Raw genomic sequence first — 57671 nt, 5'->3', positions numbered from 1 at the left:
CGCCGCCGAGCAGGCGCTTGGCCTCGTCGAGGTTGAAGCGCAGCGACTCGGCGTCGACCAGCCGCAGCTTGCCGGCCAGTTGCAGCCGCGTCAGCTGATGGTGCGGCATCTCGCGGCTGGCCAGCACGATGCGAAGCCCGGCTGGCGCCACGCGGGCCAGTTGCTCCACCAGCCCGTCGACCTCGGGACCGGACGCGCGCTCGAAGTCGTCGATGCACAGCAGCAGCGGCTCGCTCAAGGCCGCGAGGCGATCCAGCAGCGCCGCCTCCGCCCCGGCCGGGCCCGGATCGCAACGCGCCAGCGCCGCGGCCAGGTTGTCGGCAAACATGGCCGGGTCCTTGTCTCGCTCGTCGCAGTTCAGCCAGGCCACCGGCTGGCCGTTGTCGCGGGTCTGCGCCGCCACCTGCGCCAGCACCGTGGTCTTGCCGAAGCCGGCCGGCGCGCTGAGCAAGGTCAGCCGCGCACCGATCGGGGGCGCGGCCTGCAATTGATCGATCACGCGCTGGCGCCACAGCGCCTCATCGACATCGACGATGGGCTCGAAACGGAGGCTGAGGGAGACGGCCGACATGCGGTGCGATTGTGCTCGCGCGGGTCCCCCGGACACCGCCGCGTTTTCCGGGGCTGGGTTTGCCCCATCACCCGAATCTCACCCGCCCATCCCCCACCGCGTCCATTGTCATGAGGGCCCCTGAAATCGAGACTTGCCACAGCCCACCCCGCCAAGCCGGTCCAACCGGCGACACAGGAGCCTCCCCGATGCGCCGCCCTCCCCGCCCCCTTCCCCTCGTCCTGGCCACCCTCGCCGCGCTGCAGGCCCATGCGCAGCAGCAGCAGCCGCCCGCGCCGGCCGCCGCGGCCAGCGACGCGGGCACCAAGCTCGAGACCGTCGTGGTGAGCTCGCAGCGCCGGCTGGAGCTGTTGCAGGACGTGCCCGTGGCCGTCAAGGCCTTCTCGGCCAAGCAGATCACCAGCATGGGCATCGCCAGCACGCAGGACTTCGTGAACCTGACGCCGAACATGTCCTTCGACAACAGCTTCACCTACGGCAACTCGTTCGTCGTGCTGCGCGGCGTGACGCAGATCAACAACGCGGACTCGCCGGTCGCGGTCGTCGTCGACGGCGTGCCGCAGAACAACCAGAAGCAGCTCAAGATGAATCTGTTCGACATCGAACGGATCGAGGTGCTCAAGGGGCCGCAAGGCGCGCTGTACGGCCGCAACGCCATCGGCGGCGCGATCAACATCGAGACCAAGGCCCCGAGCAACAAGCTGGAGGGTTTTGTCGGCGCGGAACTGGGCAACGGCGGCAAGCGCGAGCTGTCGGGCGGCGTCAGCGGCGCGTTGAAGGAGGACGTGGCGCTGTTCCGCATCGTCGGCCAGACGCTGCATACCAGCGGCCTCCAGGAGAACGCCTACCTCGGCCGCAAGATCGATGGCGTGGACCACGACAACTCGTTGCGGGCCAAGCTGCTGCTGCGCCCGAACAGCGACGTGCAGGTCGACCTGCGCGCCAGCACCGTCGACTTCAAGGCCGGCGCCACCTGGGACTCCATCGTCGCCAGCGGCAAACCCAGCGACATCGCCCTGCCGGTGCAGAACATCCTGGGCAAGACGACGGGTCGCACCGACGACTTCAGCGCCAAGGTCGAGGCCGACCTGGCGCTGGGCACCTTCACCGCCATCACCAGCTATACCCGGCTGCGCGAGGGCTACCGCGGCGACCTCGACTTCAGCAACCCCGTCGCCATGCCCAGCGGCTTCCTGGGCCTGGGTTTCCAGGGGGGCCAGGGGCAGGACCTGAAGGTGCGCATGATCAGCCAGGAACTGCGGCTGACGTCCCGCACCGGCCAGCCGTTGCGCTGGATCGCGGGGGTCTACTACCTGGACACCCGGCGCGACCTGGACACGCGGGCCTTCGTCGACACCGACAGCTCGCTCGGCCAGTTCGACGATCCGGCCAAGCGCATCCTGGAGAACGAGGAATCCAATCGCAACAAGGCTTCGGCGGTGTTCGGCCAGATCGACTACGACCTGCGCAAGGACCTGACGCTGTCCACCGCGCTGCGCTACGACCGCGACCAGCGGCGCCAGACCGACGTGATCCACGGCGGCGTGCGCGAGGCCAGCTACGGCAAGTGGCAGCCCAAGGTGACCTTGACGCACAAGCTCGACCCCGAGGTGCTGGCCTACGGCACGCTCAGCACCGGTTTCCGCTCCGGCGGCTTCAACGCGCCCGGCCAGGCCGATTTCAAGCCCGAGACGCTGACCAACGCCGAGCTGGGCCTGAAGACGACGCTGCTCGACAACCGGCTGCTGCTGAATTCCGCCGTTTTCGCATCCCGTTCGAAGAACTTCCAGTTCTTCTACGTCGACGTGAAGCAGAGCGCGCAGGTGATCTCCAACATCGATCGCGTCGACCTCAAGGGGCTCGACCTGGACTTCCGCTACCTGCCATTCAAGGGGCTGGAGCTCGACGGCGGCGTCGGCATCACCGACAGCACCATCAAGCAGGACAGCGCCGAACCCGGCGCCGTCGGCCACCACACGCCCAAGAACGTGCCGTTCAAGGTGAACCTCGGCATCCAGTACGCCCAGGCGGTGGCGGCCGGCATCGAAGGCTCGATCCGGCTGGACTACGAGCACCGCGACAAGAAGTACTGGCACCCGGACAACGCCAACGTGTCGCCGGCGCTGGACCTGTGGGGCCTGCGCATCGGGCTGCGCGAATCGAGGGACCGCTGGTCCGTCGCGCTGGTCGGCAAGAACCTGGCCAACAAGCGGTACTACGCCGACTACAACGCCGGCAAGTACAGCGGCCTGCCCTACGACCTGGGATCGCTGGCGACGCCGCGCACCTACGGGGTCGAGGCCCGGTGGCGATTCGAGTGACCGACGGGGCGAACCACGCCGCGCACGGTCTCGCGGGCCGGCGCGCCGACGGTCGCGTCGGCGACCCCGCACAGGCACGCACACGGTCGCGGTCACGACCGTGCGAGCGGCCGCGGTCCGCCGACGTGCGGTCGCACCGTGAAGGCATCAACGAGCAAGGGAGCAGCAAATGATTCGAGTCGGCATTGACGTCGGTGGCACCAACACCGACGCCGTCGTCATGCGTGGCCGCGAGGTCCTGTGCGGGTTGAAGACGCCCACGACGGCGGACGTGATCGGCGGCGTCGCCCAGGCGCTGCGGGACGTGGTGGCCGGCGCGGGCGTGGCGCGGACGCAGATCGGCGCGGTGATGATCGGCACGACGCACTTCACCAACGCCCTCGTCGAGCGTCGCAAGCTGAGCCGGGTGGGCGTGTTGCGCCTGGCGTTGCCAGCCACGCGCGGCCTGCCGCCCGGCAGCGACTGGCCGGAGGACTTCCAGGCGGCGGTCGAGATGCACTGGCGCCTGGCCCACGGCGGCTACGAATACGACGGCCGGCCCCTGGGCACGCCGGATCCGGCGGAGATCCTCGGCCATGCGCGGGCCTTCGCCGATCTCGGCCTGAAGGACATCGCCGTCTCCGGCGCCTTCTCCATCCTCAACGACGCGCAGGAAACGGCCGCCGCCGAGTTGATCCGCCAGGTGATCCCGGACGCGCGCCTCACGCTGTCGTCGCAGATCGGCCGGCTCGGTCTGCTCGAACGCGAGAACGCGGCGATCCTGAACGCCTGCCTGGGGCCGCTGGGGTTGGAGGTCATCGCCGCGTTCCGGCAGGCGCTCGCGGAGAGCGGCATCACGGCACCGTTCTACCTGACCCAGAACGACGGCACGCTGATGGCCGCGGAGCAGGCCGCGCGCTTTCCCATCCTGACGGTGGCCTCGGGGCCGACCAACTCGATGCGCGGCGCGGCCTTCCTGTCCGGCGAGAAGAACGCGATCGTCGTCGACATCGGCGGCACCACGTCGGACGTCGGCGTGCTGCAGGGCGGCTTTCCCCGCCAGGCCGGCGTGGCGGTGGAGGTCGGCGGCGTGCGGACCAACTTCCGCATGCCCGATGTCTACAGCATCGGGCTGGGCGGCGGATCGCTGGTCGCGTCGGACTTCGGCAGCCTGGGCCCGCAGAGCGTCGGCTACGCGATCCACAGCAAGGCCCTCGTCTTTGGCGGCGGCACGCTGACGGCCACGGACATTGCCGTCGCCGCGGGCGTGGCCCGCCTGGGCGACCCGACCCGGGTGGCGGACCTGCCCTGGAACGGCGTGCGGACCTGCTACGAGCTGCTGCAGCTGATGGTGTTCAACGCGGTCGAGCGGATGCGGACCTCGGCCGAGCCGCTGCCGGTCATCGTCGTCGGCGGCGGTTCGATCCTGCTGGGCGACGAGCTGCGCGGCCAGCCGGTGACGACACCGCCGCACTTCGGCTGCGCCAACGCGGTCGGCGCCGCGATGGCGCAGGTCAGCGGCGAGGTGGATCGCGTGATGGACCTGGACAAGTTTTCCCGCGAGGAGGCGATCGCCATCGTGCGGGAGGCCGCCGAGACCCGCGCCGTGGCGGCCGGCGCCGCGCGGGACACGCTCGCGGTGATCGACGTGGAGGACGTGCCGCTGGCCTACATCGGCGGCAACGCGACGCGCATCCGGGTGCGCGTCGTCGGTGATCTGAATGAGCAAGCCACGAAGGGAGGCTCGGCATGAGCGTGAACCTGATCGATGTGAAGGACCTGGACGCCATCGCCATCGGCGCGGCGCTGTACGGCACGGGCGGCGGCGGCGATCCCCACATCGGGAAGCTGCTGGCGCAACGCGCGATCCGCGCGCACGGCCCGGCGCGGCTGATCACGCTGGACGAGCTGCGCGACGACGACCTGATCATCTCGGTCGCGATGATCGGCGCGCCGACGGTGATGCTGGAGCGGTTGGCCGAGACCGCGCCCTTGGTCCTCGCGCTGCGCCAGCTGGAGGCGAAGCTGGGCCGCAAGGCGGCGGCGCTGTTCTCGGGCGAGGTGGGCGGCATGAACTCCGTCATCCCGTTCAGCGTCGCCGCCGAGCTGGGGCTGCCGCTGGTCGACGGCGACACGATGGGGCGCGCCTTCCCCAAGCTCGACATGACGCTGTGCGCGCTGCACGGCATCGACGCGGCGCCGCTGGCGCTGGCCGACGAGAAAGGCAACGGGTTGGTGCTCGACACCGTGGACGTGCAAAGCCTGGAGGGCATGGTGCGCGCCCTCACGATGGAGATGGGCGGCTCCTGCTACTCCGCGCTGTACTCGATGACGGTGGCCCAGGCGCGCAAGAGCCTGGTTCTGGGCTCCATCTCGATGACGCAGCGCACCGGCAAGGCGCTCTTCGAAGCGCGGGAGCGGCATCTCGATCCCGTCGCCGAGCTGGTGCGCGTGACCGACGGCCACTGCCTGTTCAAGGGCAAGGTGATCGATCTGCAGCGCACCATCGACGGCCGCTGGAGCAAGGGCCTGGCCCGCATCACCGGCCTGGACGAGCACCGCGGCGAGGACGTCGAGCTGCTCTACCAGAACGAATTCCTGGTCGCGCGCAGCGAGGAGCGGATCCTGGCCAGCACGCCGGACCTGATCTGCACCGTGGACATGGAGACGGGCGAGCCCATCACCGCCGAGCAGGTGCGGTATGGCCTGCGCGTCGCCGTGCTCGGCCTGCCCTGCGTGCCGGAGTGGCGCACGCCGGCCGCCATCGCCCGGGTGGGGCCGCGGGCCTTCGGCTACGACCTGGACTACCGCCCCGTCGAGCAACTGACGATGGACCGGCGCTGAGCGCCCGCCGTTCGTCGTGCCGACTGCCCCGCCTCCCCTCCCTTCTCGTGGGTCTTCCCATCCCGCCATGACCAATCCCCCCGGCTCCTCGACTCCCCTGGTCGGCGCGTGGCGGATCGTGCTGATCCTGCTCGCGGTGATGATCGCCTTGCCGGCCTTCGTGATGGGGGCGGAGATCGGCTTCGCCTTCGGCGCGAGGTCGGGCCTGATCGTCTGCCTGGCCGGCGGCGGCCTGCTCGGTCTGCTGGCCGCGATGACCGGCGCCGCCGGCGCGCTGCGACGCCGCACCACCTACGAGTTGATCGGCGACGCCTTCGGGCGACAGGGCGCCAGGCTCGCCAACGCGGTGCTCGGCGTGAGCGTGCTGGGCTGGTTCGGCGTGATGTCGACCATGCTCGGCCACGCGCTGGCGTCGATGGGCGCGGGGCTGGCGTCGCAACCGCCGTGGGTGCTGTCGCTGGTGGGCTGCGTGCTCGCCACGGCGACGGCGATGGCGGGCTTCCGTGCGCTGAACTGGCTGTCGACGCTCACGACGCCGCTGAAGATCCTGCTGCTGGCCTGGACCTTCGGCGCCGCGATGCGCGACGGCAGCGGTGCCGTCGACCGGCTGTGGAGCCACGTGGCCACCGGCTCGACGTCGCTGGGCAATGGCATCTCGATGGTGGTCGGCGGGCTGATCGTCGGCGCCGTGCTCTCGCCCGACGTGTGCCGCTTCGCCATTTCGCCCCGCCGCGCGGCCTGGGGCGCGGGGCTCGCCTACGGACTGGGTTTCCCGCTGGTGCTGGTGCTCTCGGGCGCGCCCAGCCTGGTCAGCGGCGAGCGGGACATGATCAAGATCATGCTGGCCCTCGGCCTGGGCCTGCCGGCGATGCTGACCGTCGTGCTGACGGCCTGGTCGACGAACACCTTCAACCTCTACGCGGCGACCCTGGTCGGCAAGACCCTGGCGCCGCGGTGGAGCGACGGGCGACTGGCCCTGATCGCCGGCGCCATCGGCACCGCCGCGGGGCTGGGCGGCATCAGCCAGCTGCTGCTGCCCTACCTGCTGTGGCTGAGCATCATGATTCCGCCGATCGCGGGCATCTATCTCGTCAACGTGCGGCTGGGCTCGAGCGCCGCGGCGGATCGCGCCTGGCATTGGGACGCGGTGGCGGCCTGGGCGATCGGCAGCGGCTGGGCCGCGCTCGCGCCGCGCTGGCAGGTGAGCCTGACGCCCGTCGCGGCGCTGGACTCGCTTGCCGTGAGCGCGGCGGTGTACGCGACCCTGCGGCTGGCGCTGCGGCACCGGCGCGCCCTGGCGCAGTGAGCGCGGCGCCGGGCCCGGGTCACGACCGCGCCGGCTTACTTCGCCGGATTCAACTGACCGCGGATCTCGCCGCCCGGGAAGGCGGCGGAATGGGCATTGACGTACATGCCGCTGGTCAGCAGCGCCTGGGCCCCGGGCGCGTCGAGCGCCGTGTTCGCCGCGATCGACCAGATGCCGCTGCCCGGCGTGGTCTCCGCCAGCGGCACGGCGATCGCGCCATTGACGCCCACGGCGCCGCGGTGGATGTGCGCGGCCGTGGCGGTGATGTTGGCGACCGTGAAGCTGCCGGTGATCGTGCGCGTGACGGGGTCGTAGACGACCGTCGCCTGGCCGGTCGCCGCCGACGGCGTCGCCACCACTTCCTGGGAGCCGTCGGCCATCGCCTTCAGCACCCGCCGCCCGATCTGTCCGCGGACCTCACCGCCCGGGAACGCGGCGCTGTGCGCGTTGTAGTACAGGCCGCCCTTGCGCAGCGTGTCCACGTCCGCCGCCGCGAGGACGGTGTTGTCCGGCACCGTGAAGTGACCGTGGCCGCCGTGGTCCGTCAGGTTCAGCAGGATGGGCCCGTTGGATCCCGCCGCGGCGGCGTGAATGTGGGCGGCGGTGGCCGTGATGCCGGTCAGCTCGATGCTGCCGCTGATCGCACGGGTGAGCGGGTTGAGCACCAACAAGCCGGTACCCGAGGCGGTGGTGGCCTTGGGGTCCACCTCCTGCTGGCCGCCGAGCTGCGCGGTGAAGACCTCGCGGCCGATCTGCCCGCGGATCTCGCCGCCGGGGAAGGCGGCGCTGTGCACGTTCACGTAGTACTTGCCCGCGTCCAGGTTGGCCAGTTGATCCGGCGTCAACACGGTGGCGGCGAGCGAGATGTCCTTCGTCGCGGAGATGCTCAGCGCGATCTCGACGGCACCCGCGTCGCCGGCGGCTCCCAGATGGATATGCGCCGCCGTCGGGTCGGTCAGGCCGTCGAGCTTTACCGCGCCGCTCAAGGTCCGGGTGGCGCGGTTGAGGGAGAACGTGGCGGTGCCCGTCGCGCCGCTGGTCGTGGCCGCCGGCGCTTCCTGGTCGCCGGTCAACGTGGCCGTGATCGTTTCCAGCACGACCGCCGCCGGGGGCGGCATGGCCATGCCATAGCCGCCGTCGTACCCACCGTCGCTCCCGCCACAGGCGGACAGGATCAGGGCGGCTGCCGCGGTGCCCAGCAGCGTGCGGCGGTGAAGAAGATCTGACATCGGGTTGCTCTTTTGAAGAATGTGCGAGGCGTTGATCGCCACACATCGACATACGGAGCAACCGGCGAAACGGATACACCCCTGATGGAGACACCCGCCGATCACATCTGCTCAAGATCCGGCGCCGGCGCGCCCCCTGGCCGCGTCCTCACCAGACCTTCACGCAGGCCCCCTGCAACACGTAGGCCGACGGCGACGCCGGCCGCGGCCCGGCGCCCTCCTCGAGGCTGATCGCCAGACGACTCACGTTGGCGAAGAGTTGCTCCGATTCCGCCGGCAAGCCGATCTGCGTCTTGCCCGACGGCGCCACCGTGCCGATCGCCCATGGCTCGCCCGTCTTCGGAATCGCCCAGAGCGTGGCGACGCTGCCCTGCGGGACCGGGATCGGCGCGAGCACCTTGACGGACAGTTGCTTGCCATGCCGCCTGGAGCTCACCACCACCGACGGCTTGTCGCCGGGGCCGGTCAGCACGCCGACGTAGCTCGCGGGCAGCGCCTCGGAGGCGACCTCCAGCCCCAGCGACGACGGCGTCGACTTGACGACCACCACCGCGACCAGCAGGCCCGCCAGGACGCCGCCCGCCGCGCGCGCCCCGAGCCACCGCAGCGCGGCGCCGAGCGTGCGCCGCGCTGCCGCTGGCGATGGGCTGGGGAACAGCCGCTGCTCGATGCCGCGCCAGGTGGACATCGGCGGTGGAATCAGCACCGGCGCCTGTTCCATCACCGCCAAGCGTGCCTCCCACGAGGCCACCGCCGCGGCGATGCGCGGCGATCGCGCGGCCAGCCCCTTGAAGCGGCGGCGGGCCGGCCCCTGGAGCGTGCCCAGCACGTACTCGCGCGCCAGGTGTTCGATCAATTCGGGTCGTTCGTAGTTCATGGCGAGGTCATTCCAGCAGCCTCCAGGCAGGCCTTGAGGCGGTCCAGCCCGCGACGCACCCAGCCCTTGATCGTGCCCAGCGGCGCGTGCATGGCGTCGGCGATCTCGGTGTGGACCATGCCGCGGTAGTAAGCCAGCGCGAGGGCCTGCCGCTGCTGGGCCGACAGCGTCTGCATGCAGGCACCGACGCGAGCCTCGCGCAGGTTCTGCTCCAGCAGCGCCAGCGGCTCGCCCGCCGCGTCGGCCGGCACCGCGAAGGCCTCGTCGTCCAGGTCGATCGCCTGCTGGTCCTCCGGCCGTCGGGAGCGCAGCGCGTCGATGGCCTTGTTCCGGACGATGTTGATCATCCAGGTCATGGGCGCGCCGGCGTCCGGCCGATAGGTCAGCGCGTGATGCCAAATGCTCACGTAGGCCTCCTGCAGGTTTTCTTCGGCGCGTTGCTCATTCCTCAACATACGCAGGGACACGGTGAACAGATGCGCGCTGGTCAGGCGATACACCTGCTCGAAGGCCGCGCGATCGCGCAGCGCCACGCGCGCCATCAATTCGTGAAGATTCTGGTTTGCTTGCATTGCCCGCACTCACTGTCCGCCCAGCGCCGCGTCGGAAAGCTGGAACCAGCTCACGAGCCGGGACAGCTCCGTGGCCTGACGTTTCAGCTCATCGACTCCCGCCGCTCTGTGTTCCACCAGCGCGGCATTCTGCCGCGTGGCCTCGTCCGCGCCGACGACGGCGCCCCCCACCTGCTCGATGCCCACGCGCTGGCCGTCCGACGCCGCGCGGATCCTGTCCACCAGGCCGGACACCTCCTGCACCTGGATCACCAGCTGCTGGATGACGCCGCCGGCGGACGTCGCCAGCCGGGCGCCCGCCTCCGTGCGCGTGCCGCTGCCGGCGATCAGCCCCTTGATCTCGCGGGCCGACTGCGCCGTGCGACCGGCGAGCCGTCGCACCTCGCTCGCGACCACCGCGAAGCCGCGGCCGTGATCGCCCGCGCGCGCCGCCTCGACGGCGGCGTTGAGCGCCAGCAGGTTGGTCTGGAACGCGATCGAATCGATGACGGTGACGATGTCCGAGATCTCCGTCGCGCTGGCCGCGATCGAGGACATGCCCTGCACCACCTCGCCGACCGCGTCGGCCCCGCGTCGCGCGTCGGCGCTCGCGCGCGCGGCGACCGACGCGGCCTCGGTCGCCAGCCGGGAATTGGCCTGGACGACCCGCGTGATCTGCTGCATCGACGAGGAGGCGTCCTCCAGGCTGCAGACCTGCGTGGCGCTGCGCGTGGAGAGCTCGGCGTTGCCGCGCGCCAGCGCCTGCGCATGCGTGGCGATCGCGGCCGAGGCCTTGCGCACCTCGCCGACGATGCCGGACAGCCCGCCCTGCATCGCCACCAGCGAGGCCGCCACGCTGCCCGCCGGCACCGCCGCGGCGAAGCGGGTCCGGCTGAGGTCGCCGCGCGCGATCAGCCCGGCGAAGGCCGCGAGCTCGCCCGGCTCCGCGCCCAGCTGCCTGAGCAGGTCGCGGGCGATGCGGGCGGCGGTGGCCACGCTGGCGCCCACCGCCAGCACGGTGCACCAGCCGATGATGCCCAGCACCCGGTCGGCGGCGGCGCGCGCGTCGGCATCCGCCGCCCGCATCTCCGACTCCTCGTGCTCGATCATCCGGTTGATGGCGCCCAGCCAGGTCGCGAAGCGCGGTTTGAGTTCCGCGAAGATCCGTGCCCGGTCCGCCTCGTCGAAGGCATGGCCGGCGCCGGCGACCTCGACGATGCGCCGCATGGCGGCGACCGCCGGCGCCTCCGCGGCGCGGATGTCCGCATGCAGCGCCCGCACCGTCGCGTCGGCGCCGGCGCGCTGCAGCAGTTGCGCCAGCGCGGCGGACTGGTCCTCGTACCTGCGCGCCAGTTGGTCGATGCCCTGGATCTCGGCCAGGCGCTCGGACTCCCGGGTCGACAGCATCAGGTCGCGCACCGCGATGGCCCGGCCGTAGGCCGATCCGCGGAAGTTGATCGCGATGCGCTGGATCGGCGCATGCAGGTCGCCATTCCTGTGCAGCGCGCCATTGATCTGCTCCACCTGCCAGATGCCGGCGATGACGATCGCCACCATGATGACCAGCACGGCACCAAAGCCGATCCACAAGCGATGCGATACCTTCATAGGACTCCAGACGTTCAAGCGGCCCGAGGGGCGCGGCGCGAGGAATCCTCGGATTCCGGGACCACCGGACGCTGCTCGCCAGACAGCGCCGGACAACGCCAAAAAGGGTCCACCTGTTCGGTGGACCCTCGACATTCATGCGAGGCGCGGGCCTGTGGATGGGCGGATCGACAGGCCGCGCGACCAACCGCTCAACAGACCCCTCAGCGGAAGGTCGGCGCGACGCCCGCCGTCCGCTGGCGCCGCCGCGCGACGAAGGCGCAGGCTGCAAGACCCATGCCGAAGAGCGCGAACGACGAGGGTTCCGGCACCGACGCCACGAAGTTGTCGCTGGTGAACAGCGGCAACTGCGCGATGGAGGCGGCGCCGGTCGGATTGGTGATCCGCGCCAGCACGCTCAGGTCGGCGGTGGGATCGTGGAGGTTGGTGGAGAAGACCAGCCGATTCACGTCCAGCACGCTGTTGTGATAGATGAAGAAGCCGGCGCCGTCGGTGGCGACCTTGCCCGCGATCACGTTGGCGGCGGTGCCGGCCGCGAAGGGCGTGGCCGGATTGCCGTCGTTGTCGGTGTCCTGCAGGACGATGGTGTTGAAGCCGGTCGCGGGGATGCCCGACGACGCGGCGTTCAGGAAGCTCAGGCCGGCGATGCCATAGCTCGCGAACGCGTCGAGGTTGAAGACGAACTTGTCGGTGGCGAGATTGAAGGACGGCAACATCCGCTCATTGCCGGCGAACACCTGCCGGCCCGGCGTCGTCAGGGCCGTGCTGCCCGCGAAGGGATCGGTGTCGAAGGTGATGGTGGCCGCGCTGGCCAGCGACGAGGTCCCGGCCAGCACGGCCAGGGACAGCGACAACACGGCGCGACGAGCGTTGCGCCGACGGTGCGAAGAGTCTTTCATGGGAAATCCTTCAAGAGTTGTTGGAGGGGCTGACGTCCACCCCGAAGCGGACACCGAGTCGACTTACGGCGGCCCGTCGACCGCGGATCCCCCCGGATCGCGGGGGGCGTGAGGGGCGCTGCCCCGGCATGCCGGCGGCGGACGGATCACCCCGGCTTGACGGCGCTCCAGAAGACGTAGTCGGCGCCGTAAGGCACCCGAACCGTGCGGTCGGACGCCAGGCCGGGGCACAACTGGGCCGGCGGCGCCACGCCCCCGACCGTGTTGATGCGCTGCACCGCCTCGACGCCTTCCAGGCCACCGACGCCGGTGCGCGAGCTCACCTTCAGCAGCAGCCAGGGGATGGCGTCCGCGCTGGACGGCTTCCACGACGCGGTCATCTGGCCCACGATCCGCGACCCGTCCTCCAGACTCCAGAACGGGCCCGCGCCGTGGCTTCCTGCCTTCGTTCCACGCGCGTCGAAAAGGGTTGCCTCGGGAGCGCGGAATTTCCATTCCCAGCCACCGCCGTCGCTCTTCACGCATTCATAGATCTGCGCGCCGACCGCGCGCAGCCGCAGCACCGGTCGCAGGTCGGGGGCCGGCCGCAGCATGGCCGGCATGTCCTTGTCGTCGGCCGCCTGGGCGGCCGACGACATCGGGGTGGCGCCGGCGGTGTCGGCGGGCGCCTGCGCCCGGGAGCCATCGAGCAGGGCCAGCAGCGCCAGGGCGGCGATTGCGTTACGCATCATGGGAACGTCCTTGGGGTTGTGTCGGAACGACTTACGGAGCCAGAGTGCGGCTGGATGCACCCCCGCGGAAAAAAAAGCGCGCCGGACCGCCCTGTTACACCTGATGCGCGATCCGGACGCATCCGTCCGGCGGGCTGCTCCGTATGTCTTGCCGTGGACGATCGCGTCGACCGGCCGGCATCCCGCCGGCGGCATGCGATCGCGGCCTCCTGTCACCTCGAAAGGACATCCCGTGAAAAGCAGAACCACCCTCGCATTGGCCCTGGCGCTGGGCGCCTTCTCCATGCAGCTGATGGCCGCGGACATCGCACCGCCGGCCCCGACGCCCGCGGCGGCCAAGGATCCGCTGGCCGCGGCGCGCAAGTCCATCGACGCCCGCCAGTGGGACGCCGCGCTGAAGGAGCTGCGCCGCGTGGACGACCGCGGCAGCGCGGACTGGAACAACCTGATGGGCTACACGCTGCGCAAGAGCTCGACGCCGGATCTGGCCGCGTCCGAGCGCTACTACGACGCCGCCCTGCGCATCGACCCCCACCATCGCAACGCGCTGGAGTACTCGGGCGAGCTCTACCTGATGAAGGGCGAGCTGCCCAAGGCGCAGGCCCGGCTGGCGGCCCTGGCGTCCGAGTGTTCCTCGCGCTGCGAGCAGCATCAGGAGCTGCAGGCCGCGATCGACCGCTACGTGGCCAACGGCAACAAGTACGTGCCGTCCGGCAAGTGGTGATGGGCCCGGGGAGCGACCTCGGCGCGCGAGCCCGTCGCTCCCCGACCCCGCCCTCGACGCAATGACGCGATGACCTCATGAGCCGCATCGACACCGGGAGCCTCGCGTCCTCGCGCGAGGCGTCGTCGCGACGCTGGAACCAGTGGACGCTGCTGTTCAAGTTCAACCTGATCTTCCTCGGGGTGTTCCTGCTCGGCCTGTCCGGCACCGCCGTCGTGGCCTGGCGATGGCTGCAGCACGACGCGCAGGCGCAGGTCGCCGACCGGGCCCGCTTGCTGATGCACAGCGCGAGCGCGGTCAACAGCTACACCGCCGACCACATCCGGCCGCTGCTCGAAGCGCAGTTGCGCGAGCGCTTCGTGCCCGAGTCGGTGCCGGCCTTCTCCGCCCACGAGGTGCTGGCGACGCTGTCCAAGGCCTATCAGGACTACGGCTACAAGGCCGCGATGCTGAACCCGACCAATCCTCGCAACCGCGCGGTGGCCTGGGAGGAGGACGTGATCGCGCAGTTCACCCGCAAGCCCGGCCTGACGGAATTCGTCGGCCGGCGCGAGACCCCCGGCGGCGAGGCGCTCTACATCGCGCGCCCCATCCGGTTGAGCTCCGCGCTGTGCCTGGGCTGCCACACCTCCCCCGAGACGGCGCCCGCCACGCTGGTGGCGCGCTACGGGCCCTCCAACGGCTTCGGCTGGAAGCTCGGCGAGACCTTGGGCGCCGAGGTGGTCACCGTGCCGATGACGCTGCCGCTGAAGCAGGCGTCCGAAGCCTTCTGGGGCGTGCTGGGCGCGCTGACGGCCGCGTTCGCGCTGATGGGCGTGGCGCTCAACGCGATGCTGTGGCTGCTGGTCATCCAGCCGGTGACACGCCTGGCGCAACTGGCCGACCGCGTGTCGCTGGGCGAGAAGGTGCCGCCGTTCGACACCGGCGCGGGCGACGAGATCGGCATGCTGGCGCGGTCCTTCACCCGCATGCGACGCAGCCTGGACAAGGCCATGGACATGCTGGAGCGCGGCGCATGACGCAGGATCGATCGTTGGCCCACCCGCGCCGCATCGGCAAGTACCTGGTGCGGGGCGTGCTCGGGGAAGGCGCGATGGGCATCGTCTACGAGGCCCTGGATCCCGACATCCAGCGCACGGTGGCCATCAAGGTGATCCACCGGCGATTGACCGAGGCGTCGGACGACGGTCCCGGCGTGGCGTCCGCGGGCGCGCGCTTCCGCAACGAGGCGCGCGCGGTGGGCCGCATCGTTCACCCCGGGGTGGTGACGATCCACGACTTCGGCGAAGGGGTCGCGGATGCGGGGCCGTTCTCCTACCTGGTCATGGAGAAGGTGAACGGCGTGGCGCTGGACCAGTGGCTACGCGATCACGAGGTGCCGCCGCTGGCCTGGTCGCTGGCCGTGATGGACCAGTTGCTGGACGCCCTGTCCTGCGCCCATGCGCAAGGGGTCTGGCATCGCGACATCAAGCCCGGCAACCTGCTGGTGACCGACGATGGCCGGATCAAGTTGACCGACTTCGGCATCGCTCGCATCGTCGACCGGCAGTTGACGCAGGCGCTGGCGCTGATCGGCACGCCGGGCTACATGGCGCCGGAGCAGTACCAGGGCGGCCCCGTCGATCAACGGGCCGATCTCTTCGCCTGCGGCGTGCTGCTGTATCGGCTGCTGACCGGACGGGCGCCCTTCAGCGGCACGCCGCAGGCGCTGATGTACCAGGTGCTGCATCAGAATCCGCCGCGTCCCACGGCCTTGCGGCCGGACGTGCTCCCGCCGGTGGTCGACGCGGTGCTGGCCAGGGCGATGGCGCGCAGGCCGGAGAACCGCTTCGCGAGCGCCGCCGAGATGCGCGCGGCGCTTGCCCGGATCGCCCGGGCTGCCCGGCTCGCCACGCGAGCCCCGCCCGACAGGACCGTGGCGGTGCATCGGCCCGACGCACGGGACGTGGCCCGGGCCGTCCCCGCGCCGTCACCGCGGCCGGCGCGAACCGAAGGCCTCCTCGACGCGGCGCGGGTGGCCCGCGTCGAGCTGGCCCTGGCCACGCACATCGGCCCGATCGCCCGGCACTTCGTCAGGCGCGACCTGTCGCGCTGCGACAGCATCGAGGCGCTCGCGCACTCGTTGGCGAGGCACATCGACGCGTTGCCGGCGCGGGATCAGTTCCTGGCGTCCGCGGTGGAGTCCTAGTCGCGGCCCGCGGGCCGGCGCTCGAGGCCGTCAGTACTTCTCCGGCACGAAGCGCTCGGGCGGCACCGGGTGCCGGACGTAGTCGTCATGGCGTTCGCGCTCGGGCAGGCGGACTTCGGTGCGCTGCACCTCGTGGTACGGGAACTGGTCGAGCAAATGCTGGATGCAGTTCAGCCGCGCGCGCTTCTTGTCGTCGGCGGCGACCACCCACCATGGCGCCTCGGCGATGTGGGTGCGCTCCAGCATGACCTCCTTGGCGCGGGTGTAGTCCTCCCAGCGGCGGCGCGACTCCAGGTCCATCGGCGACAGCTTCCACTGCTTGAGCGGGTCGTGGATGCGGCCCAGGAAGCGCAAGTGCTGTTCCTCGTCGCTGATGGAGAACCAGTACTTGATCAGCGTGATGCCGGAGCGCACCAGCATGCGCTCGAACTCGGGCACCGAGCGGAAGAACTCCTCCACGTCGTCGTCGCCGCAGAAGCCCATCACGCGCTCGACGCCGGCGCGGTTGTACCAGCTGCGGTCGAACAGCACCATCTCGCCGGCGGCCGGCAGATGCGGCACGTAGCGCTGGAAGTACCACTGCGTGCGCTCGCGGTCGTTGGGCGCGGGCAGCGCCACCACGCGGCACACGCGCGGGTTCAGGCGCTGGGTGATGCGCTTGATGGCGCCGCCCTTGCCGGCCGCGTCGCGGCCTTCGAAGACGATCACCACCTTTTGGCGCGTGTGCTGGACCCAGTCCTGCAGCTTGACCAGCTCGCGCTGCAGCCGGAACAGGTTCTTGAAGTAGGCATGGCGCTCGTCGTGCGTGCAGTCGGTGCCTTCCTCGTCGAGCGCTCGCAGCGCCTCGTCGACGTGGCGGTCCTCGATCTCGAGTTCCAGCTCCTCGTCATAGCCGTCCTGCAGGTCGCGGCGGATGCGTTCGACGAGATCGTCGTGGTCGGGCTTGGGTGCGGTGGTCATGGGGATGCGTGGATCAGCGGCGTTGGATGGAGGACGGCATGCACGACAGGCCCTGCCCTTGAAAGGATCGGCGGAGCATCGGTCGGGGGGATGACGGTTTCGTGACGCCGGGGATGCCCGTGGCGCCCGAGTGCGCCGAAGCGACCGAGGCGCCCCGATGGCCCGCTCGTACATCACGACACATGAAGCTTGCGAAGAGCGCACCCGAGATCGACGTCCTTCACGGACCCTACCGCTAATATCGCCGCGAATCCAGGGAGGACAACATCGGTGACCGGCGCGAAGACGTCGACCGATCGTTCTGATCATGCGGCACAAGGCCGCAGGCCCCCAGGCGTCGGCAATCGAAGCGGCAGCCAGCCGTCAGGGGGATTTCGTCTTGACCGTCTCTATCTTGAAGGTCGGCGTCGCGATGGCGCTGACGATGACCGGTGTCGCGGCGAAGGCGGAAAGCTGCTGGCGTCCGTGGTTGTTCCGGGACTTCGTGTATCGCGCGCTCGGCGACTTCGGCGCTCACTCCAATGTCGGCGAGCGATGCTTCAAGTCGCCCGCGGAGGCCGGCGCCCAGGTGCGCGCGGAGGCGACCGCGTACATCAGTTCGGTTCGGGAAGGCTCGAACTACACCCTGCAGACGACCGTCACCTGGCAGGGTTGCGGCCCCGGGGCCGACGTGACGCATCCGTTCAACGCGCCGCTGTACTCCTGTACCTATGCGGTGAAGGAACGGACGGTGTTCTACAGCGGCGAGGTGTCCACCATCGACACCAACAGCCGCTTCGTCATCGCCGAGGAGTGCGGGGACTACAACGGCCAGAGCTGGGTCGCGTCGGTCGGCGCCTGCAAGCCCATCAAGACGGTGACGCCGCCGCCCTACTGCGCCCCCAGGGAATCGAATCCGATCCAGCCGCTCGACGGCCGCAAGGTGCAGACCGAGGCGATCCTGAGCTGGGGCCGCGGCCATGCGTTGCGGGCCTCCTACGTGCCGCTGCGCAAGGTGCTGGGGTCGACGCTGGACGGACAAGGCGCCGACTCCTTCGGCAGCGTCTGGTTCAGCAATCTGCACAAGGCCGTGGCCGGTGAATGGGCGGGCGGCACCGGCCAGTTCCAGTACCAGCGCGGCGACGGTGAATGGAAGCGGTTCAACCGCAATGCCCCGCGTGCCACGTCGGTGCTCGAGCACGGGCCCGGACGGCCAGGTGAAGCGGTTCACCTACGAGCAGCCCGGACGCCCACTGCTGCTGACCTCGACGATCGACGAGAACGGCGCGGTCATGGGTGCCTACGGCTATGACGCCGATGGGCGCGCGATCTCGTCGCGCGTCGGCTCCACCGGATCGCCGCTGACGGTGGCGTGGGCGACGCCGCCGAGCTGGAGCTACTCGGAGTCCTACGACGCCGCGGATGGGCTGGTCCACCGCGTCGTCGGACTGCCGGCGCCCTTGACGGCGACCATCACCGATGCCGACGGGCGCCAGCGCCAGTTGACGAGCTCCTCCGTCGACCGCAACACCGACGGCGACGTCGTCCGGCGTGTCGACTTCAACGGCGGGCAGTCGTGCCACGCGTATGTCGCCGGTCGGCACCTGGAGTCTTCCAGGGTCGACGGGTTGGCCGCGGGCGCGGATTGCGCGTCGGTGCTGGCGAGCGGCGCGACGGTGACCGCGCCGGCGCGCAAGGTCAGCAAGGAGTGGCACCCGGATTGGCGCTTGCCCGTCAGGACCGCCGAGCCGCGGCGCATCGTCACTTCCGTCTACAACGGTCAGCCCGATCCCTTCGCCGCCAATGCCATCGCGTCCTGCGCGCCGGCCGGTGCGCTGCTGCCCGACGGCAAGCCCATCGTCGTGCTCTGCAAGCAGGTCGAGCAGGCGACGACCGACGAGACGGGCGCGTCGGGCTTCGGCGCCGTGCCGCAGTCCGGCGTGCCCGCACGCACAGCCAGTTGGACCTACGACGTCACGGGTCAGGTGCTGACGGAAACCGACGCGCGAGGCACGGTCGTGGACACGCGAACGTACTACCCGGATGCCACCACCGATCACGCCAAGGGAGACCTGCAGTCGTCCACGAATGCGGCGGGGCATGCGACGACCTTCACTCGCTACAACGGCCATGGGCTGCCGCTGGAGATGGTGAACGCCAACGGCATCGGCACCACCTATGCCTACGATGCTCGCCAACGCCTGAAGAGCGTGACGACCGTGGGAGAGACCACCGCCTACGACTACTGGCCCACCGGCCTGCTCAAGCGCACGACGCAGGCGGACGGCAGCGCGGTGAGCTACGAATACGACAGCGCGCGTCGCTTGACCGCCATCGCCGATACGCTCGGCAACCGGATCGAATACACGCTGGACAACAGCGGCAACCGGACCAGGGAAGACGTCAAGGACCCCACGGGAACGCTCAAGCGGACGATGAGCCGCGTGTTCGATGCGCTGGGTCGCGCGCAGCAAACGACGGGCAGGGAGTGAGGCCATGAGCATCAAGCGCAAGCACCGCCATTGCTGGACATCGCTCGCGGCGCCGATGGCCGCGCTGGTCTCGATGGCCGCCCATGCGGCACCGCTGCCGCCGCCGCCCGCCTCCCCTGCCCCGGTCGTCGACTACGAGTACGACGCCAAGGGCAATCCGACCAAGGTCATCAAGGCCAAGGGCGTGAGCGGCTTCGGCTTCACGACGGCCAACAGCTATGACCCGCTGGACCGGGTCAAGGCCAGCACCGATGCGCGCAGCGGCGTCACCACGCTGGGTTACGACGGGCAGGACCAGCTCAAGCAGGTCCAGGATCCACGGAATCTCCTGACGGCCTATCAGCGCAACGGTCTGGGTGATCTCACACAGCTCAACAGCCCGGATACCGGCATCGCCAACAGCACGTACGACGCGGCGGGGAACCTGCTCACGCGCACGGACAGCCGCGGCGTGCTGGCGACGCATGCCTATGACGCGCTCAATCGGCTCACGTCGACGGTGTACTCGCAAAGCGGGCAGGCGAGCCTCAACTACACGTGGACCTACGACCAAAGCGGCGGTGACTTCGGGTACGGCGTCGGCCGGCTGACCACGGCCACCGGCACTTCGGGCAACACGAAGTACGGCTACGACGCGCAAGGGCGGGTGATCACCACCATTCAGACCGTCGGCACGATGGTCCACACCACGCGCTTCGGCTACGACAGTGCGGGTCACATCACCCGCATCACCTACCCGTCGGGTCGGGTGCTGACGATCGTCTACGACAACGGCCTGCCGGCGAGCATGAGCCTGGCCAAGGACGCGGCCAGCGCCGCGCAGCCGTTGATCAGCCAGATCCAGTGGGAGCCCTTCGGCGGCGTGCGGAGCTGGCTCATGCACATGACCAGCGGCACGAAGCTGCAGGAGCGGGTGCATGACTCCTATGGCCGACTGGTGCGCTACCCGCTGGGCGGCTACGTCCGCGACCTGACCTATGACGCGGCGGATCGCATCGTCAGCTACACGCATCTCGACGCGGACACGGGCTTGGCCACGGCCGGTGCGCAAGCGCTGAACCAGAGCTTCAGCTACGACGAGCTGGGACGCCTGACGGGCGTGATCACGCCCTCGGCGTCATGGACGATCGGCTACGACGCCAATGGCAATCGCACCGGCGTCACGCTCAACGGCACCGCCCGGAGCTACACCACCGAGACCACGAGCAATCGCCTTTCGCAGATCAGCAATCCCACGCGCAGCTTCGGCTATGACGCGGCGGGAAATACCTTGAGCGACAACGGCAGCGCGTACACCGCGACGTATCGGCTGGACAACCGATTGGGGTCGCTGACCCAGGGCGCCTACACGACGACCTACCGCTATGACGCGGGCGGGCAGCGCGTGCACAAGCAACACAGCGCGGGCATGAGGTACTTCGCCTATGACCTCCAGGGGCAACTGCTCGGGGAGTACTACGCGACCGGGCCGTCCCAGGAGTACGTGTGGCTTGGCGACTTGCCGGTGGCGATGCTCAACGGCGGCACGGCGACCGCGCCGGAGATCCTCTACGCCTACGCCGACCACTTGAACGCGCCGCGTCTGCTGGTGGATCAGAACAACGCCATCCGCTGGCGCTGGATCAGCGAGCCTTTCGGATCGACGGCGGCGGAGACGGCGCCGACTGGCCTCGCGCCGATCGTCTTCAACCTTCGCTTCCCGGGGCAATTCTTCGACAGCGAGTCGGGATTGCATTACAACTACTTCCGGGATTACGACGGGACGACGGGGAGGTATGCGCAGAGTGATCCGATTGGACTGCACGGCGGAATCAACACGTATGCCTATGTGGGAGCAAATCCCACGGACAGTTTCGACCCGCAAGGGCTGCAAGCGAATTGCGTTGCCTCGCCCTTTGGTGTGGTGTGCCAGCGTACGCCGCCTATCTATATTGATCAGGACTATCCACCGGGCGTAGGACCGAATCGGAGTACAGGCACAAGTTCCTCTTCGTCTGCATCATCCACATCAAAAAAGGGCGAATGTGATTGCAGCCACTATCCGTCTAGAACACAGGCATATTTCAATGCTGCGGCAGTCGCCAACATTTCCTCGGATTGGTATATGGTCGACTGGGATGCCTACAATAAACCTCGAACCAGGTCGGCTCAGATTGAATATACAAAGTTCAGGCAGCGTATCGGCAAAGAGCCTTATGGATGGCGAAGCCCTCAAGGTGGTGAACTAGTGGAACATCCAGCAGATGATGATCATCCATGCCCTCACTTTCACGCAAAACCCAATCTGGCGGCAAAGTCGATCCAATTCCCATATGATCCCGCGAAGCCATAACGAAGAGGAAATATCATGACTAATTCACAATGGCAGATTTTCTTGCAGACGTGTCGTCGACATCTGGGAAAGGGAGCTTCACAGCCTTTTCTCAGCGACTCCTGGTGTGCATTCACCACCTATACTTCGCTCCGGCATGGGGTTAATTACTGGAACTGCGGATTTCCTGATGAAGAGGAGGTGTTGGACGACAGAACCGGCGACGGTGGGCTTTGGAGTCAGTCTTTCCTGTTTGCCGACATGGCACACATCGTTGTTCCGGCGGAATTTTACTGGGAGAATTTCGATGGGAGTGACTTCCTCAATGGATATAAGAAGCAAGATATTTTTGGGTTGTCAAATTTGTTGACGACCTCGCAGATTCCGCATCGTGTATCACCTCTCGTGCTTGAGGTGAAACTCTATTAATGGCCTGTTGAACTGGGAGCTCAGGCGGTGTCGATCTATGCCAAAACGTTTCAGCTCCACAGAAAGATGGCTAGTCTTCGCGCTTGACCTCGCTAGACGACAGCGATACGAAGAGGCGCGCAGGGTGCTCCGCAAGGTGTCCAAGCATGAACTCACCTCAACGAATCTGCGTCTTGCTGCGCAGGTAAACACTCGATGCGAGTTGCTGGAACGAGCCGCTGACTGCTGGCTGGAGATAGAGCGGCGCCACGATATGGAACCCGGCGACTACTACATGCTCGGATCATTGCGGATGCGGGAGGCAAAGCTGGAATCAGCGGCGCAATGCTTCGAACACGACATTGCGCTGGCATCGAAGACAGGGACGTATTACTTCCTGGGATCGTCGGCGATCAGGTTGGCCGATTTGATGCTGCGGCTCAACAATCCATCCCGTGCCAAGGAGGTCATGGCTTTGGTGGACGATGAGACCGGCGAATACATCGACGGCGCCGGATTCCGGACGAAGGCAGTGCTGTTGCGCGAAGCGGAAGAGCAGTTGATCCATCGTCCATCGGCCGAGTAACCCAAACCGGTGTACGCGAGCTTTCGTCCCTACTCGCTTCCGCTCCTGGAACTCCAGCGGCCAACTAGTCAGCCCATGCTCTGCGACATCCGCCACAACAGGCGGTCGAGCAGTCGATCAGGTAGCAGCCAGGTCAGAAACACGATCGTCTTGGCGCCGCCGCCGGTTGCATAGCGCGGGCGCGGATTGCGTGCCGCCACTGCCTTGCCGATCGTCCGCGCGACGATGTCGGGCTGAGAGGCCATGCTCGAAGCGTTGGCGCTTCCCAGCATCGCGGCATGGCGTTGCGCATAAGGTCCGTACGGCGTGGCTCCCGATCGCGCAATCAAGCTGTCGCGCGCGATTTCATTCCATTCGGTACGGATGGCGCCGGGCTCGATCACGACCACGCGAATGCCGAATGGTTTGAGTTCCATCCGCATGCAATCGGAGAGCCCCTCCACCGCAAACTTGGTGGCGTGATACCAACTACCGAATGGCTCGCCGAGCTTGCCCCCGACCGAAGTGATATTGACGATCGTTCCAGACGTTTGCGCCCGCATGAGCGGAATGACGAGTTGGCTGAGCCGCGCCAGGCCCATCAAGTTCACTTCGATCTGGCGACGGGCCTCGTCCATCGGCACATCCTCCAGCGAGCCATAGCTGCCATACCCGGCATTGTTGACGAGCACGTCGAGCCGCCCGCCGGCAGCGCGCTCGACTTCCGCCACCGCCGCGACGATCGAGGCGTCGTTCGTGAGGTCGAGCGGAACAAGCGTGACCCCCAAAGCTTCAAGCGACTTCATTCGGTCGAGCCGCCGGGCGGCGGCGAAGACCTTGTATCCGTCGCTGACGAGTTGACGCGCCGTCGCTTCGCCGATCCCCGACGATGCGCCGGTCACGAGAGCAGTTTTCATCACGATTTCTTGACTCCGATTTCATGGATGAGCCAAGCCTGGATGGCATATCCGATTGTCTTCATACTAAATCCACATCCCCAGAGATAATATTTCCTCAGCGTACCGCGATGCGACTCGCCTTGGTGAGCACGATTCTCTGGATGGATTGCCCAATCCTCTTGATCGGACCATTATTCCCTTGCACCTCGACAAAGGCCGAGAGCACAATGGGTAATGCCTTCATTGAATGCGAAACAGGCTGACGCCTCCATCGACACCGAGGCCTGTCTGCCTCTGCAGAGACGCTTGGGCGAGCAGGTGGTTCGGCACTTGCCTCGACCCGGCGACCACCTCTCCCAGGTGCCCGGGCTGTCTTTCTATCGGCGTGACGAAGCATGTACGCCGGCCTGCACGCTTCTGGAACCAAGCCTTTCGGTGATGGTTCAGGGGCGGACGAGGGTCATCCTCGGATCTGAAGTCTACGAGTATGACGCGGGGCAATTCATGCTGACTTCGGTCGATCTTCCGACGATCACCCAGATACTGGGCGGAAGTGAATCCCACCCCGTCCTCTCGCTGCTGCTGAAACTCGACCTCGACATCGTCCGGGAGGTCGCCGGCGACATCGATCTTCACAAGATGCCCGTTGAGTCGGACGGATCCGCGATGACGCTGGGCCGGATAACCTCAGAACTACTGGATCCCGTCGTGCGCCTGGTATCGCTCGCCGATAAAACCAAGGACATCCCCATCGTCGCACCGCTGATCTCTCGCGAGATCATCTATCGGCTTCTCACCGGGCATGTCGGTGGCCAGCTCCGCAATATCGCGATGTTCGGAACAAAACACTACCGGATCGCGGAGGTGATCACCTGGTTGCGCGAGCATTACGCCCAACCGGTCAAGGTCGAAACGCTCGCCCAAATGGCGGCCATGGGCGTATCGACGTTCCACCACCATTTCCGCGCCATCACCCGAATGAGTCCGCTGCAGTATCAGAAGCAGGTCAGACTGCACGAGGCGCGCAAACTGCTGCTGACCGAGGCGCTGGATGCCGGCACCGCCGCGTTCCGCGTGGGATATGAAAGCGTGACGCAGTTCAATCGTGAGTATCGACGAGCCTTTGGCAATCCCCCGATACGCGACATCTCGCTGCTGCTCGGGCATTGACTCGTTTCACGACACGCGGTGCGCCGCTGTGCCTCATCCTCTCGGAATCCTGTTCACCAACGCCTCCCCCTTTTCGAACGCGCTGATGCTTTCAATCGTCGTCCGCATGATCTGCCCGATCGCTTCCAGCGTGAAGAACGCCTGATGCCCGGTCACGATCACATTGGGGAATGACACCAGACGCTGGATCACGTCGTCCGTGATGATGGTGGACGACAGGTCCTGGAAGAACAGGCTCGCCTCCTGCTCATAGACGTCGATCGCCAGCCCGCCGAGCTGTCCGGTCTTCAACGCCTGGATCGCCGACTCCGTGTCCACGAGGCCGCCGCGGCTGGTGTTGACCAGGATCGCGCCGCGCTTCGCGCCCGCCAGGGTGCGGGCATTCACCACATGGCGGGTCTCGTCGGTCAGCGGGCAATGCAGCGACACCGCGTCGCTGCGGGCCATCAACTCCTCGATCCCGACATAACGCCCGCCGGCCGCCTCGAACGCCGCACTCGGATAGAGGTCGTGGCCCAGCACCGTGCAACCGAAGCCGACCATGATCCGGCCGAAGATGGTCCCGATCTTGCCGGTGCCGATCACGCCGACCGTCTTGCCGTGCAGGTCGAAACCCATCAGCCCGTCCAGCTCGAAGTTGCCGTCGCGCGTGCGCACGCTGGCCCGCGCGATCTTGCGGTTCACGGCCAGCAGCAGGCCCACCGCGAACTCGGCCACCGAGTGCGGGGAGTAATCCGTCACCCGCACCACCTCGATGCCCAGCCGCTCCGCGGCCTCCGCGTCCACGTGGTTGTAGCCGGTGGACCGCGTCGCCACCAGGCGCGTGCCCTGCGCGGCGAGCTGCTTCAGCACCTCGGCATCCACGTTGTCGTTGACGAACACGCACACCGCCGGGCAGCCCGCGGCCAACGCCACCGTGTCCAGCGTCAGGCGGTCCTCGCGGAACACGAGGTCGTGGCCAGCCTCGGCCTCCGCGTTGGCCTGCGTCAGCAGGGACTTGTCGTAACGGCGCGTGCTGAAGACTGCGGTTCTCATGTGCGTTCTCCCCTTGAAGGATGCCGGATCCGTCCCCTGGGACGGGTCTGCCTGACTCGCCGCGACTGCCGCGGGGTTATGCAGACCTTGCCAAGGCCATTAGACTGAATTTATCTCCTCAACCGCGCGACCGCCCGTTCTCATGGAATCGATTGGCAACTTCCTGGCCGCGCAGCCCTTGCTGGCGGTCTTCTTCACCATCGCCGTCGGCTATCTGCTGGGGGCCGTCAACATCAAGGGATTCGCGCTCGGGTCGGGCGCGGTGCTCTTCGTGGGCCTGGCTGTCGGCGCCGCCGCGCCCCAGCTCAAGTTGCCGCCGCTGCTGGGCAACGTGGGGCTGATGCTGTTCCTGTACGGCGTGGGCATCGCCTACGGCGCGCAGTTCCTGCGCGGCCTCACCAGCGCCGAGGGCGCGAAGGCGAATATCGCCGCCCTCGTCGCCGTGGCCGCGGCGCTGGGACTGACCCTGGGCGCCGTGCACTGGCTGCCCGGGGTGGCGCTGGCCGAGGCCCTGGGCGCCTTCTCGGGCGCGGGCACCAGCACGGCCGCGTTGCAGGCCGCGTTGACGGTGTTCGGCACCAACCCGGCGACCGGCTACTCCGTCGCGTATCCCGTCGGCGTGGCGGTGCCCATCCTGATGCTGGGCCTCTACAACGCGATCGCGAAGCCCAAGGTCGATCGCCGCCCCGCGTCCGTCATGCATGCCGAAGAGGTGGCCGTCGAGGAGTTCGTCGTGTTCGGCATGACCCTGGCCGACGCGGCGCGCAACCTGCCGCGCGGGGTCTCGATCGCGGCCTTGCGGCGCGGGCATCACAACCTCGCGGCCAACGACGACACGGAGCTCCAACGCGGCGACGTGCTGCTGCTGACCGGCACTGACCAGGTCGCCCTGCGCCATGCGGCGCTGCGTTTCGGGCCGTCCCATCCGGGCCGCATGCTGCGTGATCGCAGCGACCTGGACTACACCCGCTTCTTCATCTCCAACCCGCGGGTCGCCGGCAAGCGGCTGGCGGACCTGGCGCTGCCGCCGGAACTGGGCGCGCGCATCCTCCACCTGCGCCGCAGCGACGCCGACCTCGATCCGCTTCCCGACCGGCAGTTCGAGTTCGGCGACCGCGTGGGCGTGCTGGCGCCGCGCGAGAGTTTCCCCGCCCTGTCGCGCATCTTCGGCGACTCGGTGCGCGGCACCGGCGAGATCAGCTACATCGGCGTGGGCGTCGGCGTGACCCTGGGGCTGGGTTTCGGCGCCATCGCCTGGACGCTGCCCTTCGTGGGCCGGTTCTCGCTGGGTTTCGCGGGGCTGCTGCTGGTGGCGCTGCTGCTGGGATGGCGGCGCCGCACCGGGCGGCTGAAGTGGGCGATGCCGGTGTCGGCCAACCTGGTGCTGCGCAACTTCGGCCTGACGCTGTTCCTGGCGGTGGTGGGCATCTCGTCGGGTGCCACCTTCGCGGCGGCCATCGCGCACAGCGGCTTGCTCTACCTGCTGCTGGGCAGCGCCATCGTGGCCGTGCTGGTCGCCGTGACGCTGCTCATCGCGCTCGTCCTGTTCCGCATGCCCTTCGACGCCGCGGCCGGCATCGTGGCCGGCGTGACGGGCAATCCGGCGATCCTGGGTTTCGCCAACCGGATCGCGCCGACGGACAAGCCGGACATCGGCTACGCGATGATCTTTCCGTCCATGACGGTGGTGAAGATCCTGGTCGTGCAGGTGGTGGCCGTTTGGGGCGGTTGAGACCGGGTTCGGCGCGAGACGCTCAAGCCAGTCGAGGCACCTGCGCCAGTTCCAGCCCCGCCACGGCGACGAACCAGCGCACGCCGTGCGCCATGACCGCGTCGTTGAAGTCGTAGCAGGGATGGTGCAAGGGCCGGTAGTCGGCCTCGCCCGTCCGGCGCGGGCCCTGGCCCAGCCACAGGTAGGCGCCCGGCCGCTCGCGCAGCATGAAGGCGAAGTCCTCGGACGTGAAGGCGGGCCGCTCCGCGACCTCGGCGACCAGGCCCACCGACGCCGCCGCGCGCAGCGCGAGCGACGCTTCCACCGCGGTGTTGACCGTCGCCGGGTAATAACGCGTGTAGACGACATCGGCCTCGCAGCCCGCCGCGTGGCACAAGCCCTCGACGCTGTCCTTCAGCGCGGACTCGATCGCGTCCTGGCTCACCGCGTCGAAGCTGCGGACGGTGCCGGTCAGCGCCACTTCCGCCGGCATCACATTGTGGGAATGCCCGCCCTCGATGCGCGTGACCGACAGCACCGCCGACTCGCCGGGATCGATCCGGCGCGACACCAGCGTGTTGAGCTGCACCACGATCTGGCTGGCGGCCAGGACCGCGTCCGGCGTGCGGTGCGGCATCGCGGCGTGCCCGCCGCGGCCCTTGATCGTGATGTCGAAGCGGTCGGCGGCGGCCATGATCGGGCCCGGCCGCGTGCGCGCCTGGCCCGCCGGCAGATCCGGCCAGTTGTGCAGCGCATAGACCGCGTCGCACGGGAACCGCTCGAAGAGCCCGTCCTTGACCATCGCCAGCGCGCCGCCCTTGCCTTCCTCGGCGGGTTGGAAGATGAAGTTCACCGTGCCGGCGAACCCGCGGGTGCGCGCCAGGTGGCGGGCCGCGCCCAGCAGCATCGCCGTGTGGCCGTCGTGGCCGCAGCCATGGTGGATGCCGCTGAACAGGCTGGCGTGCGGCAGGCCGCTGCGCTCCTCCATCGGCAACGCGTCCATGTCCGCGCGCAGGCCGACGGCGCGGCCCTCGCCGTGGCGCAACACGCCCACCACGCCGGTGCCGCCCACGCCCTCATGCACCTCCAGGCCGAGCTCGCGCAACGCATCGGCCACCAGGCCGGCGGTGCGGTGCTCGCCGAAGGCCAGCTCCGGATGCGCGTGCAGGTCACGCCGGAAGCGGACCAGCTCCGGCAGCAGATCGTCGATGGTGTCGGTCATCTTGCCCTGTGAGCCCTGCGGCCCCTCCTCGCTGTCCAGGCCGGGTTGCCCCTGTCGGCCGGCCTCGATCGCGTCGAAGCCGTCCAGCGCGCCCACGTTCACCGCGCTGGCGCGGGCTGGCGCGCCTCGCTCGGCGTCAGACCGCAGAGCAATTTGAGCCGACGATTCATGTGGCTCTGATCGTAGAAACCCGCCTCGCTGGCCGCGCGCGCGGGCGGCACGCCCTGGCGCAGCAGGTCCTGCGCGTGGCGCGCCCGGCGCTCGCTGACGTAGCGGTAGGGCGACAGCCCCATGCGCTGCCGGAACACCGTCGCGAAGCGCCACACGCTCAGGCCGCACAGCTCGGCCAACGCCTCCAGCCGCAGCGGCTCGCCCAGGTGCGCGTCGATGTGGTGCAACGCCGGCTCCATCGACCGACGCGACGAGGTCGGTCGGGCCGGCCGCGTGGACCGGGCGGATGCCGCGGACGTCCCGGGCGGCGTCGAGGGCGCGAGAGAAAGGTCGAGCATGGGATCCAGCATAGGGGCCTCGTGCCTGGATGCGTTGCCGTTCAGCGCCGCCGCCACGGCAGCGAATTGCGGAATCGGCCGCCCGCGGCACACAAGATGCCGCGGCGGCGCGACCCCGCCGCCTCGATCAGAAGTAGCGCACCCACGCCTGCGTCGAGCGCCGCTTGTAGGCGCCGAAGGCCTTCACCGGCACGTACAGCAGCGGCAGCATCGCCAGCCACACCACCCACACGATCCAGAACGAATCGGCGTCGACCCCGAAGCGCGTGCCCTGGTTGGGACCGAAGATCGCCAGCAGGATGCGGTAGGACACCATCAGCACGTAGAGGTGGAAGATGTAATAGAACATCGGCGCGCCGCCGAAGGTCGAGCACACGCGCGTGAACGCGTTGTCCGCGTGCTCCAGCGCCGCCAGCATCAGCAGCCCGCCGCCCAGCGTCATCAGCACGAAGTCCAGCGAGGGCGGGTACTTGGTGAAGTTGAGCCACGACATCGCCGTCTCCACCGCCGTCGCGCCGGATGTCCAGGGCGCGTTCTCGCCATAGATGTTGAAGCCCCGCAGCACCAGCAGCAGCAGCAGGCTCGCCGCGCCCGTCAGCAGCAGCACGCGCTGGCGCCTCGCGGCGTCCACCGCCGTCGTGAACAGCGGCGCGAAGGCGTAGCCCAGCAGGATCACGCCCACCCACGGCAGCGCCGGATAGGTCAGCTTGACCTTGAGCGCGCCCTCCGCCACCAGCCAGCCGCGGTGCAGCATCAGCGTCCACAGCGGATACCAGGCGCTGTCCGCGGCGACGATCACCCCCGCCACCGCGTTGTGGCCGCCCACGATCACCACGCCCAGCGCCGCCAGCGCCCAGCGCGGCAGGCCCGACAGCAGCGCCAGCGCCAGCATGCTGAAGCCGATGGCCCACATCACCTGCAGGTACAGCACGTGGTAGTTGCCGCTCCAGGCGAAGTTGACCAGTGTCACCTCCAGCAGGATCAGCAGCAGGCCGCGCTTGACCAGGTAGCCGCGCACGTCGCGCGGCGTGCCGCCCGGGGGATTCGCGTACAGCCAGGCCGACAGCCCGGTGAGGAACACGAACACCGGCGCGCAGAAATGCGCCGCCAGGCGCGAGAAGAACACCTCCGGCGGCGTGCCCGGCACCGTCATCGGATCGGTGACCTGCAGGTGCAGGTAGAGCGTCTCCCGCACGTGGTCGAGCAGCATGATGATCATCACGAAGCCGCGCAGCGCGTCGATCGAGGTGATGCGCTTCTTGTGCGCGGCGAGCGCGCCCGGGGGCGCCGTGGTGCGCGCCCTGGTCGCGGCGCCGCTGGGGCTGGTCAGTGTGGTCATGGTGTGTCTCTTCTCGGATGTGAGCCGGGTGCCGCCCGGCCGCTTATTTCTGTCCGGCCGCCGCGGCCTTGGCCTTGGCCATATCGGCCAGCACCGAGGCCGGCAGCGTCTTCTCGGCCACCGGCAGCGGGGCCAGGCCTTGCGCGCGCTGGAACGACAGCGCGGAGTTGTAGCCCTCCAGCTGATAGGCCTCCTTGCCCGCGGGGCCGACGCGCTCGCCGGTGACGTCGTCGACGTAATACAGGCCGATCACGTAGTTGCCCTTCCACGGCAGCGGGAAGCGGAACTTGCCGTCGGCGTCGCTGGTGGCGTTCAGGGTCCAGCCGGCGGGCGTGACCAGCGCCATCTTCGCGCCCGGCAGCGGATCGCCCTTGTAGACGACCTGGAACTCCGCCCGGCCGCCCTGCTCCACGCCGGTGGGCACGATGTCCAGCGGCAGCGACGCCGCCCGCGCCTTCAGATCCGCGACCCAGCGCGTGGCCGGCACCCAGTAGGTGCGCAGCGCCTTGCCGTCGCGCTTGGTGTCGAACATCGGGTACTGCAGGTCGATGGCGGTCACCGTGGTGCCGGCGCCCGGCGCCTCCTTCAGCTCCGGCAGCACGAAGGCGTCCGCGGCCTTGCTCATCACCAGCGGCCTGGCACCCGCGGCGGACACCAGCGTCCCTTTCAGCTCGACGAAACGGTCCAGCCCGCCGGGCGAGACCTCGTGCATGTTCACGTCCAGCTCGCCGTAGCGGAAGGTCAGCGCGCGGCCGTCGCGCTCGAACCAGATCTGGTGCGCCTGCGCGCCGCAGGCGGCGGCCAGCAACGCCGCGGCCAGGGCGACGCGCCCGATCGGGCGCAGGGGGGCGGTCGTCGTCATCTTGAAAGTCATCATCAGTGGCTCCTTGCCGGATCCCCTCGGGATCCGGCGGTCATGGGACCCGGGCCCGCGCGCGGACCCGGTCGACAGTGGCAGGGACACGAGTCGGCCCTCGGCGCGGGCCCGGATCGCGGTCGCGACGGGCTCGCCCCGGACGGGGCCGGCCCCGGTCAGAACTTGTACTGGGCCGACGCCATCACCTTGCGGCCGATGCCGGGATAGACCCAGACCTGGCTGTAGGAGCTGGTATAGAACACCTTGTCGAAGACGTTGTCGACATCCAGCGAGAAACGCCAGTGCTTGTCCAGCTGATAGCTGCCGAGCAACTTGACCGTCGTGTACGCCGGCAGCTTGAAGTCGTCGGCGGCGGTCAGCGGCGCGACGGCCCCCTCGCGCTGGCCGACGTAGTTCAGGCCGAAGCCCGCGGTCGCGCGGCCCGCGCCCAGCTTGAAGGCCTGCACCAGCAGCACGTTGGCGCTGTTCTTCGGCACGTTGGCCAGTTGGCGGCCGACCAGGAAGGCGTTGTTGTCCTCGGTGACCTTCGCATCGGTGAAGGCGTAGGACAGCGACAGGCGCAGGCCCTTGGACAGCTCGCCGCCCAGGTCCAGCTCGACGCCCTTGCTCTCGACCTGCCCGGCGGCGATCGAGAAGTTGTTGGGGTCCAGCGGGTCCGGCGTCAGCACGTTGTTCTTGGAGATCTTGTAGATCGCCAGCGTGCCGGAGATGCGGCCGTCGGCCGAGTCGTACTTGGCCCCGACCTCGCCGGACTTGCCCTTCTCCGCCGGGAAGGGCGTGAAGTTCCGGCTCACGCCGCTGTTGGGGCGGAAGCTGCGCGACGCGGTCGCGTACAGCGACACCGTCTTGCTGGGCTGGTACACGACGCCGGCGCGCGGCGACGTGGCGCTGAGCGACTGCTCGGTGGTGACGCTGTTGCGGCGATTCAGCAGCGACTGGTCGTAGCTGTCGTAACGCACGCCCAGCAGCACCTTCCACTGCTCGCCGATGTCGATCTGGTCCTGGCCGTAGACCGAGCGCGCCTTCTGGTCCTCGCGCGTCCAGGTGTTGAGCGTCATCGGCGGCGGCGTGGCGCCGTAGACCGGCGCGTAGATGTCGATCGGCGTGGACGTGGCGACGCGGTACTGCTGGCGCTTGTCGACGAACTTGTAGGCGTCGACGCCGACCAGCAGGTTGTGCTTCAACCCGCCGGTGCGCACCTTGCCCAGCAGCTCGAAGCGGCCCGACAGGTCCACGCCCGAGTTGTCCCGGGTGCGGCGCTGGCGCACCAGCGTGCGGTCGTCGGCCTGCAGGAAACGCGCCTCGGTGGAGATGCCTTCGATGGAGCTGTCGCGGTAGCTCAGGCCGGTCTGGATCGACCAGTCGTCGTTGAAATAGTGCTGGACGAAGATCTGGTTGCCGACGGTGCGGGTGTGGTGCAAGCCGTCATTGGGCTCGCCGTAGAACGCGCTGCGCGGCACCAGGCCGAGCTGGCCCTTGACCGCGACGACGCCGCGGTCGAAGGTGGCCTTCTGCTTGGAGTACTCCAGCTCGTAGGACACGGTCGTGTTCTCGCTCACCATCCAGAGGAAGGACGGCGACAGCATGGTGCGCTCGGATTCGACGTGGTCGCGGTAGCTGTCGGCCTTCTCCTGCGCGACGTTGAGCCGGTAGGCGATGGTCTCGCTGATCGGGCCCGTCAGGTCGGCGGTGGCGCGCAGCGTGCCGTAGCTGCCGCCGGAGACCTCCATCGTGTACTCGGGCACGAACAGCGGCTTCTTGGTCGTGATGTTGACCGTGCCGCCGGGCTCGCCGCGGCCGTACAGCGCGGAGGCCGGGCCCTTGAGCACTTCCACCGACGCGGTGTTGGCCGTGTCGCGCACGCCGTTGTAGCCGCGGCTGTAGTTGAAGCCGTTGACCATGTAGTCCGAGCCGAAGCTCGGATCGCCGGTGAAGCCGCGCATCGCGTAGCTGTCCCACAGGCCGCCCAGGTTGCTCTGCTTGGACACGCCGCTGCTCAGGTCCAGCGCCGCGCTCAGCTTGGTGACGCCGGCATCGCTGAGCATCTCGCCGGACAGCACGCGCACGCTCTGCGCCATGTCGCGCACCGGCGTGTCGGTCTTCATCGCGCCGGTGGCCGACAGCGTGCGGTAGGGCTGCCGGGTGCCCTGGACGGTGACGGTCTCGAGCGCGGCGTCGCTCTTCTTCTTCGCGTCTTCGGACGCTTTCTCGGCGGCGCTCGCGACGCCGGGGGTGTTGGGGGGGCTGGCGGCTTCCTGCGCCCAGAGCGCGGGACTGCAGACCAGCAGGGCGGCCGCTGGAATGGCGGCGCGGGGGAGGCGGATCAAGGACATGGCGTGAAGCTCCGTGAATCGTGTGGGGGTGGGAGGAGGCCCGAACCGATCAACGCAGCGTGAAACGGACCGCCAGGGTCTGTTTCTGCGGCGTGGTGATCACGGCGACGACCTTGTTGCCGGCGCCGAGCTTGATGCCCCGCGCCACCAGCATGTTGGGCGCGGTGGCCTTGAGCGCGGCCTCCGACTTCACGCCGTCCTTGAGCACGCTGAGCTTGCCCGTGAAGCCGTCGGTGGCCAGCGGCTTGTCGTGGTCCTCGATGTAGAGGGTGGCGCCGTCCGCCTCGGTCACCAATTCGAAGCTGAGGTCGTTGGCCGTCTGCACGATGCCGCCGTGCTTGGGCGTGCCGTCGCCATGGGCCCACGCGGCGGGCGCGCCGGTCAGCGTGGCCAGGGCCAGGGCCCAGGCCATGGCGCCGCGGCCGATCTGTCGTTGAAATGCTTGCATCTTCACTCTCCGGCTGGTAGCTGGCGCTCTTGAAAGAAGGCGGCGCGCTCGGCCTGTGGATTACAACGGGAACAACATCGGTTACTGCGTCGATGGCTGCTCGACTACTGCTTCTTTACTGCTTCTGGTACTGCTGGGGAAACTGAATCGAAAACTGCGGGGCAAGGTCTGGCGCGCCGCCGGCCGCATCCGGCGGCGCCGCGTCAGAAGGCCTCCCCCACGGGTGCGCGGGGTGCCAGTCGAGCCTCCTCGTCGGCGGCGCGTCCTTCGGCGAGCAGGCGCTCGGTCGGACGTCGTCCGACCAGCCAGAACACGATCGGGGTCAGCAGCGTGTCCAGCAGGGTCGAGCTGATCAGGCCGCCGAAGATCACGACGGCCACCGGGTGCAGGATTTCCTTGCCCGGAGCGTCCGCCGCCAGCAGCAGCGGCGTCAGCGCGAAGGCGGCCACCAGCGCCGTCATCAGCACCGGCGTCAGGCGCTCCAGCGAGCCGCGCACGATCATGGGCTGGCCGAAGGCCTCGCCCTCCAGGCGGCACAGGTTGATGTAATGGCTGACCTTGAGGATGCCGTTGCGCGTGGCGATGCCCGCCAGCGTGATGAAGCCCACCATCGACGCCACCGACAGGCTCACGCCCGCCAGCCACATCGCCGCCACGCTGCCGATCAGCGCCAGCGGGATGTTGGCCATGATCACCGCCGCCAGCACCGCCGAGCGGTAGCGCGAGTACAGCACCAGGAACACCATCGCCAGCGACAGCAGGGACAGCAGCGTGATCAGCCGCGTGGCCTGCTCCTGCGCCTGGAACTGACCTTCGAGGCTGACGAAGTTGCCTTCGGGCAGCGGCGTCTCGGCCACGATCTTGCGGATGTCGGCGATCACCTGGCTCATGTCGCGCCCGTCGGTGTTGGCGTAGACGACGATGCGGCGCCGGCTATTCTCGCGGCCGATCTGGTTGGGGCCGTCGCTCTCCTCCACCGTCGCGATCGAGGACAGCGGCAGCCGCCCCGCGGGCGTGTCGATCAGCGTGCGCGCCAGGTCCTGCGGGCTGCGCTGGCTGTCGGGCAGGCGCAGCACCAGGTCGTAACGGCGCTGGCCGTCGACGATCTCGGCGCCGTGCGCGCCGTCGGTCAGCGCCTGCAGCAGCCGCATCGCCTCGCCGGGCGCCAGTCCCGCCTGCGCCGCCTTGCGCTGGTCCAGCCGCACGGTGATCTGCGGGATCAGCACCTGCTTCTCGACCGTCAGGTCCACCAGGCCCGGCACCGACGCCAGCCGGCCGCGCATCTGGTCGGCCAGGCCGCGCAGCGTGTCGATGTCGTCGCCGAAGATCTTCAGCGCGATCTGGGCACGCACGCCGGACAGCAGGTGATCCAGCCGATGCGAGATCGGCTGGCCGATGGCCACCTGCGCCGGCAGCACCGAGAGCTTCTCGCGGATCGCCGCCATCACCGCCTCGCGGCCGCGGCCGCCCTCGCGCACCAGGTCCACGTCGATCTCGGCCGCGTGCACGCCCTCCGCGTGCTCGTCCAGCTCGGCCCGGCCGGTGCGGCGGCCGACCTGCGTCACCTCCGGCACCTCGTGGATCAGGCGCTCGGCCAGCGTGCCCATGCGGTTGGCCTCCTCCAGCGAGGTGCCGGGGTTGAACATCATGCCCAGCACCAGCGAACCCTCGTTGAACGCGGGCAGGAAGGCGCGCGGCATGAAGGGCACGCTCGCGGCGGCGACGAGCACGGCCACCGCGGCCAGGCCCACCAGCCATTTGGCGCGCGGGAAGGACCAGACCAGCAGCCGCTCGTCGCGGGTCTTGAGCCAGCGCACCAGGAGGCTGTCGTCATGGTCCAGGCGCTTCATGCGCGGCAGCAGCCACGCGCACAGCACCGGCGTCAGCGTCATCGACACCACCATCGACGCCAGCACCGAGGCGATGTAGGCCACGCCCAGCGGCGAGAACAGCCGGCCCTCGATGCCCGGCAGCGCGAACAGCGGCACGAACACCAGCACCACGATCGTGGTCGCGTAGACGATGCCGGAGCGCACCTCGACGCTGGCCTGGCGCACGACCTCCCGCACCGGCAGCGGATTGCCCGCGGCGCGGTTCTGCTTGAGGCGGCGCAGGATGTTCTCCACGTCCACGACGGCGTCGTCCACCAGCTCGCCGATCGCGATCGCGATGCCGCCCAGCGTCATCACGTTGATGGACTGGCCCAGCAGCTGGAACACCAGCGCCGTCACCGCCAGCGACAGCGGGATCGCCGTCAGCGAGATCAGCGTGGTGCGCGCCGACAGCAGGAACGCGAACAGCACGATCGCGACCATGATGGCGCCGTCGCGCAGCGCCTCCTTCACGTTGCCGATCGAGGCGTCGATGAAGTCGGCCTGGCGGAACAGCACCTTGGGCGCGGCCACGCCGGCGGGCAGGCCCGCCTGGAGCTCGCGCAGCGCGGTCTCGATGCGGTTGGTCAGCGCCACCGTGTCGGCGCCCGGCTGCTTCTGCACGCTGACGATGACCGCCGGCGCGCCGTCGTAGCCGGCGTCGCCGCGTTTCATCGCCGGGGCGATGCGCACCTGCGCCACCTGCTCCAGCAGCACGGCGCGGCCGTCCTTCCACGCCACCGCCACGCCTTGCAGGTCCTCGATGCGCGTGGTGCGCGCCATGTGGCGGATCAGGTACTCACGGCTGTTGAGGTCGATGAAGCCGCCGCCGACGTTGGCCGCGAAACCGGTCAGCGACGCCTGGATCTGCGTCAACGTCACGCCGAGCTGCGCCATGCGCGCGGTGTCCGGCTCTACGCGCAGCGTGCGCACTTCACCGCCGATGGGGATCACCTGCGACACGCCGCCGATCGCGAGCAGCCGGGGCCGCAAGACGAAATCGGCGTACTCCCGCACCTGCATCGGCGTGGCCGTGAATCCCTCGCCCGGCGCGGACGCCGGTCGATCCCCCGAGGGGATGCCGGGCCGGCTCGGGTGCGGCCCGGCGCTCGGCCCGGCCGCCTTGGGTTCGTTCGCCTTCAATGGCAAGGCGATCAGCATCACCTCGCCCATGATGGACGACACCGGCCCCATCACCGGCGTGATGCCGGCGGGCAGTTGCTCGCGCACCAGCGCCAGGCGCTCGCCGACGATCTGCCGGTTGCGGTAGATGTCGGTGCCCCAATCGAATTCGGCGTAATGCAGGGCCAGGCCGACGCCCGAGGTCGATCGCACCCGCGTCACGCCGGGCATGCCGTTCAGGGCGGTCTCGATCGGGATGGTGACCAGTTGCTCGACCTCTTCCGGGGCCATGCCGCCGGCCTCGGTGAGGATGGTGATGAGCGGCTTGTTGAGGTCGGGGAAGACGTCGACCGGCGTGCGCCAGGCCGTCATCGCCCCATAGACCAGCAGCACCGCGGCGAACGCGAGCACGAAGAGCCGGTTGTGCAGGCTGAATCGGACGATCCAATTGAACATGATGTGCCTTGCCCGTTCAGCGGATCTGCGCGATCAGCGGCGCGCCTTGCACCACGACGCGGTTGCCCTCGCCCAGGCCGCGGGTGACGACCACGGTCGCGCTGTCCAGCGGCTGGTACTGGACCGGCTGCGGGATGTACCGCTCGGGCCCCGACTTGATCCACACGATCGCCTCGTTGGCCGGGTTGCGGACCACCGCCCGCGCCGGCAGCACGTAGCCCTTGAGCCGGGTGTCCGTGGTGACGATCACGCCCAGCGTCTGCCCGACCGCCAGCGGCAACGCGGAAACGCGGCCGCCCTTGCCCGCCTCGCTGTCCTGGGCATCCTTGGCGACTTCGGCGCGGAAGGTCAGCGGCAGCACGCCGTCGCGCATCGCGCGGCCGGCGCCGGTCATGCGCAGGGTCACGCCGGGCACCTCGGCCAGCCGGGCGCCGGAGATGCGCGCGGCCAGGCCCGGGTCGGCGGTGACCGCCTCGATCAGCACGCGGCCCGGATCGACGATCTCGAACAGCACGTCGCGCGGCTCCACCACCTGGCCCGCCACCACGCTGGCGCTGGCGATCACGCCGTCCACCGGCGCAAGCAGGGCCTCGCGGGCCTGCAGGCTGCCGGCGACCTCGCGCTCACGCGCCGTCAGGCTGGCGAGCTCGGCCTCGGCGGCCTCGATCTCCTTGCGCGGCACGCTGCCTTCCAGCGAGCGCAGACGCTGCACCCGTTGCGCGGCCAGCCCGCGGTTGGCGCGCAGCTCGCTCGCGGCTGCTTCCTGGTTGCTCCGGGCGAAGGGGTCGGCGTGATAGCGGACGTAGGCCAGCACCTCGCCACGCTTCACCGCGCGGCCGGCCTCGGGCAGTCCCTTGGGGCCGGGCTCCACGCGCCCGCCCTGCACCGTCTGCACGCGGCCGCCGGCGTTCGGGTCCATCACCACGCGGCCGGCCAGCTGCTGCGCGCCGAACGCGTCGGTCAGCGGCACCATGCGGGTCGCCACGCCCATGCGGCGCTGTGCCGGCACGGGGACTTGCACGCTGCCGTCGGGCAGCCGCGCCAGACCGTCGACCTTCAGCGTCGTCGGGCCGTCCAGGTGCTCGCCGTTCGGGCCGTGCGCGCCCGGCGAGGCCGTCGCGCCGCCCGCGAGCAGCGCGGACAGCGCCAGCATCGCGGCGGTCGAGATGATCGAGCGGTTCTTCTTCGGGATCGCGCGGATCGCCGGATTCGGATGCTTCATGGAGTGCGTCATGAATGGGCTCCCGGCGTTCATTGGCGATTGCGGCGGCGCAGGGCCACCACCAGGGCGAGGGACAGCAGACCGCCGCCGGCGAGCGCCAGCCCGCCGCGCAGGCCGATCGGCGATCCGTCGTGATGCGCGTCCGCATGGCCCGCGTCCGACGCGACGGCCATGGGCCCGTCCAGCAGGTCGGAATCGGCGCCCGCCGTCACGGTGAACAGCAGCGCGTGCCGGCCGGACGCGCGCAGCGCGTCGAGCAGGCGCTTGTCGCTGACGCGGTAGCTGCCAGGCTCGGACTCGAAGACGGCCGGCGCCTTGACGCCGCCGACTTCGACCTCGACCTTGGCGTTCAGCACCGCCTCGCTGGTCTCATAGCGGCTGATGTAGAGCACCAGGCCGGCGGCCTCCAGGCGGCCGACGATCTCGAAGGACTCGGAGAACGCCTCCACGCGCGGCGCGCCGCTGCCGGCGACCGCGGCGGCCGGACCGTCCAGGTGCTCGCCGTTGGGGCCGTGAGCGCCGGGCGAAGCCCAGGCCGGAGAAGCCAGCAGCAGCCCGGCCGCGAGCGCCAGGAGGCTCAGCAGACCCAGGGCCGCGGCGGACGAGGACCGGACGGCGGCACGCGAAGTCGACCGCGGGGCCGAGCGCGGGCAAGAGCGGGACATCGATGGGACGTTGGAACGGGCATCGATCGACGGCGTGGCGATCGGACGGAAAAGGACGAGCTGGGAGCTCATGGCATCACCCCTGAAGCTTGGAGCAGGCGCGCGCGGGCATTGCCCTGCGCGGCCAGTTGACGGGCGAGCGCGGCATCGGCCTGCGCGGCGGCTTGAACAGCCAGCAGCAGGTCGGGCAAGGCGGTCTCGCCGGCACGGAAGGACTTGTCGAGCAGCGCGGCCCGCTGCCGCAGCAGCGCGGCGCGCTCGCGGTGCATGGCCGTCTGGCGCTCGGCGACGGACAGCGCGTCGCGGGCGATGCGCCAGTCCGCGGCGAGCGCGGCCCGGGCACGCGCCTGCTCGGCACGGGCCTTGTCCAGCGCGCCCTGCGCGGCGGCGCGCAGCGGTGCGTTGCGCCCGTCGGTGCCGAACGGCACGCGCAGGCCCACCGTGACGCTGCCACGGCTGGCCTGCCCGCGCGCGTCGCGCTCGTGGCGGTAGCCGAGGCTGAGCTCCGGGGCCTCGCTGATGTCGCGGCGCGCGACCTCGACCTGCCGGCGCGCCGCCTCTTCCGCCAGCGCCAGTTGCGCGAGCTGCGGATGACGGACCTCGTCGAACGAGTCCACCAGCGCCTCCTGGCCGGCGGCGCGCCCGGCATCGGGCTCGTCGGCGACGACATCGGGCGCCAGGTCGGTCAGCGCCGTCCAGCGTTGCTGCTCGGCCTGCAGGCGCTGCTGTGCCGAGATCGCCTCGGCCTGCGCATTCAGGCGTTCACCGTCGACGGCCAACGCATCGGTGCGGGCCAGGTCGCCGGCCTTCACGCGCCGGTCGACGTCGGCGGCCAGCGTCTGCAGATAACGCTGCTGCGCCGAGGCGCCCTCGGCCTCGGCCTTCAGGCTGGACAGGGACCACGCGAGCTCGCGCAGTTGGCCGGCCAGCGTGAGCCGCGCGGCGGCGACGGCCTGCGCCGCGGAGGCGGACTCCGCCTCCGCGGCCTGCAGGCGCGCCGAGCGTTGTCCCGGCAGCCACAGCGGCAAGGCGAGCGCGATCTCGCGCTCCCGCACGCCGGTGTTGTCCTGCCAGCGGTCGCTGCGCTCGGACAGCGACAGCGCGGGCGATCCCGCCAGCAGGCTGGCCGCGGTCTGGCGCTCGGCATCGGCCAGCGCCTGTTGGGCCTGCGCCGCGGCGCCGGCCTGCGTCTTGCGCCAGGCGGCGTCGACGGCGGCGGCCAGCGTCACGGGCTCGGCCCGCGCGGCGGCGGCCGACAGCAACGCCAGGCCCAGGCCCGCCGTCACCGCCCGTCGTGAGCGATTCCAAAAAGAGAGAGTCAAGATGATCCTGCCGATCTCGGGCAGCCGTCACCCCGGGCACCGCGTGGCGGTGTCGTCGTCGGGGACGGGCTGCGTGTGGGACAAGGCTCCGCCCGAGGCCGGCGCGCGTGGCGCCGTCAAGGACGGAACAGGTCGGGATCAGGCGAGGGATCGAGGAGGTCGCAGCGGACCGTAGAGGAACGGATCGACGGGCTCCACCTGCGGACCCGCCACCGGCGGACCGCCGGACTGCGACAGGTCGGGGCTGGCGATCAGCGCCGGGATCATGCCCACCACGCTGACGCAGGCGTCGATGCTGAGGTGATGGCGCGAGTCCAGCGAGTGGTCCTGGTGGTAGCTCTCGCCCGGATGCAGCGTGACCTGCGCGAACTCCGCGGCGAAGGCCTCGAAGCCGGTGCCGTCGTCGCCGCCGGCCGAGGCCGCCTGCGCCGGGAGGCTCGCGCCGCCGTCGCGTTGCGCGGATTCGGTGACTTCGTGGTCGTGGTGATGCAGCACGCCGGACCAGTGCAGCACCGCGTGCAGCGCGTCCGCCGGGTTGCCATTGCCGGCCCAATGTCCGCCCAACGAGACTGCCTGAAGCAGCATCGAGAGCAGGAGCGCGGCGATGACGGACCGGGAATTCATGAAGGCATTATGAAAGTGAGGACATGGACCGCTCGCTGTTTGCACCCCCGCGCACGCAAGTTCCTATCGTATTGACGGGCGGTCTACAGCACAGTCTGCCATGTGTCGAACGGTGGTGCGGGGAGCGCCGGGGATGGTGCGGGATTGCACCGAGATGGCCGTCGATTCGGGAGGGCGCGGGCGTCATCGGGAGGTCACCGCCAGGCCGGCGCAATGTCGCCGCGGTTCGGCAGGATTCAGCAGGATTCGGCGGGAGGCAGGACGAATCGGCGCAAGACCTACGCGACGGCACCGCGCGCCACGTCGGGCGCGCGGTGCGTGTCCTCAAGCCACGGCGGGCGCCGCGGCCTGCGCGCGGGCGAAGCGCGCGATCGAGAACGGCGCGATCGGCGTGCTGGTGCTGCCCGTGGCCAGCAGCTCCGCCATCACCTCGCCGACGCCGGGCGAGATCGCGAAGCCCTCGCCGTTGAAGCCGAAGGCGTAATGCAGGCCCGGCACGCGCGCGCTGGGGCCCATCACCGGCGACCAGTCGGCGGTGTAGCCCTCGATGCCGCTCCAGACGCGGATCAACTGCACGTTGGCGAAGGCCGGCACGATGCGCTTGAGCTCGCGGAACTGCCGTAGCGTGTTGTCCGGCAACACGTAGGCGCGCACCCGGTCCGCGTGCGCCGGCCCCTTGAGGCCGCCGCCGAAGACGATGTTGCCGCGCGAGATCTGCCGAAAGTACAACCCCTCGGTCTCGATCGGCGAGGACAGCCCGATCGACGGCCCGATCGCATGCGGCAGCGGCTCGGTCACGCCCATCGTCGGCCCGCGCGCCTCCAGCGGCACCGGCTCGCCGAAGGCGGCGGCGAAACGCCCCGACCACGCGCCGCTGGTCAGCAATAGCTGCGCGCCGCGATAGCGGCGGCCGTCGGTGGTGACGGCCTCGAAGCCGCTGCCCTGGCGCTCGATGTGCGCGACCTCGCTGTGCTCATGGACCTCGGCGCCGGCGCGCACCGCGGCGCGCGCGAACGCAGGGCCGGCCAGGCGCGGATTGGCGTGGCCGTCATGCGGCGACAGCGACCCGCCCACCACCTCCGGGCTGAAGATGCCCCAGCGCTGCTGCAACTGCTCGGCGCTGAACAGCTGCAGGTCGAGCCCCAGCGGCCGCGCCTCGCGCGCATGCGCCTCCAGCTTCGCGAACTGGCCGGCGTTGTAGCAGACGCGCAGGTGGCCGTAGGGCACGAACTCCAGGTCTTCCTTCAGCAGCTCGCGGATGCGCGTCCAGGCGGCGTGCGCGCGATTGGCCAGCGGCATCTGCGCCAGGTCGCGGCCTTGCCGCCGCACGTTGCCGAAGTTGGTGCCACTGGCCTGCCGGCCGACGAGCTCGCGCTCCAGCAGCGTGACCTTCACGCCGTGGTGATGGCGCAGGAAGAATGCCGTCGTGGCGCCCATCAGGCCGCCGCCGACGATGAGGACGTCGCTGTCATGGATCGCCGCGCTCATGCCTGCTCTCCCACATGGTCTTGAACGGTCTCTTCCCGTGTCGTCATCAGCAACGGCTTCACCGGCGCCTGCCCGCGCATGCGCCCGACCAGCTCGATCGGCACGCCGGCCGCGGCGGCCACCAGCTCCGCGGCGCCCTGCCCGCAATAACGTCCCTGGCAGCGGCCCATGCCGACCCGGCTGAAGGCTTTGGCGCGATTGAGCTCGCGGCTGCCGGACTCCGCCACGCAGCGGCGCAGATCACCGGCGGTGACGGCCTCGCAGCGGCAGACGACCGCGTTGTCCGGCAACGCCGCCGCCTGCGCGTGCGGCCACGGGAAGGTCCCGATCAGGCCCTTGCGGAAACGATCCATCGTCGCCAGCGTGCGCCGCAGGCCGTCGCGGTCGGCCAGGTAACGATGCACGCCGGGCGCATGGCCCAGGTCGCTCATCGCCGCCAGCGCGGCCAGGCGTCCGGCCGCTTCCGCGCCGTCGGCGCCGAGCAGCCGCGCGCCGTCGCCGGCCAGATAGACACCCGCCACGCTGCCGCGGCCGTCCGCGTCGATCACCGGCAGCCACTGGCGGCTGGCGGTGTCGAAACGGAAGTCGCAGCGCGCCAGGTCCGCGAGCTGCGATTCGGCGCGCAGATGCCAGCCCAGCGCGACGGCGTCGCCGTCGAAGTACCGCTCCTGGCCCGACGCGTCGCGCACCCGCACGCCGGTCACGCCGTGGTCGGCCGAGCCTTCGATCTCGATCGGCGTCACGCCCTTGAGCACCGGCACGCCCGCCGCGCGCAGGCCCGCCACCAGGCGCAGCCCGCGCCACAGCAGCCGCGGCCGGCTCAACAGGCCGCCCAGCGCGGACAGCGGCGGACGCTCGGGCGCGGTGTCCAGCACCGCCTCCACGCGCGCGCCCGCCTTCAGGTACTGCGAGGCCACCAGGTACAGCAGCGGCCCGCTGCCCATGAAGATCACCTGCGCGCCGATCGCGCAGGCCTGCGCCTTCAGCGCGATCTGCGACGCGCCCAGGCTGTAGCAGCCGGCGCGGTGCCAGCCCGCCACCGGCATGAGCCGGTCGGACGCGCCGCTGCAGATCAGCAGCGCGTCGAAGGGCAGCGACTCCGCCTCGCCGTTGTCCGGTTGCGCGACGTGCAGGTGCCCGGCCGTCACGTTCCAGGCGAGCGTGTTGGGCCGGTAATCGATGTGCGGCAGCAACGCGTCGAAGTCCTCGTGCACCGCGCGCGCCTTGGCGGCCTCGGTGTCGTAGAGCTGCGCATAACCGCGCTTGAAGCCCTCCGGCTGGCGCCGGTAGATCTGGCCGCCGTTGCGTCGGCCCTCGTCCACGACCACGGGCCGCAGGCCGGCCTGCACCAGCGCCTGCGCCGCGCGCGTGCCCGCCGGGCCCGCGCCGACCACCACCACTCGGGGCGCGCTCATAGCGACCTCAACCGTTCGCGCTCGCGTTCCCGCTCGCGCACCAGCACCAGGTCCAGCGTCTCGGGCCAGTACGACACCGGCGGCGCCGTGCGCACCGCCATGCCTTCCTCCACCGGCGTGGAACAGGCGCGCAGACGCACGCCGTCCTCGCGCCAGATCCAGCAGTCCTGGCACGCGCCCATCAGGCAGAAGCCGGCGCGCGGCCCGTCGCCGAACTCGGAGCGCCGCAGGTCGCGGCGGTGGTTGAGCAACGCGACCAGCAGGGTGTCCCCCCGCATCGCCGTCGCCGGCAGGCCGTCGACGCTGAAGGAGACCGCCGGGCGGTCGGTCTCGGCCAGGCGCACGAATCGGGCGCGAGGCCCGCTGGGGGAGTCGGTCATGAAGCAGTGATGGATGAAGGCGCCGCCTATTCGGTGGTGGGCGCGAACAGCCGTTCGATCGGGTAATGGGTCTTGACGAACGGCGACTTGATGACGATGTAGCTGAAGTACTTCTCGATGCCGATGTTGCGCTCGAGCAGGCCCTCGACGATCGTCTGGTAATGGTTGACGCCGCGCGTGGTGAAGCGCAGCAGGTAGTCGTAGCCGCCGCTGACGAGGTGGCATTCGAGGATCTCGTCGATCTCGCGGATGGCGGCCTCGAAGCGGATGAAGTCCTCGCGGTGGTGGTCGGACAGCGTGACCTCGGTGAACACCGTCAGCGTGTCGCCGAGCTTCTCCATGCGCAGCTGCGCGCCGTAGCCGGAGATGTAGCCCGCCTGCTCCAGCCGCTTGACGCGGATGAGGCAGGGACTGGGCGACAGCCCCACCGCGTCGGCCAGGTCGACGTTGGTGATGCGGCCGTTCTTTTGCAGTTGGCTGAGGATGCGCAGATCCAGACGATCAAGCTTGAAGGGGGCTACCACGATGCTTCCGATTCAATGGGGGGATGGCGTCATTCTGCGTCCCCGTACGCCGTCCGGCTACTTGAGGAGAGCACGTACATCGGGGGCCGACAACACCTCGTCCAGCGTCTTGCGCAGGCGGCGCTCGAAGAGCGTGAACTCGTCCGCCGTGAAGCACAGCGCCGGCGCGAAGCCCAGGATGTGGTCGCCGAACGAGCGGAAGACCAGCCCGTTCCGATACCCGCTGTCGAAGAGCCGGTCGGACAGGCCCAGCGACGCGTCGAAGCCGCGCTTGGTGGCCTTGTCGCTGACCAGCTCGATCGCGCCAAGCAGCCCGCGGTGGCGCACGTCACCGACCAGCGGGTGATCGCGCAGCCCGTCCAGCGCCGCCGCGAAATGCGGCGCCACGCGCCGACCGTGCGCCAGCAGGCCGCCGCCGTCGGCTTCGCTGCCGTCCTCGTACAGCCGCAGCACCTCCAGCGCGATCGCGGCGCTGACCGGGTGCGCGGAGTAGGTCGCGCCATGCCCGATCGGCGCGCCCGCGGGGGCGCCGTCGGCGATGCCGGCGTACACCTGCTCCGACATCAGCAGCGCGCCCATCGGCGCGTAGCCGGCGGTCAGGCCCTTGGCCAGCGTCATCAGGTCGGGGTCCACGTCCTCCGCATCGCACGCAAACATCGGGCCCGTGCGGCCGAAGCCGGTGATGACCTCGTCGACGACGAACAGGATGTCCAGCGATCGCGCGGCCTCGCGCATCGCCTTGAGCCAGCCCTTGGGCGGCACGATGACGCCGCCGGAGCCCTGGATCGGTTCGCAGAAGAACGCGGCGACGCGCTCCGGACCCAGCGCCTCGACCTTGGCGCGCAGCGCGCTCACGGACGCGTCGATCAGCGCCTGGTCGTCGCGGTGCTCGCCGCGATAGGCGTAGGGCGACGGGATGGTGTGCTGGTTGGGCAGCGGCATGTCGAAGCCGCGGTGGAAGACCGGCAGCGCCGTCAGGCCCGCCCCCATCGAGGACGAGCCGTGGTAGCCGCGCTCCAGCGCGATGAAGTGCTTCTTCGCCGGGCGGCCGGTGTTGTTGTAGTACTGCGTGATCAGGCGGATCGCGGCGTCGATGGCCTCGGAGCCGCCCAGCGTCAGGTACACGCGCGTCAGCGACGGGGGCGAGATCTCCACCAGCTTGGCGGCGAGCCGGATCGCGGGCTCGCTGCCGAAGTGGAAGTAGCCGGTGGCATAGGGCAGCTTGCGCATCTGCTCGGCGGCGGCGCGCACGACGCTCTCCCGCCCGTAGCCGACGTTGACGCACCACAGGCCGGCGAAGGCGTCGAGCAGCTCGTGGCCGGCCGCGTCGCGCAGCCAGGCGCCCTGGCCCGATTCCAGCATCGTGACGCCGCGCTGCTCGTGCTTGCGCCAGGGCGCCACGGGATGGATCAGGTGGTCGCGGTCGAGCGCGGTCAGCGCGTCGAGATCGGGATGAGCGGGGTACGACATGTTGGGCGGTGTTGAGGTCTTGAACACCGTTTCAGCTTATGGGCGCGACCGCCGCGCGTGGTGCTGGAAAGCCGCGAGGCGGCGCGATGATGCTCCGTTGTTGCCGCCGTCGCAGCAGAAGATGCGGCGCGCTTTTCGACCCCGGTCCACCAAAAAAACAACCGACCGGGAGGTCACCGCGGTCGGTCGAAAGGGGAAGGAGGACGTGGCGGGGATCGGGCGCTCGGGCCCTCTCCACGTCGTTGGGTCGCCGCGTCGCCGCGCGGTCGCTTCAGAGCCCGACCAGACCTGCCAGGCCGCCGATGTCGGGGATCTCCGCGTAGCCGTAGGCCGGCACGCCGGGCTCGTGGCCGCGGTTGACGAAGACCTTGTCGCGGATGCCCATGTCCCGCGCGGACATCAGGTCGTAGCGCATGCTGCTGGACACGTGCAGGAAGTCCTCGGGCTGCGCGTCGAGCTGCTGCACCATGTACTCGAACGGGCGCAGCCTCGGCTTGTAGGCCTTGGCCTGCTGGGCCGTGTAGACGCGATGGAACGGCACTTCCAGCTTCTGCACGTTGTGGACCAGTTGGTGGTCCATCGCGTTGGACAGGATCACCAGCGGGATCTTGTCGGCGATGCGCGCCAGGCCGGCGACGGTGTCCGGATGCGGCCCCCAGGTCGGCACGGCGGCGTAGATCTCGGCCGCGTCGGCCTCGCGGAACGGGACCTTCCAGCGGTTGGCCGTGCGCAGCAGCGCGTTGTAGACGACCTCCTGGTACGGCTTCCAGTCGCCCAGCACCTCGTCGAGGCGGAAGGCGGAGAAGTCCGCGCAGAAGCGCGTCATGTCGTCGGCGGCGATGCGGTCGGCGAAGAGCCGGCGCGCCCACGGCGCCATCTGGAAATTGATCAGCGTGCCGTAGCAGTCGAAGCTGATGTACTTGGGACGGAAGACGATGGACACGATGGACCTTTCCTGAGGCGTTGCGGATTCAAGCGGGACGGGGCTTGGCGTCGCGGGGTGACGTGGGATGGGTGGGGGATGAGCGTCGGCGCGTGACTGGAGCGGCGGGGGCTGGCGTGATCGACGGGGTCGGCGCGACCGGGCGGCGTCAGCCGAGCGCCTGCGTCGCGAGCGCGAAGCGGCGCACCCCGGGCGTCGGCTCGGGCACGTCGCCGCGGATCATCTCGGTGGGCCCGTCCACGCGCGGCAGGCCCAGTTCCTCCAGCCATTCGGTCAGGCCGCTGTCGAAGTCGACGTCGATGCGGACGAACTTGCCGGCGTTCAAGCCGACCAGGTGCGCGATCAGCGCCTTGGCGCCCTGCTCGTCGGGCGCGACCACGGGCCCGATGATCAGGCCGCGACCGAAGCGGCGCAGCATCGCGAAGCCCCGGCGCTCGCCGTCGTGGTCCAGCACCACCGTCTGCGCCTCGGCGTAGAGCCCCCGCACCAGCGCGTCGCGCGGCATGCCGCGCGCCCGCGCGTCGAGCGCCACCAGCGCCGGCAGGTCGCCGACATTGGACGGCCGCAGCCGCCAGTCACGGTCCAGCGCCATCAGCGGCGCGGACGAGGCCTGGCCCTGATGTTGGCGCACCTCGCCGGTCCGCACGAATCCCAGGCGCTCGTAGAGCCCGCGGCCTTCGGCGGTGGCGTGCAGCAGCACGGTGCGGCCCTCGAGGCCGTCCAGCAGCGCCTGCATCAGGCGCAGCCCGATGCGCCGGCCTTGCAGGCGCGGGTCGACGATCACCAGGCCCAGCGTGGCGTGGGTCTCGCCCCAGGGCCAGCTCATGGCGGTGGCCACGACCTCGCCGTCGCGCTCCGCGACCAGGCCGCCGCCCAGCTCGAAGGCAAAGCGCCAGTCGGTGAGCCGATGCGGCCAGTGCACCGCCTGGGACAGGCCCAGCGCGGCCTCGAGGTCGTCGACCCGCATGGGCCGCAGGACGATGCCGTCGGTCGCGGACGCCGCGGCGGAGGAGGAAGATTTCAAGTGGAGCTCCCTGGCATTTGGAGGTGCATCGTTCCCGGGTTGGCGCCCTGCTGCTAGGACGATCTTGTCGTTTTATGACAGTCCGCGAGGAACGGCAGCATCCGCCGCGACGGCGCCGCAACTCGACATCTTGTGCCTTCCGCGCGGACCCAACGCCGCCAAATGCCAAGCCCCCCTGCCTAGCATTGCCCGGTCGTGTCGACCCCTCGACCGCATCCACCGCATCGACCGCTCAAGCCACCGCAACGCAAGGCCGCCCCGTGCAACGCTTCGACCCCAACCAGCTCGCCGTCCGTTCCGGACACTTCATCCATGGCCGTCTCGTCACCGGCGACGCGGACGCGTCGCGCGACGTGCTGCGCCCGTCCGACGGCCAGGCCTACGCGCCGCTGCCGATGGCGGAAGCCGACCTCGTCGACCAGGCCGTCGACGATGCCTACGTCGCCTGGCGCGACGGCGACTGGGCCAGGCGCCCGCCGCGCGAGCGGGCCCGAGTGCTGCGCCGCTGGGCCGACCTGGTGGAGGCGGACGCCCCCACGCTGGCGCCGCTGGAGGCCGTCGGCTCGACGCGCCCGGTGCGCGACGCGCTGGCCTGGGACGTGCCCTTCACCGCCGACGGCCTGCGCTTTTTCGCCGAGTACGCCGACAAACTCGGCGGCGAGGTCGCCGCCACGCGCTCGGACAACCTGGGCATGACCATCGCCGAGCCCTACGGCGTCATCGGCGCGATCACGCCCTGGAACTTCCCGCTGGTGATGGCCTCCTGGAAGGTCGGCGCGGCGCTGGCGGCCGGCAACGCCGTGGTGCTCAAGCCGTCGGAGCTGACACCGTTCTCGGTGCTGCGGCTGGCCGAGCTGGCCGTGCAGGCGGGCCTGCCCGCCGGGCTGTTCAACATCGTCCAGGGCGACGGACGCGTGGCCGGCGCGGCGCTGAGCCGCCATCCGCGCATCGCCAAGATGACCTTCACCGGCTCCACGTCCACCGGTGCCGCGATCATGGCCGCCTGCGCGCAGCACGGCCCCAAGCCGGTGACGCTGGAGCTGGGCGGCAAGAGCCCGCAACTGGTCTTCGACGACGCGCCCGATGTCGAGCGGCTGGCCGGCATCATCGCCGGCGCCATCGCCGGCAACGCCGGGCAGGTGTGCGTGGCGGGCTCGCGGCTGATCGTGCAGCAGGGCATCGCGCCGGCGCTGGTGAAGGCGATCGCGCGGCGCTTCGCCGCCTACCGGCCCGGCCCGACCTGGGAGGACGGGCCCACCCTGCCGCCGATCATCTCGCGCCAGCAGGCGCTGCGCATCGACGCCATCGTGCAGCGCGCCGCCGACGCCGGCGCCACGCTGCGCGGCGGCGGCCCCGTGGACGACGTCTGCGGCGCGGGCGCCTATTACCTGCCCACGCTGATCGAGGGCGTCGACGCCGGCAATCCCGCCGTGCTGGAGGAGATCTTCGGCCCGGTGCTGACGGTGCAGACCTTCGCCACCGAGGAGGAAGGCCTGGCGCTGGCCTCGCACCCCCATTACGGCCTGGCCGCCGGGGTGCATACCGCCGACCTGAACCGCGCGATGCGGGCGATGCGGGCGCTCTCCGCGGGCACCGTCTGGATCAACCGCTACGGGCGCAGCAACGATTTCGTGATCCCGACTGGGGGTTATCACCAATCCGGCATCGGCAAGGACCTGGGGCGCCAGGCCGTCGAGGCCAACCAGCGCCTCAAGAGCGTGCTGATCGACTTCGGCTCGCCTGTCTGAGGTGCGCCGGCGCATCGCGCCGGTGCCCGCCGCACGCTATGCCGACGCCCGCCGCAAAAAAGACGATTTCGTGTCGGTGCGGCCCTCACAAGCGCGTCAATCTGCTCGGGGGGCCATGCTTCAATGAAATCCCGCCGACGAGCTCCGGCGGCGCCCCCCCAGAGGCGCCATCCCGGGACCCGACGACAGCATCCGGACACGACGAGGACCCCTTGAAGCTCGACTCCTACTGGACCGATTCCGCCGCGCCCTTCCGGCCCCAGCCCGGCGACCTGCCGGCGCGGGTCGACGTGGCGATCGTCGGCGGCGGTTTCACCGGCCTGTCCGCCGCTCGCTCGCTGGCCAAGGCCGGCGCTCAGGTGGCCGTCCTCGAAGCCCGCGATCATGTCGCGATGGAGGCGTCCGGCCGCAACGGCGGCCACGTCAACAACGGGCTGGCGGTGGACTACGTCGCCGCCGCCGAGCAGCACGGCATCGAAAGCGCGCGCCGCTGGTACCGGGAGTTCGACGCCGCCGTCGACAGCGTCGAGCGGATCGTCCACGAGGAAGGCATCGCCTGCGACTTCCAGCGCAACGGCAAGCTCAAGCTGGCGACGCGGCCCGCCCACTACGACGCGCTGGCGCGCAGCTGCGAGCGCATGACGCGGGAGGTCGATCCCGATGTCGAGCTGCTGGACGCGCGCGCGGTCCGGGACGAGGTCGCCAGCGACCGCTTCATCGGCGGCCTGCTGCAGCGCAAGAGCGCGCAGATGCACATGGGCCGCTTCGCCGCCGGGCTGGGCGCCGCGGCCGAGCGCCACGGCGCGCGCATCCATGTCGGCACCCCGGTGAGCAGGCTGGAGCGCGTGGGCCGCACCCACGAGCACCTGGTGCATACGCCGCGCGGCACGGTGCGCGCCGGCCAGGTGCTGCTGGCCACCGGCGCCAGCCTGCACGGCGGCTACGGCAGCTTCGGCTGGCTGCGGCGGCGCATCGTGGGCATCGGCAGCTTCATCATCGTCACCGAGCCGCTGGGCGCCGAGCGCCTCCAGGCGCTGCTGGCCGGCCGCCGCACCTACGTGACGCTGGCCAACATCCACCACTACTTCCGCACCACACCCGACCATCGCCTGGTGTGGGGCGGCCGGGCGCGCTTCGCCATCTCCAGCCCGACCTCGGACGCCAAGAGCGGCGAGATCCTGCGCCAGGGGCTGGAGCAGACTTTCCCGCAGCTGCGCGGCATCGGCATCGACTACTGCTGGGGCGGCCTGGTGGACATGAGCCAGGACCGCCTCCCGCACGCCGGCGAGCGCGACGGCGTCTACTACTCGCTGGGCTACAGCGGCCACGGCACGCAGATGTCGGTGCACATGGGCGAACGCATGGCCGCGACGATGCGCGGCGACGCCGCCGCCAATCCGTGGCGCGACCGGCCCTGGCCCGCGATCCCCGGCCATGTCGGGCCGCCGTGGTTCCTGCCCGCCGTCGGGCTGTATTACCGCCTCAAGGACATGGTGTCCTGAGCGGCGCCGCCCGCCGTTTCGCAGTAGCTTCCCCATGGCTTCGCAGTCCCCTCGCACGACCTTCGAAGCCCCCTCGCAACGCCTCCGGACCGCCTCCCCCAGGACCCCGCCATGAACGACTCCCAGAAGCTGAAAGACCACCTCGGCGATCGCGACGCCGGCGCGCTGATGCAGGCACTGCGCGGCGGCGCCACGCGGCGCGACCTGCTGGCGTTGCTGACGGGCGGCGGCATGCACCTCGCGCTGGCCTCGGGCCTGAGCCTGACGGCGATGTCGGCGCACGCGCAGACACCGCGCCGCGGCGGCCGCATCCGGGTGGCCGGCGCCACCGCCGCCATCAGCGACACGCTGGATCCGGCCAAGATGGCCAACCAGACCGACTACTCGCGCGGCACCATGCTCTACAACGGCCTGACGGTGCTGGACGCGAGCCTCACGCCGCAACCGGCGCTGGCCGAGTCCTTCACCACCAAGGACGCGCGGGTCTGGGTCTTCAAGCTGCGCAAGGGCGTGGTCTTCCACGACGGCAAGCCGCTGCAGCCGGCGGACGTGGTGTTCTCGCTGATGCGCCACAAGGACCCGGCGACGGCCTCCAAGGCCAAGGCGCTGGCCGACCCGATCGACTCGGTCACGGCCACCGGCCCGGACGAAGTCACCGTCACGCTGACCCAGCCCAACGCCGACCTGCCGGTGATCCTGGGCACCTTCAACTTCCTGATCGTCAAGGCCGGCACCACCGACTTCAACGCCGGCATCGGCACCGGCCCGTTCAAGCTCAAGGAGTTCAAGCCCGGGGTGCGCTCGGTGGCGGTGCGCAACGAGGCCTACTGGCGCCCCGGCCGTCCCTACCTGGACGAGATCGAGTTCGTCGGCATCGCCGACGACGGCGCGCGCGTCAACGCGCTGCTGTCGGGCGGGCTGGAGATGGCGGCGGCGGTGAACCCGCGCTCGGTCGACCGCATCCGCGCCACGCCGGGGTACGCGGTCTTCGCGACGCAGTCGGGCCAGTACTCCGACCTGATCATGCGCAAGGACATGGGGCCGGGCGCGAATCCGGACTTCGTGCTGGCCATGAAGTACCTGATGGACCGCGAGCAGATGCGCAAGGCCATCGCGCTGGGCCATGCCGTGGTGGCCAACGACCAGCCGATCGACCCGACCAACCGCTTCCATTTCGCCGGCCTGCCGGCGCGCGCCTTCGACCTGGACAAGGCGAAGTTCCACCTCAAGAAGGCCAACCTGGGCAGCGCGCGCATCCCGGTCGTCACCTCGCCGGTGGCGATGTATTCGGTCGAGATGGGCCTGGTGCTGCAGCAGGCCGCGCAGCGCGCCGGGCTGGCGCTGGAGTTGCGCCGCATGCCGTCGGACGGCTACTGGTCCAACCACTGGCTCAACAGCCCGGTGGGCTTCGGCAACGTCAACCCGCGCCCCAGCGCCGACGCGCTGCTGACGCAGTTCTTCAAGTCCGACGCGGCCTGGAACGGCTCGCGCTGGAAGAACCCGCAGTTCGACCAGTTGCTGCTGGCGTCCCGCGCGGAGACCGACCTCGCCAAGCGCAAGCAGATGTATGCCGACATGCAGGTCCTGATCAGCCAGGAGGCCGGTGTCGGCATCCCGCTGTTCCTGGCCAGCCTGGACGGCCACTCGTCCAAGCTCAAGGGCCTGTCGCCGATCCCGCTGGGCGGGCTGATGGGTTACTCGTTCGCCGAGCACGTCTGGCTGGACGCCTGACCGCCCGCCCCCCGCCGACCGCATTCATCGCCTTGATCGCGTCGACCGCGTCGATGCCGACGATCCGGCCGCCCCGGCCGATCGCCTCGAACGTTCCGAAGGTCCCGAACCCCGCCATGCGTCCATGAACCCGCAGATCCTTCGTCTTCTCGTCAATCGCGTCGCGCTGGCGCTGCTGTCGCTGCTGATCGTGTCGGCGGTGGTCTTCGCCATCACGGCGCTGCTGCCCGGCGACGCCGCGCAGGCCCAGCTGGGGCAGGACGCCACGCCCGAGGCGCTGGCGGCGCTGCGCCATCAGATGGGTCTGGACGTGCCGGCCGCGGAGCGTTACCTGACATGGCTGCGCGGCCTGCTGTCGGGCGCGCCGGGCACGTCGGTGGTGACCGGCATGCCGGTGGCGGAGATGATCGCCAGCCGCCTGCCCAACTCGCTGCTGCTGGCGGGCATCACGGCGGCGATCTCGGTGCCGCTGGCGCTGATGCTGGGCATCGCCTCGGCGGTGTGGCGCGGGTCGTGGTTCGACCGGATCGCGAGCTCCGGCGCGGTGGCGGTGGTGTCGGTGCCCGAGTTCCTGGTCGCGACGCTGGCGGTGCTGATCTTCGCGGTGCACCTGCGCTGGCTGCCGGCGCTGTCCACCATGGGCGGCGGCGCGGACGAGTCGCTGGGGCAGATGGTGCGGTCCTTCGCGATGCCGGTGCTGAGCCTGTGCTGCGTGACGATGGCGCAGATGATGCGCATGACGCGCGCGGCCGTCGTCGACCAGCTCAAGGCGCCATACATCGAGATGGTGCGGCTCAAGGGCGCCTCGCCCGCGCGCATGGTGCTGGGCCACGCGCTGCCCAACGCCATCGGGCCGATCGCCAACGCGGTGGCGCTGTCGCTGTCCTACCTGCTGGGCGGCGTGATCATCGTCGAGACCATCTTCAACTATCCCGGCATCGCCACCCTGATGGTGGACGGCGTCGCCCAGCGCGACATGCCCCTGGTCCAGACCTGCGCGATGCTGTTCTGCGCCGTCTATCTGCTGCTGGTCACCCTGGCCGACCTGTGCAGCATCCTCGCCAACCCGCGCCTGCGCCACCGCTGATCGGGCCGACCATGCACACCTCCCCCTCCCTCCCGATCGCCCCGCGTCGCCGCCTGCCGCTGCCGTGGCCGGGCCTGCTCGGCGCGGCCGTGCTGCTGTTCTGGCTGGGCGCGGCCGCCTTCGGTCCGATGCTGCTGGGCACGCACGGCGGCGGCGACATGGGCGATGCCGCCGTCTTCGCGCCGGCCGGCGCGCAGCACTGGTTCGGCACCGACTACCTGGGGCGCGACATGCTGGCGCGCGTCGTCGAGGGCGCGCGCTACACCGTCGGCATCGCGCTGCTGGCGACGCTGCTGGCCAGCGGCGTCGGCACCGTGCTGGCGCTGCTGGCCGCCGCGAGCGCGCCCTGGATCGACGCGGTGATGAGCCGCGGCATGGACACGCTGACCTCCATCCCGTCCAAGATGCTGGCGCTGATCATGGTGGCGGCGGTCGGCTCGTCGCTGCCGATGCTGATTCCCACGGCCGCGCTGATCTACGTGCCCGGCGCCTACCGCATCGCGCGGTCGCTGGCGGTCAACATCCACGCGATGGACTACGTCACCGTCGCCCGCACCCGCGGCGAGGGCCGCCTGTACATCATGCTCCACGAGATCCTGCCCAACATCCTGGGCCCGATGCTGGCCGACCTGGGCCTGCGCTTCGTCTACGTGGTGCTGCTGCTGGCATCGCTGAGCTTCCTGGGCCTGGGCGTGCAGCCGCCGGATGCGGACTGGGGCTCGCTGGTGCGGGAGAACATCGGCGCGCTGCCCGACGGCGGCGCGGCGGTGGTGGCGCCCGCGCTGGCGATCGCCAGCCTGACGATCGCCGTCAACCTGGTCATCGACAACCTGCCGGGCCGCTCGGCCCGCGGCAAGGGAGCGCACTGATGGGCGCGCCGGTCCAGGTCCGCGATCTGCGCATCGTGGCCGCCGCCCCGGGAGGCGGCGCGGAACACACCATCGTCCACGACCTGAGCTTCGACATCGCGCCCGGCGAGGTGCTGGCGCTGATCGGCGAGTCGGGCTCCGGCAAGACCACCACGGCGCTGGCGCTGATGGGGTATGCCCGCGAAGGCTGCCGCATCGCGGGCGGCACGGTGCTGCTGGGCGACACCGACCTCCTCGCGCTGGACGAGCCGCGCCAGCGCGCGCTGCGCGGCCGGCGCGTGTCCTACATCGCGCAGAGCGCGGCCGCCTCGTTCAATCCGTCGCGCAAGATCATGGACCAGGTCGTCGAGCCGGCGCTGATCCACGGCACGCTGCCGCGCGAGCAGGCCGAGGCCAAGGCGGTCGAGCTGTTCCGCGAGCTGGCGTTGCCGGCGCCGGAGACCATCGGCGACCGCTATCCGCATCAGGTGTCCGGCGGCCAGCTGCAACGCCTGATGGCGGCGATGGCGCTGATCACCGATCCGGACCTGGTGATCCTGGACGAGCCCACCACGGCGCTCGACGTCACGACGCAGATCGAGGTGCTGCGCGCCTTCCGCCGCGTGGTGCGCGAGCGCCACGCTACCGCGGTCTACGTCAGCCACGACCTGGCCGTGGTGGCGCAGATGGCCGATCGCATCCTGGTGCTGCGCGACGGGCGCATGCGCGAGTTGAGCGCGACCGCGCAGGTGCTGACCGCGCCGCAGAACGAGTACACCCGTTGCCTGCTGGACGCCGCCCGGCCGCGGGTGCGCGAGAGCGGCCTGTCCGCCGTCGCCGACGACGTGGCGCCGCTGCTGCAGGTCCGCGGGCTGTCCGCCGGATACGGGCCGCGCGGCAAGGACGGCCTGCCGGCGATCCGCATCCTGGAGGACATCGACCTGACGCTGCACCGCGGCCAGGCGATCGGCGTGATCGGCGAATCGGGGTCGGGCAAGACCACGCTGGCGCGCGCGATCGCGGGGCTGATCGCGCCGTCGCGCGGTGAGATCCTGATCGACGGCAAGCCCCAGGCACCGACGCTGCAGCAGCGTGGCAAGGAAGACCTGAGGCGCACGCAGATCGTGTTCCAGATGGCGGACACGGCGCTGAACCCGTCGCACACCATCGAGCGCATCCTGGCGCGACCGCTGCAGTTCTACCTGGGACTGAGCGGCGTGCCACTGCAGCGCCGCATCCGCGAGTTGCTGGACCTGGTGCAGCTCCCGTCCGGCGTCGCCGACCGGCTGCCGGAAGGCCTGTCCGGCGGCCAGAAGCAGCGCGTCAACCTGGCGCGCGCGCTTGCGGCCGAGCCCGCGCTGATCCTGTGCGACGAGGTGACCTCCGCGCTGGACACGGTGGTCGGTGCCGCGGTGCTGGACCTGATCGCGCAACTGCGGCGGGAGCTGGGGCTGTCCATCCTCTTCATCAGCCACGACCTGCACACGGTGCGCTCGATCTGCGACGAGATCGTCGTCATGCAGCACGGCCGCAAGGTGACGCAGGTGGCGCGCGCCGACTACGAGCGCGGGCCGCATCACCCGTATTACGAGCTGCTGTCGCGCTCGGTGCCGGAGCTGCGCCCCGGATGGCTGGAGGAGCAGACGCCCGGCGCGCCGGGCGCGTCGCGGTCCGCCCCGACGGCGCCTTCCGGCCTGACCGTGCATCCCGCCTGAGGCACGTCGCCGCGCGCTCGTCCGCGCGCGGCCGTGCCCCAGCGCATTCCAGCCGGCCCGATCCGGTCGGCTCGCCCAACACGAATCTTCAGGAGACGCCATGACCCGCAAGACCCACCGCATCGCCGTGATTCCCGGCGACGGCATCGGCAAGGAAGTGATGCCCGAGGCGCTGCGCGTCCTCGACGCGATCGCCTCGCGCTTCGGCGTGTCGCTGGCGCTCACGCCCATCGCCTGGGCCAGCTGTGACTACTACGCCGAGACCGGCCAGATGATGCCGGACGACTGGAAGGCCCAGTTGAAGGACCAGGACGCCATCCTCTTCGGCGCGGTCGGCTGGCCGGCCACGGTGCCGGACCACATCTCGCTGTGGGGCTCGCTGCTGAAGTTCCGCCGCGAGTTCGACCAGTACATCAACCTGCGTCCGG

At 70.0% G+C, this 57671-nt stretch carries 49 protein-coding genes (1 of these 49 running past the window's edge); 21 read left to right on the top strand and 28 right to left on the bottom strand.

Going from position 1 to position 57671, the window contains the following annotated elements:
• Positions 1 to 571, bottom strand: partial view of a LuxR C-terminal-related transcriptional regulator gene (locus CDN99_RS25355; RefSeq protein ID WP_088388062.1) — the 5' end (the start) only. Its footprint begins 2066 nt before the window's first position; 571 of the gene's 2637 nt are visible here — the first part of the coding sequence; its start codon is at positions 569 to 571; the stop codon falls past the left edge of the window.
• A 188-nt stretch (positions 572 to 759) separates the two neighbouring features.
• Between CDN99_RS25355 and CDN99_RS25350 the strand changes: the two genes are divergently transcribed.
• From CDN99_RS25350 to CDN99_RS25335, 4 genes are all read left to right on the top strand, one after another.
• Positions 760 to 2892, top strand: coding sequence for a TonB-dependent receptor (locus CDN99_RS25350; RefSeq protein ID WP_158218962.1), 2133 nt, complete (start codon positions 760 to 762; stop codon positions 2890 to 2892).
• Between the two features lie 169 nt (positions 2893 to 3061).
• Positions 3062 to 4624 (top strand): hydantoinase/oxoprolinase family protein, encoded by a 1563-nt coding sequence (locus tag CDN99_RS25345; protein WP_088388058.1) that lies wholly within the window; start codon positions 3062 to 3064, stop codon positions 4622 to 4624.
• On the top strand, positions 4621 to 5715 hold the full coding sequence (locus CDN99_RS25340; protein WP_088388056.1) for an S-methyl thiohydantoin desulfurase family protein: 1095 nt from the start codon (positions 4621 to 4623) through the stop codon (positions 5713 to 5715). Before CDN99_RS25345 ends, CDN99_RS25340 begins: the two co-directional genes overlap by 4 nt.
• A 67-nt stretch (positions 5716 to 5782) precedes the next feature.
• Positions 5783 to 7021 carry a cytosine permease gene (locus tag CDN99_RS25335; protein ID WP_141100986.1) on the top strand — a complete coding sequence of 413 codons (1239 nt, stop codon included), beginning with the start codon at positions 5783 to 5785 and terminating at the stop codon, positions 7019 to 7021.
• 35 nt (positions 7022 to 7056) lie between these two features.
• Here the strand turns inward: CDN99_RS25335 and CDN99_RS25330 are convergent, their stop codons facing one another.
• The 6 genes from CDN99_RS25330 to CDN99_RS25305 all read right to left on the bottom strand — a co-directional run bounded on the left by CDN99_RS25330 (position 7057) and on the right by CDN99_RS25305 (position 12916).
• Positions 7057 to 8250, bottom strand: coding sequence for a CHRD domain-containing protein (locus tag CDN99_RS25330; RefSeq protein ID WP_088388052.1), 1194 nt, complete (start codon positions 8248 to 8250; stop codon positions 7057 to 7059).
• A 148-nt stretch (positions 8251 to 8398) separates the two neighbouring features.
• A complete protein-coding gene (locus CDN99_RS25325; protein WP_088388050.1) occupies positions 8399 to 9127 on the bottom strand; it encodes an anti-sigma factor in 729 nt (242 codons plus the stop codon).
• On the bottom strand, positions 9124 to 9699 hold the full coding sequence (locus tag CDN99_RS25320; protein ID WP_088388048.1) for a sigma-70 family RNA polymerase sigma factor: 576 nt from the start codon (positions 9697 to 9699) through the stop codon (positions 9124 to 9126). The genes CDN99_RS25325 and CDN99_RS25320 overlap by 4 nt, the downstream gene beginning before the upstream one ends.
• 9 nt (positions 9700 to 9708) lie before the next feature.
• On the bottom strand, positions 9709 to 11286 hold the full coding sequence (locus tag CDN99_RS25315) for a methyl-accepting chemotaxis protein (protein ID WP_088388046.1): 1578 nt from the start codon (positions 11284 to 11286) through the stop codon (positions 9709 to 9711).
• Positions 11287 to 11489: 203 nt separating this feature from the next.
• Positions 11490 to 12185 carry a PEP-CTERM sorting domain-containing protein gene (locus CDN99_RS25310; protein ID WP_088388044.1) on the bottom strand — a complete coding sequence of 232 codons (696 nt, stop codon included), beginning with the start codon at positions 12183 to 12185 and terminating at the stop codon, positions 11490 to 11492.
• Between the two features lie 146 nt (positions 12186 to 12331).
• A complete protein-coding gene (locus CDN99_RS25305; protein ID WP_158218961.1) occupies positions 12332 to 12916 on the bottom strand; it encodes a DUF3455 domain-containing protein in 585 nt (194 codons plus the stop codon).
• 232 nt (positions 12917 to 13148) lie between these two features.
• Here CDN99_RS25305 and CDN99_RS25300 point away from each other — a divergent pair, with 232 nt between their 5' ends.
• The 3 genes from CDN99_RS25300 to CDN99_RS25290 all read left to right on the top strand — a co-directional run bounded on the left by CDN99_RS25300 (position 13149) and on the right by CDN99_RS25290 (position 15828).
• Positions 13149 to 13640 carry a tetratricopeptide repeat protein gene (locus tag CDN99_RS25300; RefSeq protein WP_238139703.1) on the top strand — a complete coding sequence of 164 codons (492 nt, stop codon included), beginning with the start codon at positions 13149 to 13151 and terminating at the stop codon, positions 13638 to 13640.
• A 77-nt stretch (positions 13641 to 13717) separates the two neighbouring features.
• Positions 13718 to 14659 (top strand): Tll0287-like domain-containing protein, encoded by a 942-nt coding sequence (locus tag CDN99_RS25295; RefSeq protein ID WP_088388039.1) that lies wholly within the window; start codon positions 13718 to 13720, stop codon positions 14657 to 14659.
• Positions 14656 to 15828: a serine/threonine-protein kinase gene (locus tag CDN99_RS25290; protein ID WP_088388037.1), complete on the top strand. Its 1173-nt coding sequence runs from the start codon at positions 14656 to 14658 to the stop codon at positions 15826 to 15828. The genes CDN99_RS25295 and CDN99_RS25290 overlap by 4 nt, the downstream gene beginning before the upstream one ends.
• Before the next feature lie 30 nt (positions 15829 to 15858).
• Here the strand turns inward: CDN99_RS25290 and ppk2 are convergent, their stop codons facing one another.
• On the bottom strand, positions 15859 to 16788 hold the full coding sequence (gene ppk2, locus CDN99_RS25285) for a polyphosphate kinase 2 (protein WP_088388035.1): 930 nt from the start codon (positions 16786 to 16788) through the stop codon (positions 15859 to 15861).
• A 307-nt stretch (positions 16789 to 17095) separates the two neighbouring features.
• On the opposite strand from ppk2, the gene CDN99_RS28805 reads away from it, so the two are divergent.
• From CDN99_RS28805 to CDN99_RS25270, 5 genes are all read left to right on the top strand, one after another.
• On the top strand, positions 17096 to 18079 hold the full coding sequence (locus CDN99_RS28805; RefSeq protein ID WP_158218960.1) for a hypothetical protein: 984 nt from the start codon (positions 17096 to 17098) through the stop codon (positions 18077 to 18079).
• Positions 17985 to 19259, top strand: a complete 1275-nt coding sequence (locus CDN99_RS25280; protein WP_158218959.1) for an RHS repeat domain-containing protein — start codon at positions 17985 to 17987, stop codon at positions 19257 to 19259. The genes CDN99_RS28805 and CDN99_RS25280 overlap by 95 nt, the downstream gene beginning before the upstream one ends.
• Before the next feature lie 4 nt (positions 19260 to 19263).
• Positions 19264 to 21591: an RHS repeat domain-containing protein gene (locus CDN99_RS25275; protein ID WP_158218958.1), complete on the top strand. Its 2328-nt coding sequence runs from the start codon at positions 19264 to 19266 to the stop codon at positions 21589 to 21591.
• Between the two features lie 15 nt (positions 21592 to 21606).
• Positions 21607 to 21999, top strand: coding sequence for a hypothetical protein (locus tag CDN99_RS28480; protein ID WP_141100983.1), 393 nt, complete (start codon positions 21607 to 21609; stop codon positions 21997 to 21999).
• Between the two features lie 136 nt (positions 22000 to 22135).
• A complete protein-coding gene (locus CDN99_RS25270; protein WP_141100982.1) occupies positions 22136 to 22564 on the top strand; it encodes a hypothetical protein in 429 nt (142 codons plus the stop codon).
• A gap of 68 nt (positions 22565 to 22632) precedes the next feature.
• Here CDN99_RS25270 and CDN99_RS25265 read toward each other — a convergent pair whose 3' ends face one another.
• On the bottom strand, positions 22633 to 23460 hold the full coding sequence (locus CDN99_RS25265) for an oxidoreductase (protein ID WP_088388027.1): 828 nt from the start codon (positions 23458 to 23460) through the stop codon (positions 22633 to 22635).
• Between the two features lie 216 nt (positions 23461 to 23676).
• Here CDN99_RS25265 and CDN99_RS25260 point away from each other — a divergent pair, with 216 nt between their 5' ends.
• Entirely contained in the window at positions 23677 to 24612 is a 936-nt protein-coding gene (locus tag CDN99_RS25260; RefSeq protein ID WP_088388025.1) for an AraC family transcriptional regulator, read from the top strand.
• 33 nt (positions 24613 to 24645) lie between these two features.
• Here the strand turns inward: CDN99_RS25260 and CDN99_RS25255 are convergent, their stop codons facing one another.
• A complete protein-coding gene (locus CDN99_RS25255) occupies positions 24646 to 25647 on the bottom strand; it encodes a 2-hydroxyacid dehydrogenase (protein WP_088388023.1) in 1002 nt (333 codons plus the stop codon).
• Between the two features lie 142 nt (positions 25648 to 25789).
• Between CDN99_RS25255 and CDN99_RS25250 the strand changes: the two genes are divergently transcribed.
• A complete protein-coding gene (locus CDN99_RS25250; RefSeq protein ID WP_088388021.1) occupies positions 25790 to 27379 on the top strand; it encodes an aspartate:alanine exchanger family transporter in 1590 nt (529 codons plus the stop codon).
• A 22-nt stretch (positions 27380 to 27401) separates the two neighbouring features.
• Here CDN99_RS25250 and CDN99_RS25245 read toward each other — a convergent pair whose 3' ends face one another.
• The 18 genes from CDN99_RS25245 to CDN99_RS25160 form a co-directional block, all read right to left on the bottom strand.
• Positions 27402 to 28580, bottom strand: a complete 1179-nt coding sequence (locus CDN99_RS25245; protein ID WP_088388194.1) for an amidohydrolase — start codon at positions 28578 to 28580, stop codon at positions 27402 to 27404.
• A 98-nt stretch (positions 28581 to 28678) separates the two neighbouring features.
• Positions 28679 to 28978: a helix-turn-helix transcriptional regulator gene (locus CDN99_RS25240; protein ID WP_238139702.1), complete on the bottom strand. Its 300-nt coding sequence runs from the start codon at positions 28976 to 28978 to the stop codon at positions 28679 to 28681.
• A gap of 238 nt (positions 28979 to 29216) precedes the next feature.
• A complete protein-coding gene (locus CDN99_RS25235) occupies positions 29217 to 30428 on the bottom strand; it encodes an acetyltransferase domain-containing protein (protein ID WP_088388017.1) in 1212 nt (403 codons plus the stop codon).
• 43 nt (positions 30429 to 30471) lie between these two features.
• On the bottom strand, positions 30472 to 31305 hold the full coding sequence (locus tag CDN99_RS25230) for a DUF4198 domain-containing protein (RefSeq protein WP_202820321.1): 834 nt from the start codon (positions 31303 to 31305) through the stop codon (positions 30472 to 30474).
• A gap of 155 nt (positions 31306 to 31460) precedes the next feature.
• Positions 31461 to 33638: a TonB-dependent siderophore receptor gene (locus CDN99_RS25225; protein WP_088388015.1), complete on the bottom strand. Its 2178-nt coding sequence runs from the start codon at positions 33636 to 33638 to the stop codon at positions 31461 to 31463.
• 49 nt (positions 33639 to 33687) lie between these two features.
• Positions 33688 to 34086, bottom strand: coding sequence for a hypothetical protein (locus CDN99_RS25220; protein ID WP_238139701.1), 399 nt, complete (start codon positions 34084 to 34086; stop codon positions 33688 to 33690).
• Between the two features lie 203 nt (positions 34087 to 34289).
• Positions 34290 to 37535, bottom strand: a complete 3246-nt coding sequence (locus CDN99_RS25215; protein WP_088388013.1) for an efflux RND transporter permease subunit — start codon at positions 37533 to 37535, stop codon at positions 34290 to 34292.
• 16 nt (positions 37536 to 37551) lie between these two features.
• On the bottom strand, positions 37552 to 38688 hold the full coding sequence (locus CDN99_RS25210) for an efflux RND transporter periplasmic adaptor subunit (RefSeq protein WP_088388189.1): 1137 nt from the start codon (positions 38686 to 38688) through the stop codon (positions 37552 to 37554).
• A 98-nt stretch (positions 38689 to 38786) separates the two neighbouring features.
• Positions 38787 to 39494 (bottom strand): hypothetical protein, encoded by a 708-nt coding sequence (locus CDN99_RS25205; protein ID WP_238139700.1) that lies wholly within the window; start codon positions 39492 to 39494, stop codon positions 38787 to 38789.
• Positions 39491 to 40744 carry a TolC family protein gene (locus CDN99_RS25200; RefSeq protein WP_238139699.1) on the bottom strand — a complete coding sequence of 418 codons (1254 nt, stop codon included), beginning with the start codon at positions 40742 to 40744 and terminating at the stop codon, positions 39491 to 39493. The genes CDN99_RS25205 and CDN99_RS25200 overlap by 4 nt, the downstream gene beginning before the upstream one ends.
• A gap of 138 nt (positions 40745 to 40882) precedes the next feature.
• Positions 40883 to 41368, bottom strand: a complete 486-nt coding sequence (locus CDN99_RS25195; RefSeq protein ID WP_088388011.1) for a hypothetical protein — start codon at positions 41366 to 41368, stop codon at positions 40883 to 40885.
• A 324-nt stretch (positions 41369 to 41692) separates the two neighbouring features.
• The gene (locus CDN99_RS25190; protein ID WP_088388009.1) at positions 41693 to 42856 is read right to left on the bottom strand and encodes an NAD(P)/FAD-dependent oxidoreductase; all 1164 of its coding nucleotides are present in this window, start codon (positions 42854 to 42856) and stop codon (positions 41693 to 41695) included.
• The gene (locus CDN99_RS25185; protein WP_088388007.1) at positions 42853 to 44271 is read right to left on the bottom strand and encodes an FAD/NAD(P)-dependent oxidoreductase; all 1419 of its coding nucleotides are present in this window, start codon (positions 44269 to 44271) and stop codon (positions 42853 to 42855) included. Before CDN99_RS25185 ends, CDN99_RS25190 begins: the two co-directional genes overlap by 4 nt.
• A complete protein-coding gene (locus CDN99_RS25180; protein WP_088388005.1) occupies positions 44268 to 44651 on the bottom strand; it encodes a (2Fe-2S)-binding protein in 384 nt (127 codons plus the stop codon). The genes CDN99_RS25185 and CDN99_RS25180 overlap by 4 nt, the downstream gene beginning before the upstream one ends.
• Before the next feature lie 26 nt (positions 44652 to 44677).
• Positions 44678 to 45175: an Lrp/AsnC family transcriptional regulator gene (locus CDN99_RS25175; protein WP_088388003.1), complete on the bottom strand. Its 498-nt coding sequence runs from the start codon at positions 45173 to 45175 to the stop codon at positions 44678 to 44680.
• A 57-nt stretch (positions 45176 to 45232) separates the two neighbouring features.
• On the bottom strand, positions 45233 to 46645 hold the full coding sequence (locus CDN99_RS25170) for an aspartate aminotransferase family protein (protein WP_088388001.1): 1413 nt from the start codon (positions 46643 to 46645) through the stop codon (positions 45233 to 45235).
• Between the two features lie 271 nt (positions 46646 to 46916).
• The gene (locus CDN99_RS25165; protein WP_202820322.1) at positions 46917 to 47582 is read right to left on the bottom strand and encodes a haloacid dehalogenase type II; all 666 of its coding nucleotides are present in this window, start codon (positions 47580 to 47582) and stop codon (positions 46917 to 46919) included.
• A gap of 154 nt (positions 47583 to 47736) precedes the next feature.
• Positions 47737 to 48555: a GNAT family N-acetyltransferase gene (locus CDN99_RS25160; protein ID WP_088388183.1), complete on the bottom strand. Its 819-nt coding sequence runs from the start codon at positions 48553 to 48555 to the stop codon at positions 47737 to 47739.
• 317 nt (positions 48556 to 48872) lie between these two features.
• On the opposite strand from CDN99_RS25160, the gene CDN99_RS25155 reads away from it, so the two are divergent.
• The 7 genes from CDN99_RS25155 to CDN99_RS25125 all read left to right on the top strand — a co-directional run.
• Positions 48873 to 50360 carry an aldehyde dehydrogenase family protein gene (locus CDN99_RS25155; protein ID WP_238139698.1) on the top strand — a complete coding sequence of 496 codons (1488 nt, stop codon included), beginning with the start codon at positions 48873 to 48875 and terminating at the stop codon, positions 50358 to 50360.
• Positions 50361 to 50572: 212 nt separating this feature from the next.
• On the top strand, positions 50573 to 51862 hold the full coding sequence (locus tag CDN99_RS25150) for an NAD(P)/FAD-dependent oxidoreductase (protein ID WP_088387995.1): 1290 nt from the start codon (positions 50573 to 50575) through the stop codon (positions 51860 to 51862).
• A gap of 168 nt (positions 51863 to 52030) precedes the next feature.
• Positions 52031 to 53593 (top strand): ABC transporter substrate-binding protein, encoded by a 1563-nt coding sequence (locus CDN99_RS25145; RefSeq protein WP_375134463.1) that lies wholly within the window; start codon positions 52031 to 52033, stop codon positions 53591 to 53593.
• Between the two features lie 124 nt (positions 53594 to 53717).
• Entirely contained in the window at positions 53718 to 54680 is a 963-nt protein-coding gene (locus CDN99_RS25140) for an ABC transporter permease (protein ID WP_088387991.1), read from the top strand.
• 11 nt (positions 54681 to 54691) lie between these two features.
• Positions 54692 to 55549: an ABC transporter permease gene (locus tag CDN99_RS25135; protein ID WP_088387989.1), complete on the top strand. Its 858-nt coding sequence runs from the start codon at positions 54692 to 54694 to the stop codon at positions 55547 to 55549.
• Positions 55549 to 57243: an ABC transporter ATP-binding protein gene (locus CDN99_RS25130; RefSeq protein WP_088387987.1), complete on the top strand. Its 1695-nt coding sequence runs from the start codon at positions 55549 to 55551 to the stop codon at positions 57241 to 57243. Before CDN99_RS25135 ends, CDN99_RS25130 begins: the two co-directional genes overlap by 1 nt.
• Before the next feature lie 100 nt (positions 57244 to 57343).
• Positions 57344 to 57671: isocitrate/isopropylmalate family dehydrogenase (locus CDN99_RS25125; protein ID WP_238139697.1), on the top strand; the 328-nt coding region annotated here is incomplete at its 3' end.

Origin of the sequence: Roseateles aquatilis (assembly GCF_002205645.1) — a bacterium.
Taxonomy (GTDB): domain Bacteria; phylum Pseudomonadota; class Gammaproteobacteria; order Burkholderiales; family Burkholderiaceae_C; genus Roseateles; species Roseateles aquatilis.
This window is presented reverse-complemented; position numbering and strand designations above follow the sequence as displayed.

Bases quoted from the DNA above. Each gene is read 5' to 3' on its own strand.
- CDN99_RS25305 (WP_158218961.1), bottom strand. From the start codon at position 12,916: ATGATGCGTAACGCAATCGCCGCCCTGGCGCTGCTGGCCCTGCTCGAT.
- CDN99_RS28805 (WP_158218960.1), top strand. From the start codon at position 17,096: ATGCGGCACAAGGCCGCAGGCCCCCAGGCGTCGGCAATCGAAGCGGCA.
- CDN99_RS25310 (WP_088388044.1), bottom strand. From the start codon at position 12,185: ATGAAAGACTCTTCGCACCGTCGGCGCAACGCTCGTCGCGCCGTGTTG.
- CDN99_RS25330 (WP_088388052.1), bottom strand. From the start codon at position 8,250: ATGTCAGATCTTCTTCACCGCCGCACGCTGCTGGGCACCGCGGCAGCC.
- CDN99_RS25235 (WP_088388017.1), bottom strand. From the start codon at position 30,428: ATGACCACACTGACCAGCCCCAGCGGCGCCGCGACCAGGGCGCGCACC.
- CDN99_RS25220 (WP_238139701.1), bottom strand. From the start codon at position 34,086: ATGCAAGCATTTCAACGACAGATCGGCCGCGGCGCCATGGCCTGGGCC.
- CDN99_RS25315 (WP_088388046.1), bottom strand. From the start codon at position 11,286: ATGAAGGTATCGCATCGCTTGTGGATCGGCTTTGGTGCCGTGCTGGTC.
- CDN99_RS25250 (WP_088388021.1), top strand. From the start codon at position 25,790: ATGGAATCGATTGGCAACTTCCTGGCCGCGCAGCCCTTGCTGGCGGTC.
- CDN99_RS25145 (WP_375134463.1), top strand. From the start codon at position 52,031: ATGCAGGCACTGCGCGGCGGCGCCACGCGGCGCGACCTGCTGGCGTTG.
- CDN99_RS25295 (WP_088388039.1), top strand. From the start codon at position 13,718: ATGAGCCGCATCGACACCGGGAGCCTCGCGTCCTCGCGCGAGGCGTCG.
- CDN99_RS25130 (WP_088387987.1), top strand. From the start codon at position 55,549: ATGGGCGCGCCGGTCCAGGTCCGCGATCTGCGCATCGTGGCCGCCGCC.
- CDN99_RS25325 (WP_088388050.1), bottom strand. From the start codon at position 9,127: ATGAACTACGAACGACCCGAATTGATCGAACACCTGGCGCGCGAGTAC.
- CDN99_RS25185 (WP_088388007.1), bottom strand. From the start codon at position 44,271: ATGAGCGCGCCCCGAGTGGTGGTGGTCGGCGCGGGCCCGGCGGGCACG.
- CDN99_RS25205 (WP_238139700.1), bottom strand. From the start codon at position 39,494: ATGAGCTCCCAGCTCGTCCTTTTCCGTCCGATCGCCACGCCGTCGATC.
- CDN99_RS25160 (WP_088388183.1), bottom strand. From the start codon at position 48,555: ATGCGGGTCGACGACCTCGAGGCCGCGCTGGGCCTGTCCCAGGCGGTG.
- ppk2 (WP_088388035.1), bottom strand. From the start codon at position 16,788: ATGACCACCGCACCCAAGCCCGACCACGACGATCTCGTCGAACGCATC.
- CDN99_RS25135 (WP_088387989.1), top strand. From the start codon at position 54,692: ATGCACACCTCCCCCTCCCTCCCGATCGCCCCGCGTCGCCGCCTGCCG.
- CDN99_RS25180 (WP_088388005.1), bottom strand. From the start codon at position 44,651: ATGACCGACTCCCCCAGCGGGCCTCGCGCCCGATTCGTGCGCCTGGCC.
- CDN99_RS25320 (WP_088388048.1), bottom strand. From the start codon at position 9,699: ATGCAAGCAAACCAGAATCTTCACGAATTGATGGCGCGCGTGGCGCTG.
- CDN99_RS25290 (WP_088388037.1), top strand. From the start codon at position 14,656: ATGACGCAGGATCGATCGTTGGCCCACCCGCGCCGCATCGGCAAGTAC.
- CDN99_RS25260 (WP_088388025.1), top strand. From the start codon at position 23,677: ATGCCTTCATTGAATGCGAAACAGGCTGACGCCTCCATCGACACCGAG.
- CDN99_RS25245 (WP_088388194.1), bottom strand. From the start codon at position 28,580: ATGACCGACACCATCGACGATCTGCTGCCGGAGCTGGTCCGCTTCCGG.
- CDN99_RS25350 (WP_158218962.1), top strand. From the start codon at position 760: ATGCGCCGCCCTCCCCGCCCCCTTCCCCTCGTCCTGGCCACCCTCGCC.
- CDN99_RS25340 (WP_088388056.1), top strand. From the start codon at position 4,621: ATGAGCGTGAACCTGATCGATGTGAAGGACCTGGACGCCATCGCCATC.
- CDN99_RS25190 (WP_088388009.1), bottom strand. From the start codon at position 42,856: ATGAGCGCGGCGATCCATGACAGCGACGTCCTCATCGTCGGCGGCGGC.
- CDN99_RS25140 (WP_088387991.1), top strand. From the start codon at position 53,718: ATGAACCCGCAGATCCTTCGTCTTCTCGTCAATCGCGTCGCGCTGGCG.
- CDN99_RS28480 (WP_141100983.1), top strand. From the start codon at position 21,607: ATGACTAATTCACAATGGCAGATTTTCTTGCAGACGTGTCGTCGACAT.
- CDN99_RS25225 (WP_088388015.1), bottom strand. From the start codon at position 33,638: ATGTCCTTGATCCGCCTCCCCCGCGCCGCCATTCCAGCGGCCGCCCTG.
- CDN99_RS25210 (WP_088388189.1), bottom strand. From the start codon at position 38,688: ATGCTGGCGCTGTCCGCGCTGCTCGCGGGCGGCGCGACGGCCTCGCCG.
- CDN99_RS25275 (WP_158218958.1), top strand. From the start codon at position 19,264: ATGAGCATCAAGCGCAAGCACCGCCATTGCTGGACATCGCTCGCGGCG.
- CDN99_RS25255 (WP_088388023.1), bottom strand. From the start codon at position 25,647: ATGAGAACCGCAGTCTTCAGCACGCGCCGTTACGACAAGTCCCTGCTG.
- CDN99_RS25215 (WP_088388013.1), bottom strand. From the start codon at position 37,535: ATGTTCAATTGGATCGTCCGATTCAGCCTGCACAACCGGCTCTTCGTG.
- CDN99_RS25345 (WP_088388058.1), top strand. From the start codon at position 3,062: ATGATTCGAGTCGGCATTGACGTCGGTGGCACCAACACCGACGCCGTC.
- CDN99_RS25335 (WP_141100986.1), top strand. From the start codon at position 5,783: ATGACCAATCCCCCCGGCTCCTCGACTCCCCTGGTCGGCGCGTGGCGG.
- CDN99_RS25265 (WP_088388027.1), bottom strand. From the start codon at position 23,460: ATGAAAACTGCTCTCGTGACCGGCGCATCGTCGGGGATCGGCGAAGCG.
- CDN99_RS25230 (WP_202820321.1), bottom strand. From the start codon at position 31,305: ATGATGACTTTCAAGATGACGACGACCGCCCCCCTGCGCCCGATCGGG.
- CDN99_RS25195 (WP_088388011.1), bottom strand. From the start codon at position 41,368: ATGAATTCCCGGTCCGTCATCGCCGCGCTCCTGCTCTCGATGCTGCTT.
- CDN99_RS25170 (WP_088388001.1), bottom strand. From the start codon at position 46,645: ATGTCGTACCCCGCTCATCCCGATCTCGACGCGCTGACCGCGCTCGAC.